The 57,671-nt window shown below is 63.7% G+C and carries 46 protein-coding genes (1 of these 46 cut by a window edge); 29 read left to right on the top strand and 17 right to left on the bottom strand.

The window, feature by feature from the left end:
* The 13 genes from rplF to DW178_RS02810 form a co-directional block, all read left to right on the top strand.
* Window positions 1-105: the 3' end of a 50S ribosomal protein L6 gene (gene rplF, locus DW178_RS02870; protein ID WP_118349608.1), read on the top strand. 435 nt of this gene lie to the left of the window's left edge; 105 of the gene's 540 nt are visible here — the last part of the coding sequence; its start codon lies beyond the left edge, outside the window; the stop codon is at window positions 103-105.
* 32 nt (window positions 106-137) lie between these two features.
* Window positions 138-506 carry a 50S ribosomal protein L18 gene (gene rplR, locus DW178_RS02865; protein WP_042432903.1) on the top strand — a complete coding sequence of 123 codons (369 nt, stop codon included), beginning with the start codon at window positions 138-140 and terminating at the stop codon, window positions 504-506.
* A 14-nt stretch (window positions 507-520) separates the two neighbouring features.
* Window positions 521-1,042: a 30S ribosomal protein S5 gene (gene rpsE, locus DW178_RS02860; RefSeq protein ID WP_042432906.1), complete on the top strand. Its 522-nt coding sequence runs from the start codon at window positions 521-523 to the stop codon at window positions 1,040-1,042.
* A 4-nt stretch (window positions 1,043-1,046) separates the two neighbouring features.
* Entirely contained in the window at window positions 1,047-1,238 is a 192-nt protein-coding gene (gene rpmD, locus DW178_RS02855; protein ID WP_042432910.1) for a 50S ribosomal protein L30, read from the top strand.
* Window positions 1,239-1,397: 159 nt separating this feature from the next.
* Window positions 1,398-1,847, top strand: coding sequence for a 50S ribosomal protein L15 (rplO, locus tag DW178_RS02850; protein ID WP_118349607.1), 450 nt, complete (start codon window positions 1,398-1,400; stop codon window positions 1,845-1,847).
* Entirely contained in the window at window positions 1,841-3,121 is a 1,281-nt protein-coding gene (gene secY, locus DW178_RS02845) for a preprotein translocase subunit SecY (protein ID WP_118349606.1), read from the top strand. The genes rplO and secY overlap by 7 nt, the downstream gene beginning before the upstream one ends.
* 99 nt (window positions 3,122-3,220) lie before the next feature.
* Entirely contained in the window at window positions 3,221-3,847 is a 627-nt protein-coding gene (locus DW178_RS02840) for an adenylate kinase (protein WP_118349605.1), read from the top strand.
* 86 nt (window positions 3,848-3,933) lie between these two features.
* Entirely contained in the window at window positions 3,934-6,111 is a 2,178-nt protein-coding gene (locus DW178_RS02835) for a cytochrome C oxidase Cbb3 (protein ID WP_118349627.1), read from the top strand.
* An 88-nt stretch (window positions 6,112-6,199) separates the two neighbouring features.
* Entirely contained in the window at window positions 6,200-6,925 is a 726-nt protein-coding gene (nagB, locus tag DW178_RS02830) for a glucosamine-6-phosphate deaminase (RefSeq protein ID WP_118349604.1), read from the top strand.
* Window positions 6,926-7,013: 88 nt separating this feature from the next.
* Window positions 7,014-8,159, top strand: a complete 1,146-nt coding sequence (gene nagA / locus DW178_RS02825) for an N-acetylglucosamine-6-phosphate deacetylase (RefSeq protein WP_118349603.1) — start codon at window positions 7,014-7,016, stop codon at window positions 8,157-8,159.
* A gap of 182 nt (window positions 8,160-8,341) precedes the next feature.
* A complete protein-coding gene (locus DW178_RS02820) occupies window positions 8,342-9,286 on the top strand; it encodes a dihydrodipicolinate synthase family protein (RefSeq protein WP_118349602.1) in 945 nt (314 codons plus the stop codon).
* 116 nt (window positions 9,287-9,402) lie between these two features.
* The gene (locus DW178_RS02815) at window positions 9,403-10,458 is read left to right on the top strand and encodes an ROK family protein (protein WP_118349601.1); all 1,056 of its coding nucleotides are present in this window, start codon (window positions 9,403-9,405) and stop codon (window positions 10,456-10,458) included.
* An 85-nt stretch (window positions 10,459-10,543) separates the two neighbouring features.
* Window positions 10,544-11,224, top strand: a complete 681-nt coding sequence (locus DW178_RS02810) for an N-acetylmannosamine-6-phosphate 2-epimerase (protein ID WP_118349600.1) — start codon at window positions 10,544-10,546, stop codon at window positions 11,222-11,224.
* 330 nt (window positions 11,225-11,554) lie between these two features.
* Here DW178_RS02810 and DW178_RS02805 read toward each other — a convergent pair whose 3' ends face one another.
* The 5 genes from DW178_RS02805 to DW178_RS02785 form a co-directional block, all read right to left on the bottom strand.
* Window positions 11,555-12,403, bottom strand: coding sequence for an ABC transporter ATP-binding protein (locus DW178_RS02805; RefSeq protein WP_118349599.1), 849 nt, complete (start codon window positions 12,401-12,403; stop codon window positions 11,555-11,557).
* On the bottom strand, window positions 12,403-14,424 hold the full coding sequence (locus tag DW178_RS02800) for a dipeptide/oligopeptide/nickel ABC transporter permease/ATP-binding protein (protein ID WP_118349598.1): 2,022 nt from the start codon (window positions 14,422-14,424) through the stop codon (window positions 12,403-12,405). Before DW178_RS02800 ends, DW178_RS02805 begins: the two co-directional genes overlap by 1 nt.
* A gap of 3 nt (window positions 14,425-14,427) precedes the next feature.
* A complete protein-coding gene (locus DW178_RS02795) occupies window positions 14,428-15,384 on the bottom strand; it encodes an ABC transporter permease (protein ID WP_118349597.1) in 957 nt (318 codons plus the stop codon).
* 142 nt (window positions 15,385-15,526) lie between these two features.
* On the bottom strand, window positions 15,527-16,429 hold the full coding sequence (locus DW178_RS02790; RefSeq protein ID WP_158574007.1) for an SGNH/GDSL hydrolase family protein: 903 nt from the start codon (window positions 16,427-16,429) through the stop codon (window positions 15,527-15,529).
* A gap of 135 nt (window positions 16,430-16,564) precedes the next feature.
* The gene (locus DW178_RS02785) at window positions 16,565-18,178 is read right to left on the bottom strand and encodes an ABC transporter substrate-binding protein (RefSeq protein WP_118349595.1); all 1,614 of its coding nucleotides are present in this window, start codon (window positions 18,176-18,178) and stop codon (window positions 16,565-16,567) included.
* 424 nt (window positions 18,179-18,602) lie between these two features.
* Here DW178_RS02785 and nifJ point away from each other — a divergent pair, with 424 nt between their 5' ends.
* The 4 genes from nifJ to DW178_RS02765 all read left to right on the top strand — a co-directional run bounded on the left by nifJ (window position 18,603) and on the right by DW178_RS02765 (window position 29,507).
* The gene (nifJ, locus tag DW178_RS02780; RefSeq protein WP_118349594.1) at window positions 18,603-22,136 is read left to right on the top strand and encodes a pyruvate:ferredoxin (flavodoxin) oxidoreductase; all 3,534 of its coding nucleotides are present in this window, start codon (window positions 18,603-18,605) and stop codon (window positions 22,134-22,136) included.
* A gap of 246 nt (window positions 22,137-22,382) precedes the next feature.
* The gene (locus tag DW178_RS02775) at window positions 22,383-25,427 is read left to right on the top strand and encodes a PD-(D/E)XK nuclease family protein (RefSeq protein WP_158574005.1); all 3,045 of its coding nucleotides are present in this window, start codon (window positions 22,383-22,385) and stop codon (window positions 25,425-25,427) included.
* 2 nt (window positions 25,428-25,429) lie between these two features.
* Window positions 25,430-29,146 carry a UvrD-helicase domain-containing protein gene (locus DW178_RS02770; RefSeq protein ID WP_118349592.1) on the top strand — a complete coding sequence of 1,239 codons (3,717 nt, stop codon included), beginning with the start codon at window positions 25,430-25,432 and terminating at the stop codon, window positions 29,144-29,146.
* 19 nt (window positions 29,147-29,165) lie between these two features.
* Window positions 29,166-29,507 carry an arsenate reductase family protein gene (locus DW178_RS02765; protein WP_118349591.1) on the top strand — a complete coding sequence of 114 codons (342 nt, stop codon included), beginning with the start codon at window positions 29,166-29,168 and terminating at the stop codon, window positions 29,505-29,507.
* A gap of 248 nt (window positions 29,508-29,755) precedes the next feature.
* Here DW178_RS02765 and DW178_RS02760 read toward each other — a convergent pair whose 3' ends face one another.
* The 3 genes from DW178_RS02760 to DW178_RS02750 all read right to left on the bottom strand — a co-directional run bounded on the left by DW178_RS02760 (window position 29,756) and on the right by DW178_RS02750 (window position 31,530).
* Complete coding sequence (locus DW178_RS02760) at window positions 29,756-30,445, bottom strand: phosphatase PAP2 family protein (protein WP_158574003.1); 690 nt, start codon at window positions 30,443-30,445, stop codon at window positions 29,756-29,758.
* A gap of 145 nt (window positions 30,446-30,590) precedes the next feature.
* Complete coding sequence (locus tag DW178_RS02755) at window positions 30,591-31,106, bottom strand: NUDIX hydrolase (RefSeq protein ID WP_118349589.1); 516 nt, start codon at window positions 31,104-31,106, stop codon at window positions 30,591-30,593.
* A gap of 112 nt (window positions 31,107-31,218) precedes the next feature.
* Window positions 31,219-31,530: a YbjQ family protein gene (locus tag DW178_RS02750; protein ID WP_118349588.1), complete on the bottom strand. Its 312-nt coding sequence runs from the start codon at window positions 31,528-31,530 to the stop codon at window positions 31,219-31,221.
* A gap of 232 nt (window positions 31,531-31,762) precedes the next feature.
* Between DW178_RS02750 and DW178_RS02745 the strand changes: the two genes are divergently transcribed.
* The gene (locus DW178_RS02745) at window positions 31,763-33,103 is read left to right on the top strand and encodes a YARHG domain-containing protein (protein WP_158574001.1); all 1,341 of its coding nucleotides are present in this window, start codon (window positions 31,763-31,765) and stop codon (window positions 33,101-33,103) included.
* A 92-nt stretch (window positions 33,104-33,195) separates the two neighbouring features.
* On the opposite strand, the gene DW178_RS02740 is transcribed toward DW178_RS02745, so the two are convergent.
* The 3 genes from DW178_RS02740 to DW178_RS02730 all read right to left on the bottom strand — a co-directional run bounded on the left by DW178_RS02740 (window position 33,196) and on the right by DW178_RS02730 (window position 35,878).
* Complete coding sequence (locus DW178_RS02740) at window positions 33,196-33,834, bottom strand: TatD family nuclease-associated radical SAM protein (RefSeq protein WP_118349586.1); 639 nt, start codon at window positions 33,832-33,834, stop codon at window positions 33,196-33,198.
* A gap of 133 nt (window positions 33,835-33,967) precedes the next feature.
* Window positions 33,968-34,828: a pyridoxamine kinase gene (locus tag DW178_RS02735; protein WP_199669228.1), complete on the bottom strand. Its 861-nt coding sequence runs from the start codon at window positions 34,826-34,828 to the stop codon at window positions 33,968-33,970.
* A gap of 144 nt (window positions 34,829-34,972) precedes the next feature.
* Window positions 34,973-35,878: a LysR family transcriptional regulator gene (locus DW178_RS02730; protein WP_118349585.1), complete on the bottom strand. Its 906-nt coding sequence runs from the start codon at window positions 35,876-35,878 to the stop codon at window positions 34,973-34,975.
* Between the two features lie 304 nt (window positions 35,879-36,182).
* Between DW178_RS02730 and DW178_RS02725 the strand changes: the two genes are divergently transcribed.
* From DW178_RS02725 to DW178_RS02715, 3 genes are all read left to right on the top strand, one after another.
* Entirely contained in the window at window positions 36,183-37,007 is an 825-nt protein-coding gene (locus DW178_RS02725; protein WP_118349584.1) for a transporter substrate-binding domain-containing protein, read from the top strand.
* 22 nt (window positions 37,008-37,029) lie between these two features.
* Complete coding sequence (locus DW178_RS02720) at window positions 37,030-40,119, top strand: mechanosensitive ion channel domain-containing protein (protein ID WP_118349583.1); 3,090 nt, start codon at window positions 37,030-37,032, stop codon at window positions 40,117-40,119.
* A gap of 223 nt (window positions 40,120-40,342) precedes the next feature.
* Complete coding sequence (locus DW178_RS02715; protein WP_118349582.1) at window positions 40,343-41,785, top strand: sodium-dependent transporter; 1,443 nt, start codon at window positions 40,343-40,345, stop codon at window positions 41,783-41,785.
* A gap of 176 nt (window positions 41,786-41,961) precedes the next feature.
* Here DW178_RS02715 and DW178_RS02710 read toward each other — a convergent pair whose 3' ends face one another.
* On the bottom strand, window positions 41,962-43,305 hold the full coding sequence (locus tag DW178_RS02710; protein WP_118349581.1) for a bactofilin family protein: 1,344 nt from the start codon (window positions 43,303-43,305) through the stop codon (window positions 41,962-41,964).
* Window positions 43,306-43,555: 250 nt separating this feature from the next.
* Here DW178_RS02710 and DW178_RS02705 point away from each other — a divergent pair, with 250 nt between their 5' ends.
* On the top strand, window positions 43,556-44,467 hold the full coding sequence (locus DW178_RS02705; RefSeq protein WP_199669227.1) for a LysR family transcriptional regulator: 912 nt from the start codon (window positions 43,556-43,558) through the stop codon (window positions 44,465-44,467).
* Window positions 44,468-44,472: 5 nt separating this feature from the next.
* Here DW178_RS02705 and DW178_RS02700 read toward each other — a convergent pair whose 3' ends face one another.
* Together DW178_RS02700 and DW178_RS02695 are read right to left on the bottom strand one after the other, a co-directional pair.
* Complete coding sequence (locus DW178_RS02700) at window positions 44,473-44,625, bottom strand: class I SAM-dependent methyltransferase (protein WP_118349580.1); 153 nt, start codon at window positions 44,623-44,625, stop codon at window positions 44,473-44,475.
* A 30-nt stretch (window positions 44,626-44,655) separates the two neighbouring features.
* Entirely contained in the window at window positions 44,656-45,588 is a 933-nt protein-coding gene (locus tag DW178_RS02695; RefSeq protein ID WP_147363796.1) for a LysR family transcriptional regulator, read from the bottom strand.
* A gap of 190 nt (window positions 45,589-45,778) precedes the next feature.
* Here DW178_RS02695 and DW178_RS02690 point away from each other — a divergent pair, with 190 nt between their 5' ends.
* Together DW178_RS02690 and DW178_RS02685 are read left to right on the top strand one after the other, a co-directional pair.
* The gene (locus DW178_RS02690) at window positions 45,779-47,578 is read left to right on the top strand and encodes an FAD-binding protein (protein ID WP_118349578.1); all 1,800 of its coding nucleotides are present in this window, start codon (window positions 45,779-45,781) and stop codon (window positions 47,576-47,578) included.
* A 136-nt stretch (window positions 47,579-47,714) separates the two neighbouring features.
* A complete protein-coding gene (locus DW178_RS02685; RefSeq protein ID WP_118349577.1) occupies window positions 47,715-48,389 on the top strand; it encodes a cytochrome c3 family protein in 675 nt (224 codons plus the stop codon).
* Between the two features lie 299 nt (window positions 48,390-48,688).
* Here the strand turns inward: DW178_RS02685 and DW178_RS02680 are convergent, their stop codons facing one another.
* The 3 genes from DW178_RS02680 to DW178_RS02670 form a co-directional block, all read right to left on the bottom strand.
* On the bottom strand, window positions 48,689-49,285 hold the full coding sequence (locus DW178_RS02680) for a class I SAM-dependent methyltransferase (RefSeq protein WP_286168475.1): 597 nt from the start codon (window positions 49,283-49,285) through the stop codon (window positions 48,689-48,691).
* 109 nt (window positions 49,286-49,394) lie between these two features.
* On the bottom strand, window positions 49,395-50,111 hold the full coding sequence (locus DW178_RS02675) for a 5'-methylthioadenosine/adenosylhomocysteine nucleosidase (protein WP_199669226.1): 717 nt from the start codon (window positions 50,109-50,111) through the stop codon (window positions 49,395-49,397).
* Between the two features lie 175 nt (window positions 50,112-50,286).
* Window positions 50,287-50,781: an S-ribosylhomocysteine lyase gene (locus tag DW178_RS02670; RefSeq protein WP_118349575.1), complete on the bottom strand. Its 495-nt coding sequence runs from the start codon at window positions 50,779-50,781 to the stop codon at window positions 50,287-50,289.
* Between the two features lie 306 nt (window positions 50,782-51,087).
* On the opposite strand from DW178_RS02670, the gene DW178_RS02665 reads away from it, so the two are divergent.
* The 5 genes from DW178_RS02665 (at window position 51,088) to ung (ending at window position 57,622) form a co-directional block, all read left to right on the top strand.
* Window positions 51,088-53,043, top strand: coding sequence for a fructose-1,6-bisphosphatase (locus DW178_RS02665; protein ID WP_118349574.1), 1,956 nt, complete (start codon window positions 51,088-51,090; stop codon window positions 53,041-53,043).
* Window positions 53,044-53,315: 272 nt separating this feature from the next.
* On the top strand, window positions 53,316-54,365 hold the full coding sequence (locus DW178_RS02660; protein ID WP_118349573.1) for an inorganic phosphate transporter: 1,050 nt from the start codon (window positions 53,316-53,318) through the stop codon (window positions 54,363-54,365).
* A gap of 450 nt (window positions 54,366-54,815) precedes the next feature.
* Window positions 54,816-56,192 (top strand): chloride channel protein, encoded by a 1,377-nt coding sequence (locus tag DW178_RS02650; protein WP_118349571.1) that lies wholly within the window; start codon window positions 54,816-54,818, stop codon window positions 56,190-56,192.
* Entirely contained in the window at window positions 56,185-56,607 is a 423-nt protein-coding gene (locus tag DW178_RS02645) for a potassium channel family protein (RefSeq protein ID WP_118349570.1), read from the top strand. The genes DW178_RS02650 and DW178_RS02645 overlap by 8 nt, the downstream gene beginning before the upstream one ends.
* A 283-nt stretch (window positions 56,608-56,890) precedes the next feature.
* Complete coding sequence (gene ung, locus DW178_RS02640) at window positions 56,891-57,622, top strand: uracil-DNA glycosylase (protein WP_118349569.1); 732 nt, start codon at window positions 56,891-56,893, stop codon at window positions 57,620-57,622.
* Window positions 57,623-57,671 lie beyond the last annotated feature (49 nt).

Raw genomic sequence — 57,671 nt, 5'->3', positions numbered from 1 at the left:
GCGAACGTCCGCGCATGGCGCAAGCCTGAGCCTTATAAGGGCAAGGGCATCCGCTATGAGGGCGAGCATGTCCGCCGCAAGGTCGGCAAGGCTGGCAAGGACTAAGCGCGCAAGCGTAACTGAACGAAGGGATTACCATGAATAAGCTTCAGAAAAAGCAAGCTGCGCTGGCCCGTCGCCATCGTCGCGTGCGCGGTAAGATCTCCGGCACGCCGGAGCGTCCCCGTCTTTGCGTGACGCGCAGCAACAACAACATCTACGTGCAGTTCGTCGACGACGTTGCGGGCAAGACCCTGTGCGGCGTTTCCACCCTGGGCCCTGATTTCAAGGCCACGGGCAAGAACGGCGCTAACGTCGAGGGCGCTACCGCTCTCGGTGAGATCGCAGGCAAGAAGGCTCAGGAATGCGGCATCACGGAAGTCGTTTTCGATCGTGGTGGCAACCTGTACCATGGGCGCGTCAAGGCTCTGGCCGACGCCGCTCGTGAAGCCGGTCTGAAATTCTAGAAGGGGTTTAGTCTATGGCTCGCAACAAGCAAGAGAACGCCGCAGCTCCCGAGCTCGAAGAGCGCGTCGTTTATATCAACCGCGTGTCCAAGGTCGTCAAGGGTGGTCGCCGCTTCGGTCTGACCGCGCTGGTGGTCGTGGGCGACCGCAACGGCCACGTTGGCATCGGCATGGGCAAGTCCCAGGAAGTGCCTACGGCCATTAAGAAGGGCGTGGAGGACGCAAAGAAGAACATGTTCTCCGTGCCGCTAACCGACGAGAAGACGCTGCCGCATGAGATCATCGGCGAGTTCGGTGCCGGTCGCGTCCTCATCAAGCCTGCTGTTCCCGGTACCGGCGTTATCGCCGGCGGCGCTGCTCGCGCCGTCCTGGAGCTGTCCGGTGTGGAGAACGTCCTGTGCAAGTCTCTGGGCACCGACAACGTCATGAACGTCGTCAAGGCCACGGCCGAGGGTCTGAAGGAAATGCAGTCCCCCGAGTCCGTCGCCGAGCGTCGTGGCATTTCCGTTGCCAAGATCTACGGCTGGAAGGAGTAAACCCATGTCCGACGCTAAGAAGACGCTGCGTCTTACGCAGGTGAAGAGCTCCATCGGTTACAAGAAGGATCAGGCTGCAACGCTGAAGGCCCTGGGGCTCGGCAAGATCGGCCGTTCCATCGACCAGGTCGACAATGCCAACATCCGCGGCATGATCTTCAAGGTGAAGCATCTCATCAAGGTGGAGGAGCTGTAAAGTTCCCAATCGCCACCTTGGCATACTTACCCGTCTAGGGTAGAATTCTCGATTGGCGTGTCGGTTTTCGGCGCGCCAATCGGCTGTATTGGAAGTTTGCTGGCGGCGAGCTGCCAGCACCGGGCGGGAGCCCGGTAAGCTATCTGCAAGGAGAAAAGAATGGAACTCAAGGACCTCAAGCCCGCAGAGGGCTCTCGTAAGAACCGCAAGCGCGTCGGCCGCGGCCACGCTGCCGGCCAGGGCAAGACCGCCGGTCGCGGTATGAACGGCCAGAAGTCCCGCTCCGGTGGCGGCAAGGGCGCCGGCTTCGAGGGCGGCCAGACTCCGCTGGCCCGTCGTCTGCCGAAGCTGCCCGGCTTCCGCAACATCAACCGCGTCGAGTACCTGCCCGTCAACGTCTCCCGTCTCGAGGAGAAGTTCGAGGCCGGCGACGTCGTCGACGGTGCTTCCCTGAAGGCCAAGGGCATCATCAAGCATGAGGACGCCCTGGTGAAGGTTCTCGGCGATGGCGACATCACCAAGGCCCTGACTATCAAGGTCGATAAGGTTTCTGCCTCCGCCAAGGCGAAGATCGAGGCAGCTGGCGGAAAGGTCGAAGAGCCTTGCTAAGCTCTATCATCGACGCGTTCAAGGTTCCCGAGCTGCGCAAGAAAATCTTGTTCACGCTGGGCATCCTTGCGCTCTATCGATTCGGTTCCTACGTGCCGGTTCCGGGCATCCCGTTCCACGAGTTCGCTCACTCGTTCCAGGATTCGGGCGTGTCCATGACCATGCTGGACTTGTTCACCGGCGGTGCGCTTTCGAACTTCTCGGTATTCTCGCTGGGCATCATGCCCTACATCACGGCATCCATCATCATGCAGCTGATGCAGGGCGTTATCCCGGCTGTTGGCCGATGGGCGAAGGAAGGCGAGACCGGTAGGCGTCGCATCACCCAGGTTACGCGTTACCTGACGCTGGCCTTGGGCCTGATCAACGCCATCGGCTACTTGCTGCTGTTCAAGTCCCCGCAGTACGGCGTGGTGTTCTCTTCCGAGGTCCCCGAGATCGTCACCGATATCCTGGTGGTGTTCACGTTGGTGGCCGGTACCGCGTTCATCATGTGGATGGGCGAGCTCATCACGCAGCGCGGCGTCGGCAACGGCATGTCGCTCATCATCTTCGTGAGCATCGTCAGCCGTGTGCCTTCGGCCATCTTCTCTTCGGTGAACTTGACCACCGATACCGGCATGGGCATTGCCATCACGGTGCTCATCCTGGCAGTGGTGCTCGTGTGCATCCCCGCGATCATCTTCGTGGAGCGTGCGCAGCGCCGTATCCCGGTGAACTACGCCAAGCGCGTGCAGGGTCGTAAGATGATGGGCGGTCAGTCCACCTACATTCCCTTGAAGGTGAATGCGGCGGGCGTCATCCCGATCATCTTCGCAAGCTGCCTGATCTACTTCCCGGCTCAGCTTGCTGCTCTGTTCAACGTGGGTTGGTTGACGGCATTCGCCGATGCCATCTCCACGGGTTGGGTGAACTGGATTCTCACCATCGCGCTCATCGTCTTCTTCGCGTATTTCTACACCTCCATGGTGTTCAATCCCGAGGAGACGGCGGACAACCTGCGCAAGCAAGGCGGCTTCATTCCCGGTGTGCGTCCCGGTTCCGCTACCGTGACCTACATCAAGAACGTGCTGCATCGCGTCACGCTTCCGGGCGGTATCTTCATCGCGGTCATCGCGGTCGTGCCGACCATTATCTTCTACTTCACCGGCAACACGCTTATCCAGGCGTTCGGTGGTACTTCCATCCTCATCATGATCGGCGTTGCGCTCGATACCATGAGCAAGGTTGAAAGCCAGTTGAAGATGCATAACTACGAGGGATTCTTCAAGTAGGGAAACCTTGCAGTTACCGATAGGGAGGGCCTTCGGGCCCTCCCTTTTTTGTTATGATGGAGAAGCATTATCTGCATATCTCGAAAGGATTGCTTCACCATGAACATCGTGTTGCTGGGCGCCCCGGGCGCCGGTAAGGGCACGCAGGCTGCCAAGCTGGTCGAGGATTGCGGCCTGTGCCATATCTCCACGGGCGACATCCTTCGCGCTGCCGTTAAGAATCAGACCCCCCTGGGCGTTAAGGCCAAGGGCTTCATGGACGCTGGCGAGCTGGTTCCCGATGAACTGATCATCGACCTCATGAAGGAGCGCATCGAGCAGCCTGACACCGAGAAGGGCGTCATCCTGGACGGCTTCCCGCGTACCACCACGCAGGCTGTGGCTCTTGATACCATGCTGGCCGAGCTGAAGCGTCCGCTGAACGCCGCTCTGCTCATCGATGTCGACTTCGAGGTCATCGTCAAGCGCCTGACTTCTCGTCGCATGTGCAAGGAGTGCGGCCACATCGGCTCCGTTGCCGATGCCGCTTGCCCCGCATGCGGTGGCGAGATGTATCAGCGCGACGACGACAACGAGGCCACGGTGCGCAATCGTCTTGATGTCTACGAGAAGTCCACGGCTCCGCTGATCGACTACTATCGTGGCTGCGATTTGCTTGTGTCCATCGACGGCGACCGCGACGTCGACGTCGTTTACGCTGATGTGAAGCAGGCTCTGGGTCTGTAGCATCTACCGTAAAAACGTGCATATTGCTTGAGAGGGAGGGGTGAAACTACCCCTCCCTTTGCTTATCCCGTATAATGTTTCGCCGTATGCCTACCATGAAGCAGAACATATCTTACTGGCACCAGCAGCTTATGCTTAAGCATGGCGCTACGGTAAAGCACGTCGTGAAAAGCGCCGTGCTGCTGATCTTTGCGGCTTTGGTGCTGGAAACGTTCGTGTTCAACTTCAACTACTTCCGGACGGCGGGCTACCACACCACCAATTTGGACAACCGTTTGTCGCTGACGAAGACCCTCGATAACCAGTATCGCGTCACCGAAGTCAATCACGTCATCGAATTCAAGAACCTCAATTCCGAGGTCCATAACGTGTGGCTGAACTTCGATTACCGGCAGCCCGCGCAGCAGCTGAAGGTGAAGATCCAGTTCACCGACGAGGCTCACAGCACCTACTTCGATTCCACCGAGTACACGGTGGGCGTTCCCGAGGTGGACGTCAACACGCTGTGCGATCAAAGCGAGTACATCAATCTGAACACCACGGGCCTGGTGACCAATCTTAAGATCACCATCACCGGCGAGGATATCAACTACCCGGTGAAGCTTTCCGATGTGTCCATCAACGCACGGGAACCGTTCTTGTTCAACCAAACGCGTTTCTTGTTCACGTTGGGTATCTTGGCTCTTGCGTTCATCTTCCGTCCGAAGTCGGCCATCTACCGCATCGGCATCGTTCGCAATCCGCGTAAATCCAAGGCTGCGCTCATCACCGCCGTGGCGATCGAGATCGTGCTGCTCAGCTCGTATCTGTTCATGGGCTCGAATCTGGTTGGCGTCGCCACCAGCACGTACAATTCCGGCTCGTGGGATGGCACCGGCATTGCCAACACGTTCAAGGTCGGCGGCGAAAACGCCCAGCAATACGCTGAGCTTGCCAAGTCCATGGCTCATGGCCAGCTGTATCTGGAGGAAACGCCTCCGCAATGGCTCCAAGACATGGAAGACCCCTACGACAAGGGCGCACGTGACGAGCTGCAGAAGGAAACGGGCGAGGAGTACCTGTTCGACGTCGCATACCACGATGGTCACTACTATGTGTACTTCGGCGTGGTGCCCGTGCTCGTGTTTTACTTGCCGTTCTATTTGCTAACGGGGTCGAATTTTCCCACAGCCATCGGCGTGCTCATAGCCGTCATCATGTTTGTGCTGGGGTGTTCGGCGTTGCTTGACAGGTTTGCGCGCTATCACTTCAAGCGAGTCAGCCTGGGCTTGTACCTGTTGCTGCAGATCCCGCTGGTCATGTGCTGCGGCATCCTGTATTTGCTGAAGTTCCCCACGTTCTATTCGCTTCCCATTTCCATGGGGCTGGCGTTCTCGGTGTGGGGCTTGTATCTGTGGATGCGCGGCCGTGCGGCGAAGCGTCCTTGCGGTTGGTATTTGGGCGGGAGCCTGTGCATGGCCCTGGTTGTCGGGTGCCGCCCGCAGCTGATTGTGCTGTCGCTGGTGGCATTCCCGCTGTTCTGGCGCAAGTACATCACGAAGCGGACCATCCTTACGCGTAAGGGCGCGATCGAGTTTGCGTGCTTGATGGCGCCGTATATCGTGGTGGCGGCGGGCCTCATGCTGTACAACCATGCTCGTTTCGGCAGCTTCACCGATTTCGGCGCGAACTACAACCTGACGGTCAACGACATGACAAAGCGCGGTTGGAACATCGGGCGTTTGGCTCCGGCGCTGTTCGCATACTTCCTGCAGCCGCCTTCCATGACCGGCGTGTTCCCGTTTGTGCAGCCTGCTCCGTTTGAGACCACCTACTTGGGGCAGACCATCAAGGAGATCACGTTCGGCGGCGTGCTGGCATGCCTTCCCATCCTGTGGATCCTGCCGTTCTCGCGCCGTATCCTGGCATTGCGCTTCAAAACGCGCTCAACCCGGACCATTGCGGGCGTCATCATCGCCTTGCTGTTCGGTGGCGTGGTGGTTGCGCTGATGGATGCGCAGATGGCGGGTATCTTGCAGCGCTACTACGCGGACTTCAGCTTCATGTTCCTGGCGGCATCGGTGCTTTTGGCGTTCATCGTCAACGAGAACCTCAGGCCCGGATCGACGGCACAGGTGCTGCTCATGAAGGGGCTGCTGACGCTCGTCTGCATCTCGGTGCTGTACGTCGCGCTTCTCTGCTTCGTTCCGGAAACCGGATGGTTCTCCGATATCTACCCCTGGTCGTATCAGGACATCATCGAGACGGTGCTGTTCTGGACCTAGGCGGCAGCGCGCGGCGGGCGAATGCTGCGCGTGCTAATTCCCATTATCAACCCCGACCGATTTTCAATGGCGAAAGAGAGGGCATCACATGCAACTGTTCATCGAGGAGACCTACGAGGATATGAGCCGCCGCGCGGCGGATCTGATCGCCGCCCAGCTGATCGTGGACCCGGCTTCCACGCTGGGTCTGGCCACCGGCTCCACGCCCATCGGGCTGTATGCCGACCTGGTGGAGGACTTCCAGGCCGACCGTATCAGCTTCGAGCAGGTTACCACGTTCAACCTGGACGAGTACCGCGGCCTGTCCCCCGAGCACGACCAGAGCTATCGCTACTTCATGCAGAAGAACCTCTTCGACCATGTCGACATCGACCCTGAGGCAACGAGCGTCCCCGACGGCGCCAATCCTGATGCACAGGCTGCTTGCGAGTCTTACGAGCAGGCCATCGGCGAAGCCGGTGGCATCGACCTGCAGCTGCTGGGTCTGGGCCACAACGGCCACATCGGCTTCAACGAGCCCTGCGACGAGTTCCCCGTGCGCACCCATGTGGTCGAGCTGACGGAGAGCACCATCAACGCCAACAGCCGTCTGTTCGAGTCCATCGACCAGGTTCCCCGCGAGGCCTACACCATGGGCATCGGCACCATCATGAAGGCGCGTGCCATCCTGGTGGTGGCCAGCGGCGTCGATAAGGCGCAGATCGTGCGCGACGCGTTCTTCGGCCCCGTCACGCCGCAGGTTCCCGCGTCCGTGCTGCAGCTGCACCCAAACGTTACCGTCGTGGTGGACGCCGAGGCCGGCTCGCTGCTGTAAGGTGGACCGGTGCCATAATCGATAACACATTCGAAGGGCTTTCCGCGCATGCGGAAGGCCCTTCCATATTTGAAAGGAGCATGCGGGTATGCGCATTGCAAACGGCAAGGTGTTCGACGGTCAATGCTTCCGCGAACGCGATGTGGTGGTGGAGGGGCAGACCTTCTCCAGCATCGAGACATCGGGAGACGTAGCGTGCGGCGCGGGTGGCGCTGCCGATGCGCTGGACGCTTCGGGATGTTATGTGATCCCAGGCCTGATAGATGTGCACTTCCACGGTGCCATGGGCCACGATTTCTGCGATGCGTCCGATGAGGGCATCTCCGCCATCGCGGCATACGAGGCAAGCCGTGGCGTGACCTCCATCTGCCCGACCACCATGACGCTTCCTGAAGAGCGCCTGGCTCCCATCGTGGCCAGCGTGGCCGCGCATGAAGCAGCAGCGGGGGAGGCCGGGATCGTGGGCATCAACATGGAAGGTCCCTATATCGCCCCCGATAAGGTGGGCGCGCAGAACCCCGCATACGTGCGCAGCGCCTCCATCGAAGAGTTCGGCCGCCTGCAGCACCAGGCGAAGGGCCTCATCAAGCTGGTTGACGTGGCTCCCGAGCAGCCGGGCAACCTGGAGTTCATCCGCCAGATGTCCCATGACGTGCGCGTCTCCGTAGCCCATACGTGCACGGGCTATGATGACGCGTGCGCGGCCTTCGATGCTGGCGCGCGCCATATGACGCACCTGTTCAATGCTATGCCCGCGTTGCATCATCGAGAGCCCGGCCCCATTGCCGCCGGTGCGGAGCGAAACGACGTAACAGCCGAGATCATCGCCGACGGCGTGCATATCCATCCTGCTATGGTACGCCTGGCGTTCGCCCTGTTCGGCGATGACCGCATGATCTTGATCAGCGACAGCCTGCGCGCCTGCGGGCTGGGGGATGGCGAATACGAGTTGGGCGGCCAGCAGTTCTTCGTCAAGGGCAACCGCGCCACGATCGCCAACGGCAGCCTTGCCGGCAGCGTCTCCGACGTGATGGCGTGCATGCGCACGGCGGTGCGCACCATGGGCATCCCCTTGACCAGCGCTGTGAAGGCCGCGACGGTCAACCCGGCCCGCGCCTTGGGACTTGACGGCAAGCTGGGCGCCATCGCCCCGGGCTATCAGGCCGACGCCGTGGTGCTCGACCGCGATCTGAACATCAAGCACGTGGTGCTTCGAGGAAAGGTGATCGCGTAGCGTTGGGGTGCTCGGCTGCGCCGCAGCCATGAGGCTTGCGCCGTTCGGGCGCCCGTTCGCACCGTAAGGCGGATTCCATCCTTTGTTTGTGAAACGTTCGCCAGTTCGTTGACGAACCGCGAACCTCGATACTATCCTCATTGAAGTTGGCTCAACAGAAAGAAAGAGGCAAGGTACTCATCATGACCGATTCCCCGTTCCACGGCGTAATCCCCCCGGTGGTCATCCCGCTGACCGAGAAGAAGCAGCTTGACCTGGAGGCCTTCGAGTGCTCCATCAACCGTATGATCGACGCCGGCGTCGACGGCTTGTTCTTCCTGGGCTCCTCGGGCGAGGTCGCGTTCCTCACCGACGCCCAGCGTTACCATGTGCTGCAGGAGGCCGTGGCCATCGTGAACCATCGCGTGCCCGTGCTTGCCGGCGTCATCGACATGGAAACCCTGCGCGTGGTCGATCAGGCCAAGCGTGCCAAGGGCTTTGGCGTCGACGCGCTGGTCGCCACCGCCCCGTTCTACGCCCTGGGCGGCCCGAAGGAGACCGAGCGTCACTTCCGCGCCATCCGCGAGCATACCGACCTGCCGCTGTTCGCCTACGACCTGCCCGTGTGCGTGCATACCAAGCTCGACCCCACCATGCTGGTGCGTCTGGGCAAGGACGGCGTGTTGCAGGGCGTGAAGGACTCCTCCGGCGACGACGTCAGCTTCCGCTGGCTGGTGCTGGAGAACGAGGACGCCGGTCATCCGCTGCAGCTGCTCACCGGCCATGAGGTGTGCGTCGACGGCGCGTACCTGGCAGGCGCCGACGGTAGCGTGCCGGGCCTGGCCAACCTCGACCCGCACAGCTACGTGGAGCAGTGGAAGGCCGCTCAGGCCGGCGACTGGAACCGCGTCAAGGAGATCCAGGATCACCTTGCCCGTCTGATGTTCCTGACCCGCGTGGTCAAGGCCACCGTCGGCTTCGGCGCCGGCGTGGGCGCGTTCAAGACGGCTCTGTGGCAGATGGGCGTGTTCAACACGAACCAGATGCGCGAGCCCGTCCAGCCGCTCGAGGGCGAGGACGTCGCGGCCATCGTCGAGGTCATCAAGAAGGCCGGCCTCATGGACGCGGACGCTCCCATCCGCAAGTAGCTTTTCTTCGCTTTTGCAAGCCGGCGCAGGTTCCACCCGCGCCGGCTTTTTTGTTTGCGGTACCATGGTTGACACCAGGTGATAAGGTGCTTTTCGAAAAGGGAAGGGTGGGGTGCATGGAATATCCCGCATACGTTGCGGCGCTTGATATCGGCGGCACGAAGATCGCCGGCGCGCTGCTGCGATACGAGCAGATCGACGCTGCCCCTGAAGTCGTGTTCGAAACCCAGGTGCCCACGCAGGCGCAGCGTGGGGGCGGCCCTGTGCTCGTCACCGTGTGCGATGTGGCGAACACGGTGCTTGCCGAGGCGCGCTCGCGCCGAGAGCAGGTGCTCGGCATCGGCGTGTCCACTGCGGGCCGCGTGGATGCGGTCACGGGCGGCATCGCGTACGCTAATGAGATCATGCCCGGGTGGACCGGCCAGCCCATCAAGGAGCGCTTGCAGGAGTCTTGCGAGCTGCCGGTGTCGGTGCTCAACGACGTGCAGGCCCATGCGCTCGGCGAGGCACGCTGGGGCGCTGCCAGCGGGGCCGATACCTGCATGATGATCGCTGCCGGCACGGGCATCGGCGGCGCCGTGATCGCCCATGGGCGCTTGGTTCGCGGCAACCACGGTTTCGCCGGCGAGATCGGGCATATCGCCTGTTCGCAGGCTGTAGGTATCCCGTGCGTGTGCGGCGGTGCCGGCCATTTGGAGCTGGTGGCGTCGGGGAGCGGCATCGAGGCGCGCTATGCTGAGATCACGGGCAACCATATCGATGGTGCCGAGATCTCCCGCCGTGCAGCCGAGGGCGAGCCTGCGGCGCACAAGGTTATCATGACCGCCGGCATCGCCCTGGGCGAGGCCATCGCGGGCATCACGAACCTGCTCGATCCCGATATGGTGGTCATCGGCGGCTCGGTGCCCAAGGCGGGCACGAAGTGGCGTGCGGCGGTACAGGAGGGCTTCGAGCGCCAGATCCCGCTGGCGCAGCGCGGTCTGCCTATCCTTGCGGCCGAGCTGGGCGGGCACGCCCCGCTTATCGGCGCGGCCGAGGATCTGCTGGATTACTTGGAGGATGTCAAGGTCCGGCAGGAACTGGACGAGTTTGACGACGCCGAGGGTTTTGAAGCTCTCGGCGAGCCGCATGACTCCCAAGAGCAGCAGAATGGGGAAGAGCCGCAGGAGTAGTTTTCATCGGCATATCGCAGCGCCCGGCGCCGTGGATTCGCGGCTGCGGGCGCCACTGGTTTTCGAATTTTGAAAGGACGGGGAAATGGATCCCATCATCGAGCAATTGCGCGGCAAGGTCATCGCCAGCTGCCAGGCATATATGGGCGAGCCGCTGCGCCACCCCGAGACCATGGCGCAGATGGCCCGTGCATGCGAGCTGGGCGGCGCCGGCGGCATCCGCTGCCAGGGCCTGTCCGATATCGCGGCCATCAAAGGCCGCACCGAGGTGCCTGTCATCGGCATCTGGAAGGAAGGCCATGAGGGCGTCTACATCACGCCCACGCTGCGTCATGCCCGCGCCTGCGTGATGGCCGGTGCCGACATCGTGGCCATCGACGCCACCGATCGCCCGCGCCCCGACGGCAAGACGCTTGAGGACACGGTACGTCCGCTGAAGGAGGAGGGTGTGCTCGTGATGGCGGACTGCTCTACCATCGAGGACATCCGCCATGCGTTCGCCATCGGCTGCGATATCGCCTCCACCACGCTCTCGCACCCTGGCGCCGCCATCGATTGCGGCATGGCCGACGGCCCGGATGTGGTGCTGGTGCGCCAGGCGGTGGAAGAGTTCCCCGGCAAGCCCGTCATCTGCGAGGGCCGCGTGCACACGCCTGCCGACGCCAAGGCTGCCATGGACGCCGGTGCGTGGGCCGTCGTGGTCGGCACCGCTATCACGCACCCCACAAGCATCACCAGCTGGTTCGTGGAGGCTACTGGCAAGTAGGTTTTAGCAGTCCCATCGGAAGCCCCGTCTTTGTTGGTCGGGGCTTCTGTTTGTCCCGTTCGATGAGCCCTTGCTCGGTACTCCAGTCGCTCAGACAGTCCTCGCTTGGTGGAACAGTCCACTGGGCTGTTCCAGTCGCTGCGGAACTCGCTTTATGAGGTATCGAGCAAGAGCTCATCTGTGTTAATCGGATTGTTGGCTTGCCGATAACAAGGGCTTCCTAGGTTATACGTTATTGCTTCTGAAATGTAACCAAATGAAAATCGCCCCCGCTGCTCTTGCGAGCGGCGGGGGCGATTGCGTTTCCCGTTAGGGTAGCGCGTTGGAAGGCTACTTGCCCAGGTCGGGATGGAGCAGGGATGGGGCGGCGCCCAGGAGCAGGCGCGTGTAGTCGTCCTTGGGGTTGTTGAAGATCTGCTCGGCAGTGCCGCGCTCAACGGCCTGACCATGGTTCATGACGATGATCTGGTCGGAGATGTAGCGCACCGTCTGGATGTCATGGCTGATGAACACCATGGCAAGGTTGAGCTCCTTCTTCAGATCCATCAGCAGGTTGAGAATCTGGGCGCGCACGGACACGTCGAGTGCCGAGGTGGGCTCGTCGGCGATGATGGCGTCGGGCTTCAGGGACAGCGCACGGGCGATTGCCACGCGCTGACGCTGGCCGCCGGACATCTGGCCGGGCAGCGCCTCAAGGACGCTGTTGGGAAGGCCCACCATCTCGATGAGCTCGCGCACGCGGGCTTCGCGGGACTTCGCGTCGCCCACCTTGTGCACGATCATGGGGTCCATGAGCTGTTCGCGGACGGTCATGCGCGCGTTCAGGGCCGTTGCCGGGTCCTGGAACACGACGGAGATGACGCGGCCGATGATCTTACGCTGCGCTGCGGAGCGCTTCGTGACATCGGTGCCCTTGAAGTACACATGGCCGGACGTGGGGGTCTGCAGACCGCACATGACGTTAGCCGTAGTGGACTTGCCGCAGCCGGACTCGCCGACGATGCCGATGGTCTGGCCCGACATGAGCTTCAGGGACAGGCCGTTCACGGCGTGGACCTTGTTGGGGTGCAGCAGGGAGCCGGTACGCGTCTTGAACACCACGTGGATATCATCAAGGAAGATGATAGGCGTCTGCTCGTCGTTGTTGGCGACGGCTGCACTGTTGGTTGCTTCGGCCATTAGTTCGCACCTCCCGTGAGATAAGGCTTGACGCCGATGCGCTTCAGCTCGCTGTCAGGCAGCTCGGCGTAATAGTGGTCGGAATTCGCCACGCGCTTGAGCATGGGTCGCACGTTCGACGTCTTGTCCGGATGGCTGGAGCGCGGACGGAAGCGGTCGCCTTCGGGGAAGTCCTTCGGCGAAGGCACCGAGCCGGGAACCTGATGCAGGCGCGCACCGCCGGCCTCGATGGACAGAACGGAGCCGAGCAGGCCGCGCGTGTACTCGTGGATGGGGTTGGTGAGGATCTCCTTCACCGGGCCCTGCTCCACAACCTGGCCAGCGTACATGACGGTGATGGAGTTGGCGACCTCGGCAACGAGCGCCAGGTCGTGGCTCACGAACACCATGGCGAAGCCAAGCTCGTGCTGCAGCTTGTTCAGCAGGTCGATGACCTGCTTCTGGACCGTCACGTCAAGGGCGGTGGTGGGCTCGTCGGCGATGACCAGCTTGGGGTCGCGCGTCAGGGCCATGGCGATGAGCACGCGCTGGCGCTGGCCGCCGGAGAGCTCGTGGGGATAGGAATCCAGCGTGCGCTTCGGGTCCAGGCCGACCAGCTCGAGCAGCTCCTCGGCAGAACGGGTGCCGCCGCGCTTAGTCAGCTGCTTCATCTGAGAGCGGATGAGCATGGAGGGGTTGAGCGAGGACAGGGCGTCCTGGTACACCATGGCGATCTCGCGGCCGCGCAGCTCGTTCATCTCCTTGTCGGAGAGGTTGAGCAGGTTCTTGCCGTCGTACATGATCTCGCCGGAGATCTCGGCCTTTTTGTCCAGCAGGCCCATGATAGCCAGGCTGGTGATGGACTTGCCGCAGCCGGACTCGCCCACAAGGCCCATGGTCTGGCGCGGACGCACCACGAAGCTGACATGGTCGACCACGTTCACGTCGCCATGGCGGGGGAACTTGATGCACAGGTCCTTGACTTCCAGGATGGGCGGCACGTCGGTGCGTGCCGCGAAGCGGTCGGTGCGCGTAAGCTCGGCTTCCTTAAGGGCGGCCAGGCGCTTGTTGAGCATATCGGCCTGAGCGGCGTAGGCCAGCGTCGGGTCGGCGACCATGCGGTCGGCCTCGCGGTCCTTGTTCAGGTCGTTCTCGTCGACCTTGACGGCGCTCTTCGGCGCGGCGATGGCGTCGGTGATGCCCTCGGAGACGATGTTGAGGCACAGAACGGTCAGCATGATCATGATGCCGGGGAACAGCGCCTGCCACCAACGGCCGGCCAGCACGCCGTTGCGGGCGTCGGCCAGGATGTTGCCCCAGGTGGGGGTGGGCTCGGGGATACCGGCGCTGATGAAGGCCAGGGAGGCTTCGAACACGATGGCGTCGGCCACGAGCACGATGGTGAACACGAGGACGGGAGCCACGCAGTTGCGCACAACGTGCTTCCACAGGATCCACGGGGCGCGGGCGCCGGAGACGACGACTGCGCGGACGTAGTCCTGGTTGTACTCGCTCATGACGTTGGCGCGAACAATACGGGCGATTTGCGGGATGTACAAAAAGCCGATGGCGAAGATGAGCGACGGCACGGAGTTGCCGAACACCACGATGAAGGTGGCGGCAAGCGCGATGCCGGGGAAGGACATGATGATGTCCAGGATACGCATGATGACGTCGGCGATGCGCGGGCGCACGACGGCGGCGATAGCGCCGATGATGGAGCCCACGACCAGCGCGAAGCCAGTAGCGCCTAGGCCGATGACCAGGGAGTACTTAGCGCCGCACATCAGGCGGGACATAACGTCGCGGCCCTTGTCGTCGGTGCCGAACAGGTGCGCGGAATCAGGCGCGCAGAACGAGGTGAAGATCTCGTAGGGGCTGTAGGGCGCGATGAAGTCGGCCAGCGCGGCCACTACGATGATAGCGATGAGGATGACCAGCGAGATACGCGCGCCGATGGTCATGTTCTTCCAGCGACGGAAGCGGACCTTGCCGGCGCCGTCCTCCATCTTCTTGGTGAGGTCGCCACGAAGTTGAACCATACTCTACACCGTCCTAATTCGCGGATCGATAAGGATGTAGAGCATGTCGACGATGACGTTCACGATGATGAACGTGATGGCGACGACGAGAACGACACCCTGAACCAACATGACGTAATTCGAGGTAACGCCGGAGACGATGGCCATGCCCATGCCCGGAAGGGCGAAGATGACCTCGAGGACCACGGCGCCGCCGATCATGTAGCCGAACTTCAGGCCAAGCACGGTGACGGGCGTGATCAGGGCGTTGCGCAGCACGTTGCGGGCGACGACGGTGCCGTAGGGGATGCCGAAGCCGCGGGCGGTGCGCACGTAGTCCTTGTCGAGCTCCTCGACCATGGACGTGCGGATGATGCGCGTCATCTGGCCGGTCAGCGGAACGGCAAGGGCGATGCCGGGCATTGCCATGCGCGCAAGCCATCCGCCGGGATCTGCCGTGAACGCAGGCAGGGGGCCGGAAGCGGGCAGCAGGTGCAGCGTGGAGGAGAACAGCAGGATGAACAGCACCGACAGCCAGAACGACGGCGTAGCGATGCAGGCGATGGAGAAGATGCGGATGACCTGGTCGGGCCAGCGGTCGCGATACAGGGCGGACACGACGCCGAGGATGGCGCTGGCGACGATGGCGATGATGAAGCCGAAGAAGCCGAGCTGCAGCGTGATGGGCAGCGCGGTGGCGATGCGAGCGGACACGGACTGGTTCGAGGGACCGAACGTGCCCAGATCGCCATGGAAGAAGCCGGCCATGTAGTCGCCGTAGCGAACGATCAGGGGATCGTTGAGGCCGTGCTCGACGCGGTAGGCCTCCAACTGGTCGGGTGACGCGTTTTCGCCAAGCGCCGAGAAGGCGGGGTCGATAGGCGAAAGCGACATCAGGAAGAAGACGAGAACGGTGACACCGAACACCATGATGGGCAGCCAAAGCAGGCGATTGCCGATCAATCGAAGCAGGTTGTTCACTCGATCCCCTCCTTTCTGTAGGCTCATAAGAGCATGCTTACGTTACATGGTTTGCCATCGTTCAGCTCACGCACGCTGGCAAACCTTCCACATTATACCGATTTGCAAGATTCCTTCGTGGATAAACGGCGAAATAGGATAACTAATCAGCCAGTTGCTTCTCGCAGACGTGCCACCAGTTGTTGCCGGTTCCTCGTGCGTATTCGCAGCCAACGCAGGGCTTCGTGCAGAACTCGGCGCTTCGCATCTGGTCGGAGAACAGATCGTGCCCCTCGTAAGGGGTGCGCGGCAGCTCGGGGTCGGCCTGCTCCATGCCGCGGATGAACATGGAGGCCATCTGCTTCATGCCAAGCGCGGTGGGGTGGGTGCCGTCGATGGCGTCGTAGTCGTAGCCGAACGCCTGCATGTCCACGAGATAGCAGTTGTCGGCGTCGTTGGCGGCAGCGCGGATGATCTTGTTGTACTCGTCGACGCAGATGCCGCGGAACCAGCGTGGGGACGTGGGGCGATGAGCACCTTTCACGCGGCCGGGAAGGAGCGTGGAGACCCAGATGCGGGCGTTCGGGTATTGGGCGTGCATCGTTGCCAGCATGCGGCGGTAGGATTCCTCGAAGTTGGCAAGGGTTCCTTCGGGGGCCATGCCCGCCACCTTGCCATGGTCCGGGCACTCGGCCGCAAGCTTCGGCGGAGCGGAAGGCGTTGCCGCGCAGATCTGCGCGTACCCCGAGCCCCAGCCGTAGTCGTTGATGCCGATATGCACGAGGATGTCATCGGGGGTACGCCCGTCGGCCTGCAGGTGCTCGATGCGCTCGGCCGAGGCGCCGACGGGGAAGTCGCGTCCCTCCACCACGCAACCCGACCAGGACGCGTTGGCCAGGAACTGCCCGTCGAAGTGGTCGATGACCTGGCCCCACCAGGTGTCGTGCGGCGTCTTCACGTCGGTGAGCTCAAGCTGCTCGCCTTCGAAGAACACGCGCCAGCCTTGCGGCAGGATGCCCTCGAAGGAGCTGATGGAGTCTCCGTATACGGAAAACAAACGTGTCATGCGGTGATAACCCCCCCTAAATCGAATTGACGTGAACATGGTATACGCTTCATGCGCATATGGGGTCAAGACGCAAAGAAAGCCCACCTCGCAATGAGGCGGGCTTTCCGGTTGCAGCCTATAACCTGGCGGTTATTACTTCAGCTTCGCGTTCTGGAAGTACAGGCCGGTGGTCGGGCTGGGCTCGAAGCCTTCGATGAGGCCGGCCCAGTAGCCGGTGACGACCTTCTTGTGGAACAGCGGGTACAGCGGCACTTCCTCGGAGATGATGTCGAAGCACTTGTTGTACGCCTCCTGGCGCGTGTTCGCATCGGTGGCCTTGCGAGCCTGGTCGAGGTACTCGTTGAACTCCTGGCACTTGCCGTCGCCGGCCTTAGCCCAGCAGGAACGGCCCTGGCACCAGTCGGTGTTCTCACCGTAGAACCAAGCCAGATGCACGTCGGCGTTCGTGCCGAAGCAGGAGACGTCGCCGGGGGCCAGGAACACGTCGAAGGGCAGGATCTCGTCGGTCTTGGAAGCGGCCATGGTGGGGTAGGGGGCAGCCTGTACGTCGAGCGTGACGTTCATGCCGACGGCCTGCAGGTCCTGCTGGATCTGAGCGGACAGGTCCTTGATCCAGTTGTCGATGACGAGCAGCTTGACCTCGAGGTTCTCCTGGCCGGCCTCCTTGAGCAGGGCCTTTGCCTTCTCGGGATCGTGCTTGTAGACCGTGGATGCCTCGTGGTAGGCCGGGTTGTCCTTCGGCAGGTAGGAGGTCAGCGTCTCAGCGTTGCCGCCCAGCTGGTTCTTGATCAGCTTGTCGTAGTCGATGGCGTAGTGGAAAGCCTGACGGACGCGCTTGTCGTTGAAGGGCTCCTTCTGGCAGTTGAACATCAGGAAGCCGATGCCGTAGCTGTCGACGCTGTCGACGGTGACGCCTGCGCCGACCAACTGGTCGATGTTGGAGAACGGGATGTTCTCGCCGGCGATGGCGGTACCCTCCTGCAGGGCGGTCACGCGAGCGGTGTTGTCAACGCGCACGAGCCACTGCATGGCGTCGGCGGAAGCCGGCTTCGGGCCGTTGTACTTGGGGTTGGGGACGAAGTTCAGCTCGCCGCCATCCTCGCCGTTGCACTCGCCGAAGGCCCAAGCACCGGAGCCGGTCGGCGGGGTGGTCATGGTCTCCTTGGTGATCTCGGCAGCCGGGAACACGCGGCACAGGGACAGGCGCTCTTTGAGCTGCTTGTCGCTGTCGACGAACGGGTAGGCCAGCGTGAAGGACACGGTGGCGTCGTCCTTGGCGGCAACGGTCTCGATGAAGGACAGCATGTCCTTGTAGGTGGCGTTGGCCTTGTTGGCCTCGATGACGGCCACGACGTCGGCGGCGGTCACGGCCTCGCCGTTGGAGAACGTGGCGCCTTCGCGCAGAGCGACCTCGTACTCGGTCTCGGAGACCTTGACGGGCTCGCCGGCGGCCAGAGCGGCGTTGGACTCGCCGGTGAAGTAATCCAGCTCATAGAGGCCCTCCAGGCAGTGCTGGATAGCGGGCAGCATCAGAGCGGAGCTTGCGCCGATGGGGTTGTAGTTAGCGTTCTTGTAGCTGCAAGCAGCGGTGATCACGCCGCCGGTGTTGGCAGCGGAGCCGCTGGGCTTGCCGCCCTCGGAAGAGGAGCTGCTGCCGCAGCCGCTCAGGGCCAGGCCGGCCGTTGCGGCGGCAACGGCGCTGCCCGCCAGGAAAGTGCGGCGAGACAGAGAATACTGCTGTTCCATGGGATTCCCTCCGTTCATCTGTCGAGGCGGCTTTTCGCCCCGAGCCTGCGCATGCGCCTTTCGCGCACGCACTACAGCAAACACGATGCATTATCCCTGAACGGGCTTCGAAAATAAAGAAGGGGTAAAGGTTTTACCCGGGCGTTACGGGGGAACCCCCTCGTGCGCAGGGCGTTTCGGGAAGGTCCTCGGAAGGGCTTGCCGGCGGCGGGCGGTTGCCATGGCGGGGTGAGCGGCAAGCGCGCCGGTCCCGGCGAGCGGGAGGGCCCCGTCTGGTCGAGACCGCTTGCCGAGAGCATCCGCCCCACGCCTGCTCAGAGTTAATCCGTGGGGTTTCGGCGTGCCGAGGCTGCTAATATAGGCGCATTGTACGGCCAGACGATGTTTCCGATCGCGCCGATCGGGGATAGCCTTAGGAGAAGAAATGACGAGAGAATTCAAGTCCATGGACGGCAACACCGCCGCAGCGCATGTCTCGTATGCGTTCACGGAGGTTGCCGGCATCTATCCCATCACCCCTTCCAGCCCCATGGCCGACCTGGTCGACCAGTGGTCGGCAGCCGGTAGGGAGAACATCTTCGGCACGAAGGTGAAGGTGTGCGAGATGCAGTCCGAGGGCGGTGCCGCCGGCGCCGTGCACGGCTCGCTGGCCGCCGGTGCCCTGACCACCACCTATACAGCCTCCCAGGGCCTGCTGCTCATGATCCCCAACATGTACAAGATCGCAGCCGAGCAGCTGCCGAGCGTCTTCCACGTCTCGGCCCGTACCGTTTCCACGCACGCGCTGAACATCTTCGGCGACCACTCCGACGTCATGGCCTGCCGTCAGACCGGCTTCGCCATGCTCGCCGAGGGCAACGTCCAGGAGGTCATGGACCTGTCCGCCGTCGCGCACCTGGCCGCCATCAAGGGCCGCGTGCCGTTCCTGAACTTCTTCGACGGCTTCCGTACCTCCCATGAGGTGCAGAAGGTGGCCGTGTGGGATTACGCCGACCTGGCCGACATGTGCGACTTCGACGCCGTGAAGGATTTCCGCGACCATGCGCTCAACCCCGAGCGTCCGCGCATGCGCGGCAGCCACGAGAACGGGGACATCTTCTTCCAGAACCGCGAAGCCTGCAACGGCATCTACGACGCGTTGCCGGCCGTGGTGGAAGAGTATATGGATAAGGTCAACGCCAAGCTGGGCACCGATTACAAGCTGTTCAACTACTACGGCTCCCCCGACGCCGAGCGCGTGATCGTCGCCATGGGCAGCATCTGCGACGTGGCCGAGGAGGTCATCGACTACCTGACCGCCCAGGGCGAGAAGGTGGGCCTGGTCAAGGTGCGCCTGTACCGTCCGTTCGTCACCGCCAAGTTCTCCGAGGCGCTGCCGGCCACCTGCAAGAAGCTGGCCGTGCTCGACCGCACCAAGGAGCCCGGCGCCCGCGATCCGCTGTACCTGGACGTCGTCAACGCGCTCATGGTCGAGGGCCGCGAGGGCATCAAGGTCTCCGGCGGCCGTTACGGCCTGGGCAGCAAGGACACGCCGCCCGCGTCCGTGTTCGCTATCTTCACCGAGCTGGCCAAGGACGAGCCGCGCGGCGAGTTCACCATCGGCATCGTCGACGACGTCACCGGGCTGTCCCTGCCCGAGGATGCGTCCGCTCCCAATACCGCAGCCGCCGGCACCATCGAGTGCAAGTTCTGGGGTCTGGGCGGCGACGGCACCGTCGGCGCGAACAAGAACTCCGTCAAGATCATCGGCGATCACACCGACAAGTACGTGCAGGCCTACTTCCAGTACGACTCGAAGAAGACCGGTGGCGTGACGATCAGCCACCTGCGCTTCGGCGATTCGCCCATCCGCAGCAGCTACTACATCAACAAGGCCGACTTCGTGGCGTGCCACAACCCCAGCTACATCACGAAGAACTTCCCGATCGTCAAGGACGTCAAGCCCGGCGGCACGTTCATGATCAACTGCCAGTGGACGCCCGAGGAGCTTGAGGAGCACCTGTCCGCCGAGGCTAAGCGCTACATCGCGGCCAACGACGTGCAGCTTTACACCATCAACGCCATCGACCTGGCCCGTCAGATCGGCATGGGCAAACGCACCAACACCATCCTGCAGTCCGCCTTCTTCACGCTGGCGAACATCCTGCCGGCCGAGGACGCCGTGCGCTACATGAAGGACGCCGCCACGCGCTCCTACCTGAAGAAGGGCCAGGAAGTCGTTGACATGAACCACCGCGCCATCGATGCGGGCGCCACGGCGTTCGTGAAGATCGACGTGCCCGCCGCCTGGGCCGATGCCGAGGACAACGCCGAGGTCGAGCACCTCGAGGGCCGTCCCGAGCTGGTCAAGCAGGTCCGCGAGATCATGGAGCCCGTCGGCCGCATGGCGGGCGACTCCCTGCCGGTCTCCGTGTTCGTCGACCATGCCGACGGCCAGTTCGAGCAGGGCGCTGCCGCCTACGAGAAGCGCGGCGTGTCCGTGTCCGTGGCGAAGTGGGATGCCGAGAAGTGCACCGAGTGCAACAGCTGCTCGTTCGTGTGCCCGCATGCCTGCATCCGCCCGTTCGGCCTGACCGACGAGGAGGCCGCCGCCGGCCCCGAGGCCATGGCCGTGCTGCCCATGAAGGGCAAGCACAAGGAGCTGAAGTACACGCTGGCCATCAGCCCGCTGGACTGCATGGGCTGCGGCGTGTGCGTGAAGGCCTGCCCGGCCGACGCGCTGACCATGGTCGGCGTCGAGGACGAGATGGCTCAGCAGGACGTGTTCGAGTACTGCGTGAACAAGATCGCCGACAAGCCCGAGATCGAGGGCACCACGCTGCGCGATAGCCAGTTCAAGCAGCCTTTGCTCGAGTTCTCCGGCGCCTGCGCCGGCTGCGCCCAGACGGCTTACGCCCGCCTGATCACCCAGCTCTACGGCGACCACATGTACATCTCCAACGCCACCGGCTGCTCTTCCATCTGGGGCGGTCCGGCTGCCACCAGCCCGTACACGGTCAACAAGCAGGGTCACGGCCCCGCATGGTCCAACAGCCTGTTCGAGGACAACGCCGAGCACGGCATGGGCATGAAGCTGGGCTATGAGGCCGTCAACGGCATGCTCGCTGCCGACGCCGCCATCCTGGTGGAGGCCGGCGCCGCCGCCGAGGCCGCCCAGGCTTGGCTCGACGCTCGCGGCGACAAGGCCGCCAGCCGTCAGACCGCCGACGCCCTGATCGCCGCCCTGCCCGAGGTTGCCGCCGGCGAAGGCGCCGCAGCCGAGGCCGCGCAGCGCATCCTGGATCACAAGGAGTACCTGGCCAAGAAGTCCGTCTGGATCTTCGGCGGCGACGGCTGGGCCTATGACATCGGCTACGGCGGACTCGATCACGTGCTGGCATCCGGCGAGGACGTGAACATCTTCGTGTTCGACACCGAGGTCTACTCCAACACCGGCGGCCAGGCTTCCAAGGCTTCCAACATCGGCCAGGTGGCGCAGTTCGCCGCCGCCGGCAAGGACGTCAAGAAGAAGTCGCTCGCCGAGATCGCCATGGCGTACGGTTACGTGTACGTGGCCCAGGTGGCCATGGGCGCTAAGCCGGCCCAGACGCTCAAGGCCATCACCGAGGCCGAGGCATATCACGGCCCGTCCATCATCATCGCGTACTCCCCGTGCGAGATGCACTCCATCAAGGGCGGCATGAGCAACTGCCAGACCGAGATGAAGAAGGCCGTGGACTGCGGTTACTGGAACCTGTTCCGCTTCAACCCGGCAGCCGACGCCGGCAAGAAGTTCACGCTGGACTGCAAGGAGCCTGCTGGCGGTTACCAGGAGTTCCTCATGAACGAGGCCCGCTACAGCCGCCTGACCCGCGAGTTCCCGGAGCGCGCCGGCGAGCTGTTCGAGCGCAACGAGAAGGCCGCCATCGAGCGTTACGATCACCTGGTGCGCCTGAAGGCCATGTACGACGGCGAGTAGTTCGTCCGTCCAGCGCGGTACCGCGTTTCCGCCGGCAAGAGCTTTGCCGCGGGATGTCGGGGGCGTGCTGAGGCTTTCGATCGTGCGATAGATCGGTTTCGGAAGGCCGGTCGTCCGAAAGGGCGGCCGGCTTTCTTGCGTTGCGGGGGCGGTGCGGGTTGAGTTGCGGCGATGGGGCGGCGAAACTTCGGGTAAGTCCCATGTATGGGACCGGAGGCGCTCAGGGGGTGCGCTAGAATGTCGGGCATGGATACTTCTATTGCATATGATGTGGTGCTGCTGCCGGATACCGATCGGGCGGTGGCGTATAGGAAACGGGCCGCAGATAGCGGCTGCTCGCTTATGGGCGTGACGGTTGCCGCGTTCGGCGCGTGGGTTCGCGATCTTTGGGAGCTGTACGGCGACGGCAGGACGTTCGTCTCGCGTCTTGAGCGCGAGGCGTTGTTGCGCGCGGCTTGCGAGGGGCCTGCTGAAGGTTGCTGCGTTGATCCGAAAAGCGGTAAGCGCGCGCAGCTTGATGGTGCTAGCGGACGATGCGAGCTGGCGGAAGGCCGCATCGCGGATGGCGCCTGCGCGTTGGTCGGAGACGGCGAAGCGGGAGCGCTCGGGCTCGATCGCGTCGCGGCAGCTTGCGTTGCCGCCGGCGTCGGCCTGCCCGCCTTCGATGCGGCGGTGCAGGATGCGCAGCAGGGCGTGCCGGCGGGTGCTGGCGCGCTTGAGGGGGTGTCTTGCGCGGAAGTGCCGGTGCTGCGGATGATCGGGGGATACCTTGATCGGTTGGCGCAACTGGGGATGATCGAGCCGGGGCAGGCTCTGGCTCTGCTCCCTGAGCTTCTGCCGCAGCGCCCGTTGCGCGTGCTGTTGGAAGATGCTGCTCCGCTTACCCCTGGTCAGGAAGCGTTTTTCTCCGCCTGTCCGTGGATGGACATGGAGGTTCGCGCCGCTTCCGGAAGCCAGGGCCCCGTTCGCGCGCCCGAAGGCGTGCGGGTTCGCTTCGCATTCCCTTCGGGGCAGTATGCATGGCCGGCCCTGCTGGCAGATATCGCGCGCGATGCCCTTGGCGCGGCTGCGGACCGGGGGGCGGCGCCTGCTGCGGTTGCGGTGCCTGCTGCGGCGGCCGGCCCGGCTGCTGGTGATGACGGTGCTTCCAGCTGCGAGGACGCTTTCGGTGACGCCGACGGTTGCCGGGTTGGGCGTTCGGCCGGTACGCAGTCCGCTGCCGTGATGGTTGCGGCGAAGGACCCCGCGGTGCTGTTCGGGCGCGTGGCGCCGGCGCTTGTTCGCCAGGGCCATGTGGTTGCCCTGCGCGGGCGGCGTCGCTTCGTGGACACCTCGTTCGGTCGGGCCATCTGCTCGCTTCACCGTTTCCTTGATGATGGACAGGCGGGCGGCGCCTCGCATATCGAAGGGTATGGGGACATCGCTGCGACCGATGTGGAGCGTTGGAATCGTGCTGACCTGGCCGATTGGGCGTTGTCGCCGTTCTCCGGGATGACGAAGAAGGCGGCGTTCAAGCTTGATGCCGATATGCGCGCCGATCGTACGGCGCGGCGGTCGAACCTGTGCGCACGCCTGCGCGCCGACAACCCGATGTTCGCGGCGATGGAGCGGCTTGCCTTGCAGTTGGACGACCAGGCTGCGGCGGAGCTTGAGGCCGCCGTGCGGCGCATGACGAACCGTTCGGAAGCGTGGCGCGCCGAGCAGCTTGCCGCGTTGCGCGCTCTGCAGCGCGCCGCCGGCGCCGCCAAACTGGCGGGGCTGGGGGCTGATGCGGCGTTTGACCAGGTGCAACGTTTGAAGGTCAGCGTTTCGCGTATCGTGGCGCCGCGCAGTTGCGATGGCGCGGCCTTTAGCGCGCCCGATGTGCTGGTGACCGATCAGAACACGGCGGCGTCTTTGGGAAGCGGCTCGTGCGAGGTGTGCGTGGTGGCGGACTTGACAAGCGCCGCCTACCCGGCGGCCGATCCCGAGGATGCTTCCCGGGTGCTGCTCGAGCATCTTGGCGTGAAGCGCGCCGATTCGGCGCTTGCCCGCATGCGCCGTGCGTTCTTCGCGCTCGAGCACGCTGCAACCGATCAGCTGATCCTCGAGCGCTGCCTCAACGATTCGTCCGCCGACCCCACGTACCCTTGCGTGGTGCTGGAGGAGTTCGTCGACTGTTATCGGGACGACCCTACGGCCGCCGAGGACATCGACAACCCGTATTCGCTTCCCGAACGTCTGCAGGACGGGATGTTGCTGCGCGGCGAAGATGCCTTGTGCTCCAACGATGCGCTGTCGAATGCGCCGGCGTCCGTGGCGGCGCGCATCGAGCGGCCGCTGACGGGTGCGGTGTCGTCCGAAGCGCGTTCGCTCGTGGTGCTTCCGCGTGTGCTGCAGGGCGGGCAGGTGCTCGACGAGCCGTGCCTTTCGCCTTCCCAGATCGAAAGCTATCTGGAGTGCCCGTACAAGTGGTTCGCTCAAAGGCGTTTGCGCCTGGACGACCTGGACGAGGGGTTCGGGCCGCTTGAGATGGGCGACTTCGCGCATAACGCGCTGCACAGCTTCTATAAGCATATGTCCGAGGATTTGGGTGAGGCGAAGGTGACGCCGCAGCTGCTTCCGCAGGCGCGGGAGCTCATGGCCGACGTGCTTGCGCGTCATAAGGCGCTGCAGCCGCATCTTCGCCAGTCGGAGAACCGTTTGATCCCCACGTCGCAGGTGGAGCATCGGGAGCTTGCCGAACTTGAACGCAAGTTGATGGACTACCTGGACTTCGAGGCTGAGCTTCTGCCCACCTTCGCCCCGAAGTATTTGGAATACGACGTGGCTTGCGGCGGCGCGGTGGATTACGCGGGCCACAAGCTGCTGGGCACGGCCGACCGCATCGATGTGGACGGCGAAGGGCGGTGCGCGATCATCGACTATAAGGGCTCGATTTCCGGGTCGTACGCGCTCGGCGTGCGCGAGGAGGGGCGCCTGGGCAAGGTGCAGGCGCTCATCTACGCGCAGGTGGTTCGCCGTACGCTGGGCTTGGAGCCGGTGGGCGCGCTGTACGTGTGCTACGGGCGGCGCAAGATGATTTCAGGCGCCTACGACGGGCGCGTGATAGAGAACGCGCACCTGCCGAACATGCGCCATAAGGATTGCATGTGCGCCGACAGGCCGTTTTCCGATGTGCTCGACGAGACGGAGGAGGCGGTGGCAGCGGCGCTCGAGCGCATGCTGGCGGGCGACATCCGTCCGCGGCCGGAAACGCCCGAGGCGTGCAAGTGGTGCCCGGTCTCATCGTGCTCGGAAAGGAGGGGATAGCCATGGCGTTGACCATCGGCCAGGAAAAGTGCGTCAACACGCTGGACAAGCCGTTGGCGGTGAGCGCCGGCGCCGGCAGCGGCAAGACGTTCACGCTCACCCGCCGCATCGTGCATGCGCTGGAAAGCGGGTATTTGACCGATATCGACCAGGTTTTGGCCATCACCTTCACGTCGAAGGCGGCGGGCGAGATCAAATCGCGCGTGAAGGGCGCGCTGCGCGCCGGCGGCATGACCGAGCAGGCGCTGAAAACCGATGAGGCGTGGATATCCACCATCCATGGCATGTGCTCGCGCATCCTTCGCGCGCATGCGCTTGAGCTGGGGCTCGACCCCGCATTCAAGGTTGCCGACGAGGCCACGGTGAGAACGCTTCTGGATGCGTCGCTTGAAGAGGTGCTCGGCGGCAGGGACGACCTGGTCACGGTCGCCGAAGGCGTTTCATCGCAGCGTCTTGATGCGCTGTTCGCATCGTTCGACGTGCACCCGGCCGGTCCGCGCACAGCGTCGGTCGAAGGGATGGTGCGGCAGCTGGTCGAGGCCGCCTCGGCGCATTCCGACGGCATGGCGTCGCTGGTGGCGCCTCCCGAGGCGCCGAGCCCGATCAAGCTGCTGGCACAGCTGGTGGACGTCGCCGATACCGCGTATGCCTTGGCCGACGGCGTCAAGCCGGGCTCCACGCGCGGCAAGTTCCTGGCGGCGACGCAGGATGCGTTGGAGGGCGCACGCGAGCTGATCGGACGCGGCTCCGACGGGCTGACGTATCGGCGCGCGCTTTCGGCCATGAACGGCTTTCCCGTCCCCGGTCGCAACTTCGGCAAGAACACGCCGTATGGCGAACAGGCCGTTGAGCTGGCGGAACAGTATTGCGCCATTGCCGCGCAGGCGCGCTGCGGGCTGGTGCAGGAGCAGCTGGCGACGCTGATCGATGTGGCGAAGTCGGTTGCGGACGCGTTCGCGCGCCGCAAGCGCGAGGCGGGGTTGCTGGACAACAACGACTTGCTGGCCTTCGCGTCCCGCGCGTTTCGCGACCATCCCGCCATCCAGGCGGCGTACGCCGACCGCTTCAAGCTGGTGATGGTAGACGAGTTCCAGGACACCGATCAGCTGCAGGTTGACATGATCAAGCGCATGGCCGGGGAAGGCTTCTCGCGCATGTGCACCGTCGGCGACGCGCAGCAGAGCATCTACCGGTTCCGCGGCGCGGACGTGTCGGTGTATCGCCGCCATCTGGAGGATGTGCGCCGCCGCAACCCCGAGGGCATCATCGAGCTGCCCGACAACTTCCGTAGCCACGGGGACGTGTTGGCGCTGTGCGACCGCATCTTCGAGCAGCCGCAGGTGTTCGGCGCCGAGTTCATGTCGTTGGCGCCGGGGCGCGCGGAATCCAAGGTCAAGCGTCCGTTCCTGCCTGATGGGCCCCGCGTGCAGGCGCAGGTGACCGTGACCCCGTCGCGCGGCGTGGCGTCTGCGGATGCGGCGGCCGTGGCGGCGCGGCGTGTGGCGAAGTCGTTCTCCGAGTTCGCGGCGGCCGGGCACAGGCCGGGCGACATGGTGGTGCTGCTCGGCGGCATGGGCCGCGCGAACGTATATGCCGAGGCGCTGCGGGCCGAGGGGCTGCCGTGCGTGGTGGCCGGCGGCTCCATCTTCAACCGTGCGCCCGAGGTGGCGCTTATGGTTCGCTTGGCGCAGGCCATCGCGAACCCGAAGTGGACCACTGCGCTGTTCGAGGTGCTCTCGAGCGAGCTGTTCGCCCTGTCCGCCGATGATTTGCTGGAGCTGTCCACGGGGATGGACGAGGAGCGCGGCATTCCTCGCAGACGGGCGTTCGACCAGGGCTTTCGCCATATCGAGCGCAAGGTGGCGTCAGGGCGCGCGGTCTCGCCGGCGCTTGCGGCGTGCGCAAGCCTGATGCGCCGCGCCTCCGAGCAGGTGGGAAACGTGGCGCTCGCCGATATCATGCAGGGCATCGTGGCCGATTCCGGGTGGCTTGCGCGTCTTGAGGCGGCCGGTCCCGAGGGGCTGGCGCGCGCGGGGAACGTGTACAAGGCCATCCGCATGGCGCGCGATATCGAGGCGGCCGGCGGCATGGGGCCCGCGGGCGTGGCCGAGGAGCTGGCGCTGCGCGTGGAGCTCGCAAAGGAGGCGCCGGGCGCGCTGTCCGCCGAAGGCGGCGATTTCGTGCGCATCATGACCGTCCATGCCAGCAAGGGCCTTGAGTTTCCCATCGTGGCGGTGGCCGAGCTGCGCGACGATGCGGCGCGGTCGCAGGCGTTGGAATGCTGCTCGATCGAAGGGCGCACCTACGTGTCGCTCGACGGCGGCCATGTGCTCGAGCGCTTGAAGGAGAAGACCTCCTCGTTGGTGGCCAAGAGCGGGTCGTACCAGCCGTTTTGCGAGTTCGACGACGAGGAGCTCGCCGCCATGGTCTCGCGTAGCCAGCTTCCCGCCGATAGGCGTGCGGCCATCAAGCTGCACGAGGAGCGCGGCGAGGCCGCCGAGTCGCGGCGCTTGCTCTACGTTGCGCTTACGCGCGCGAAGGAGGCCCTTGTGGTGTCCATGCGCGGCAAGTCGTCGAAGGTCGACGCCACCGGCTTGTCGAAGAGCTGCTGGGGCGACGTGCAATCGGCGCTGGTGGGCGAGTGCTGCGTGTTCGAGCCGGGCGTGAGCATGTTCGACTTCGGCGGGCAGCGGCCGGCGCGCGTGGAATGCATGCACCTGACGCTGGCGGACGTCGAGGAGCTGCTGGGGACGGCTGGTTCTGCGGATGGCGCGGCATCGCAGGTTGATGGCGGACCGGGTGCTGATGGGCCTGCGGCTGGCGGTTCGCCCGATGGCTTTGCGGCTGATGGCGGGTCTGGCGTCGGTGGACCGGGCGTTGACGAGGCTGCGGCTGGCGGTTGTCCTGCCGGCGGCAAGTCGGGTACGATCGCCCTTCCCCTGGTGAGGCCGTACGAGCCCGAGCGGGGCAAGCCCTATGAGGGTGCGCGGGCAGGGGTGTTCAGCTATTCCTCCATCGCCGAGGACGGCGACGGGTTCGCCGACTTCTCCGTGGAAGATGCGGCCGACGATGCCGCCAGCGCTTCCTTGGGTGCGCGTGACGCCGATGCTGCTACGAGCTTGGGAACGGCGTTTCATCGCTTGGCGCAGCTGGCGGCCTTGGCTTGGCAGTCGGGTTGTGCCCTTGAGCGCCCGGATGCTGCGCGCCAGCAGGCACTGGAGCGCTTTTGCGGGCTTTCCGCCGAGCAACGTGATCGTTTGGATGCTGCGCTTGAGCGGTGGTTCGCCAGCGACATAGCGTCGCGCATGGGCGCATGCGAAAGCGCGAGCCCCGAGGCGCCGTTCCTTGTTCGTGTGGGCGGCCCTTGCGATGCGGCCTACCTTGAGGGCGAGATCGACCTTTTGGGGTGTGTTGCCCCCGCCGGCACGCGCGAGCAGCCGGCCGGCAGCGCGTTGGTGGTGGACTACAAGACCGGCGGTTCGCCTGCCGAAACCGCCGAGCAGCTGCACGAGAAGCATCTGCTACAGGCCACATGCTATGCGTATGCGGTGCTGTTGGAAGGATATGCGCAGGTGGAGTGCGTGTTCGTACGCGTCGAGCAGGACCGTGCCGATGCGCCGGGGCAGCCGCAGACGGTGTCGTATCGTTTTGATGCGGCCGATGCCGACGAGATGGGCCGCGCCCTTGCGCGGGCGTATCATGGGCACGGTCAGCTGTAGGATTTGAAGGGACGTTTGCGTGAACATCCAGATTTTCGGCACGAAGAAAAGCTTCGATACGAAGAAGGCCCAGCGCTATTTCAAGGAGCGTCGCATCAGCTTCCAGTTCATCGACCTGAAGGAAAAGGGCATGAGCAAAGGCGAGCTGCAGTCGGTGGCCAACGCCGTCGGCGGCCTTGACGAGCTGATCAACCCCGATGCCAAGGACGCCGATACCGTGGCTTTGCTGCAGTATCTGGCGGCGGACCAGAAGTTCGAGAAGGTGCTCGACAACCAGCAGGTGCTGTGCGAGCCGGTGGTTCGCAACGGCAAGAAGGCCACGGTGGGCTATCGGCCTGATGTGTGGAAGGGCTGGGAGTAGACCAGTTTCGTCGGCGCCTGAGGGCATGTTGAGGTGCTGCTATGGCAAGCACGTTGATCGTCGCTTGCGCGCGCCCCTGTCGGAGATGTGTTGGCAGCCAGCATGAAAATGTCTGGCTGCTATCGTGAAAAAGCCTTCTATTTCCTGTGTTCGGGAAATAGAAGGCTTTCTTGTGCATACAGGTTTCGGGATGAGGTGCGACGCGGAGACGAGGGGGAAAGCTGCCGGATCGTCGCGCCGGTTCGTGGCTAGCGCCTTGCGTGCTTTCCGCGTGAGGCTTTGCCGTAGTCGGCGAACGCTATTGTGCGGTAAACGGCCACCAGGGCCGCGCCGAGCAGGATGCCGCCAAGGATGTCGGTGGCCCAGTGAACGCCCGCCATGGCGCGTGCGGCGATGATGCCCACCATGCCCGCGGCGCAGATGACCAGGGCCGCAGTGCGAAGGCCCCCTTCGCGGATGCGTTGCACGGCCTGGATCATGGCCGTGCCGCACATGGTGACGGCAAGCAGCGTGTGCGACGAGGGGAACGACGGTTCGCAAACGCCGTCCTCCAGGATGGGCCGGTTGTTGGGCGAGAAGCAGTTGAACAGCACGTATAGCACCAGCATAGCGCCGTAGGTTCCCAGCAACAGCCAAAGATCGCGATCGACCCCGTTGCGGCTTCGGGAACGGATCAGCTGCTTGCAGCCGACTATGGCAAGCATGAGCGCGCCGACGGCCGGAACGATGAGCAGCGCATTGGACAGCTTCTCCATGAGGTCGTTTTGCCCGAGAATGGCGCGGGCATCAAGGTTGAAGGTGGCAAGGCCCACCAAGCTGCCATCGCCTGCGATAGGCTGGCGGTCTACGAATACCAGCGAAACCGTGAGCGCGGCGAACAGCGCAAGGAGCACGCCGGCGGCGATCGCGGAGGCGTGCGCGGTAGTGCGGTTGTGCATGAAAACTCCCATCTGGCCTTCGAATATAAAGAGAAGGTAAAGAGATGGTAAAGCCGAATGCATCCGGCATGGGGTCAACCGCTCGATTTCGAGGAATTCTGCAGAAAGCGAAATGGGAGGGAGAAATTCTGGGCGCCGCCTCTGGCTAGGCGAGGGTGTGGGCGAACAGGCAGGCGGAGTTGCCTTGGGCGGCGTTTTGCTTGAAGCGTTGCACCAGATCAAGGCGCGATCGGGTGGATGTCGCCAACGGTTGGGGAAGGGCGTCCGGGGCAAACCAGCCCACTTCAAGGCTTTCGTCATCGGCGACGCGGGGCTGCGCATTGCCGTCTTCGCGTGGTCGGCAGAGGAACAGCAGGTCCATGTATTGGCATTGGTCGCCGTTGGCGTAGGTGACCATATACGGGGACGACTTCACGCTGACCAGGCATACGGGCTCGATGTCGACGCCTGTTTCCTCGAGGGCTTCCCGCACGCAGGTATCGGCCGGTTCTTCGGCGGGTTCCACGATGCCGTAGATGAGCGCCCACTGCCCGGTGTCGGCGCGCTTGCCCAGCAGGATGCGGCCTTGGGCGTCCTCCACGTAGGCGGTGATGCCGGTGAGCCATAGCGGGTCGTTGCCGATCTTCGCGCGCAGGTTGGTGATGAACTCGGGCGTTGACATGGCGATATTCCTTCCAGATGCCGCGCTGCCCGCCGGTTGGGCGGGCAGTCGGGATGAAGCGGGGTTGGCGGGGCGTTGCGAACGGACCCCGATATGGCGCTGCGGACGGCGGCTACACGAACTTCACGGCGGTGCCGTATGCGAGCATCTCGATGGTGCCGGGGTTGATGGAGCCGCTCGAGAAGCGCATGGCAACCACGGCATCGGCGCCGAGACGCTCGGCCTCGGCGATCATGCGGCTCTCCGCCACGGTGCGGGCTTGGTCGGTCATCTCGGTGTACGACTTGATCTCGCCGCCCACCAGCTCCTTCATGCCTGCCATCATGTCGCGGCCGATGTGGCGCGAGGTGACGATGTTGCCGCGTACCAGCCCGAGGACTTGGACGTTTTGACCGGGTATCACGTCTGCGGAGGTGACGATCATGGGGAAGCTCCTTTGCGTTTGGGGCGGATGCGACGGTGCGCGTGCACGCCGCGTGTCCGCTCTATTATACCGCAACCCTGTGGTCGCGCTGTGGCCCTGCGTTCCCGTCGGCCGGCCAGGTTGCGCTTTCGGCTTTCGCGGCATTTGCCGCCTAAGTGCGCATTTGGCCAGATAGGGGCCTTGTCGGGGCATTGCGGCGGGCGTATCTTTAACCTGCATGAGAAGTTACGGCTTGGTAACCTTGCGATTGGGTCCGGGTGTTGCGCTAGCTTTCGGCGACGATGCCTCGGATGCCGATTCGGGCAGCGTCCAGACGCCGACGACAGTGCAGCAGCCTGCGGAATCAAGCCAGCCCGCAACCGCCTCGTCGGAGCCGAAAAGCCCGTTGACGATGTTCGTGTCGCAGGTGGACAATTCCGCGTATCCGCAGGTCACCTTGTATACGAAGATCGCCGACCAGGCGGGTTCCACGCCAAGCGGCCTTGATGTGTCCCAGTTCGCCGTCACGGAAACCGATTCATCCGGCTCGCAGTATCCGGCAACAGTCGAGCAGGTGGTCCCGCTTGCCGTGGGCGATGCCATGAACATCAACCTGGTGGTCGACCAGAGCGGGTCCATGAGGGCGCGCAGCAAGATGGACAGCGCCAAGAAGGCGGCAAGCTCGTTCGTCGACGAGATGGTGAAAACCCAGGGCAATGTGGCCGAGATCACCTCGTTCAACGATTATGTGTACAATCGCCAGCCGTTCACCTCGAGCGCCGCGCTGCTCAACAGCGCCATCGATGCGGTATCGTCCACCGGCGAGACGGCGCTTTACGACGCGCTGTACTGGGCGCTGCAGCGCACGAACCTGAAATCGGGCTCGCGCGTGGTCATAGCGTTCACCGACGGCGAGGAGAACAGCAGCAATTGCAGCTTGAACGACGTCATCACGCTGTCCCAGCAAACGGGCATCCCCGTCTACATCGTGGGCGTGGGCGGCGATGTGAATCGCAGCTCGCTGCAGTCGTTGGCGTCAAGTTGCAACGGCGCGTACTACGATGCGGCGTCGGACGATTTGGCGCAGGCGCTTCGCCAGATCTACCAGTCCATCTACGACGATCAGCGCTCCATGTGCCGCGTGGTGTTCACCTCCACGTGCCCCGGCAGCACCTCCGCCACGCGCACCGTGCTGCTCAGCTGCTCGGATTCGGGTCCGTTCGCAGGGCAGATCTCGCATACGTATGTGCCCGTGACCAGCATCTCCTCCTACGATACCAGCGTGAGCTCGCAGGATTACGTGCTGCCCGGCAGCGCTTCGAAGTGCTACTCGCGCTCCGAGCTGGAGAAGATGTCGCTGTGGGAGCTCTACCTTGCGCGCAACGAGATATTCGCGCGCCACGGCCGCGGCTTCAAGAACCAGGACCTGACCGATTACTTCGCCACGAAGCGCTGGTACACGCAGACGTACACGCCCGAGGAGTTCGACGCCATATCCTCCTCGCAGCTCAACGACTACGAGCTGAAGAACGTGCAAACCATGTACGAGATCGAGCAAAGCCGCAATTCCCCGTACCTGGAGACGGCGGAGTAGGCTGGCGCGAAATCGCCCGAGATGAGCAAGGCCCGCGGTTTGCGCCGCGGGCCTTGCTGTTGCTTGGTTTGCTTTTCGGGCCGTGCCGGGCCTTACGAGTTCACCCAGGCGCGGATGCGATAGCGCACGCCCAGCTCGTCGCAGATGCGCTGGCAGGCGGTTTCGTCCTCGTGGCTGATGGTCGTCTCCACGGTGGTCATCACGACGTTGGGCACGTATTTGCGCACTTCGCGGGCGAAGTCGAGCATGCCCGGGAACGCCTTGTCGCCGAAGCGGCTGCGCACGATGGCGGCGTACTCGTCGGCATTGGGGGTGTTCAGGCTGATGGAGACCGTGTCCACGATGCCCTCGAACTCCGGCGCGATATCTCGGCCGCAAATCAGGCTGCCCTGGCCGTTGGTGTTCACGCGCACGGGCAGGTTGTAGCGGCGCTTCACTTCGGCTGCCACGCGCTTGAGCATGTCGAAGGCGCAGGTAGGCTCGCCGTAGCCGCAGAAGACCACCTCTTCGTAGCGGCTCATGTCCTGCTCGTCGAACGCGGCCATGACCTCCTCGAAGGAGGGCTCATGGTCGAGCCACAGGTCGTTCTCGCCGCCTTCGCCGTCTTGGCCCACGCCGTCGGCGGTTTGGCGGATGCAGAAGGTGCAGGCGCAGCTGCAGCGGTTGGTCAGGTTGACATAGAGCCCGTTGTGCACGGGGTATACGATGGTCTCGGCTTTCGTTTTCGCCATGATGAACCTCTCTCGCTTGAGGTGGGGGGGCGAAGGTTGCGATGCGGTTCGCCTTCCCATTTCCGTTTAGGGTACGCCTTAAGGTGCGCCTGCTGCAAGGTGCACGTCCTCGGCCGGCGCGCGGTGCGCGATGCTAGCGCAGGTTGCGCAGCTCCTCCTCGATGGGCAGGCCGTCGGTGCGCGGCAGGTCCATGTCGATGGCGCGCTCGACGCAGGTGCACACGAAGTGCGAGGCCTTCTCCACCGACTTCTCCAGCGGCACGCCGTTGACCGCGTCGGCGATGAGGATGGCGGAGAACACGTCGCCGGTGCCGGAGCGCTGCCCGCCTAAGCGCGCGGTTTGCACGGTGAAGGACGTGCAGCCCCGCTCGTAGCACACGTTTGCCACGCGGTCTTGGAACTCCACGCCCGTGACCACCACGCGTGCGGGGCCGGTTTGCGATAGCTGCTGGGCGATCTTTGCGGCATCTTCGCAGGTCATGTCCTTGCTGAAGGGCATACCTGCCAGGATGCACGCTTCGGTGAGGTTCGGGGTGATGATGTCGGCTTTCGCCGTGAGCTCGGCCATGCGTTCGCACATCTCCGTCGTGTAGGTGCCGTAGGGGTGGCCCTCGTCGCCCATGACGGGGTCGACCATCACGATGCAGTCGGGGCCGTCGAACTCGTCGATGAACTCGCTGACCACCGCGATCTGCTCCGCCGAGCCCAAGAAGCCCGTGCAGATGCCGCGGAACTTCAGGCCGAGCTTGCGCCACTCGCGGATGTGTTCGCGCATGTAGGGCGTGAAATCCTGGAAGCTGTAGCTGGGGAAGCCCGTGTGGTTGGACAGCACCGAGGTGGGCAGCACGCAGCATTGCACGCCAAGCTGGGAGATGACGGGAAGCTGCACCGCCACCGAGCATCGGCCGAAGCCGGTGAAGTCGTTGATGAGCGCGATCTTCTTCTGATTGTTGTGATTGGGCAAGGTGGTATCGGTGGGTTCAGTGGTGCTCACGGGGGGCGTCTTTCCTTGGGATGTTTCCTTACGCGCACATTATAGGGGAGGGAAAGGCCCTGCCGCGGCGCGTCATGTGGAATGCCCGCGGATTCCGTTTTCGCCGGTGAGGTTCGGCCGGGGGAGGCGCCGGGAAGGCGCAGTTTAGCTGCCTACCAGGTCCATTGCGTGCAGGGCGAAGTTTCGCACTATGCGATGGCGCGCGGTTTCGCGGTCGTCGCGCGTTACGATGCAGATGGGGATGCGCGGGTCTTCGGCCGGATCGATGGGGATGAGCGCGGTCGCGAGCTTCGCCTTCCTCAGGCGGTTCAGCACCACGCTGAAGTAATACCCTTGCTTGATGGTGATGTGCGCCAGCGCGTCGGCGGCGGTCGTGATCTGGTTGACGTTGCTCACCAGGTGAAGCTGCTTGCAGGTGACCAAGATCGAGCTATTGAACGAATCGTAGACGCCGGATTCCCCCGCTGGATATTTCCCCAGGTCGGCAAAGGTGACGAACTCCTTCGATGCAAGGGGATGCGTGCGCGCCACGGTGATGCCGGTGGGAAGGGAGCCCATGGGGGTGCACGTGCAGCCTTGCTTCTCGTATTTACCGATGGTCACGAGCGCGTCGTATTCATCGGGGTCGATGCCGCGCGCCATCTGCTCGCGGCTTGCCAGATCGAACGTGATGGGCATACCGGTGTTGCGTTGGAAGAACATCGACCACGCCCGGCGCAGCTGATCGTCGCCGTCGAAGGCGGGCGAGCAAAGGGCCATTCGGAACGGCGCCAGGCTTTCGGGTTCGGGCAGCCCGCCGCCGAAGGACATCGTTTCCAGGTCCGTGTACGCCCTCGCCGCAACCTTGGCCTTCTGATAGAACGCGCGGCCTTGCACGGTGGGGTTGACGCCGCTGTTCGTGCGATCGAACAGCTTCTGCCCATATTCCCTTTCCAGGTCGCTGATGGCCTTCGACACCGCTTGGGCTGAGACGTTGTGGCCTCGCGCCGCCGTGGAGATGCTTCCCTGCTCATATACGGTGACGAAGTACTTAACCTGGTTGATGTTCATGTCGGGGATGCCTCAGCTGGTTCGGGATCGGGGTATCGAATCAAATGATACCCCTTCTTGGCGGAAGCGGGCGCTATTTCGCGATGCTTGAGGTGGGGCCGCGAAAAACGGCATCACACGGCGCGTGCGTTGCGGGGCGGTGGGATGGGTGGATAGGGTGTGGAAACACACCCCCCTCAACGAGCGATTGAAACGGGCGGTTCCGACGGCTCGGGTACCGCGCGCGAGTAGAATCGAGGCTCTATGGAATCGCGCGGCGCCTGTTCGGGGCGCAAGGCGTTTTCGGAAAGGAAAGGGGGACCGTATGGGGAGCGTTTTCAAAGCGAGATGGGCGGTTTGCCTGCTTGCGGCGTGCATGGCGGCGTGCGCGTGTCTGCTGGGCGGATGCGCCGCCGGGGAAGCGTCCGGCGGCATGCTCAAGGTCGGGGTGCGTGCCGATGTGGTGGGCTTCAGCTCCTATAACGAGCACACGGGGAAGTTCTATGGTGCGGAAGTGGATATCGCCGAGGAGTTGGCGCGTCGCTTGGGCTATGCCGGTGCGGAGTTCACGGCGGTCACGCCCGAAAGCCGCGAGGAGATGCTGCAAAGAGGGGCGGTGGATTGCCTGATCGCATGCTACTCGGTGTCGGACGAGCGCTCGGAGCTCTTCGATTTTTCGCCCGAGTATTGCACCGACTCCATCATTTTGGTGGCGCAGGACACCTCGCTTATCAAGGGCATCGACGACTTGGGCGGCTGCACCTTCGGCGCCATGTCGGGCGCGAACACGGCCCCGCAGCTGGCCCGCCATCTTGCGGAGGTGGGCTTCAGCGACGGCAAGCAGCTTTCGGCATCTTCGGATGGCTGCGATGCCGAATACGACACTTGGCATCTGATGATGTATTCCAGCTATCAGGAGCTCTCCGACGCCCTTGAATCGGGCGAGGTGGACGTGATGGCGTGCGACGGGGTCATCGCCAAGGCGTATCTCAACGACGAGCGCGTCATCTTGCCCGGTTTTTCCATCGATCCGCAACGTTATGCCGTCGCCACGCAGAAGGGCAGTGCGCTGTCCGGTCGCGTAGGGGATGCCGTCAGGGGCATGGTCGACGACGGCACCGTCGCCGCGATCATCGACGCATGGGATTAAGGATAAGGAGGCAGGTGCCGTGATGTACCGTACGAAGGGGAAGGCCGCCTTCCTGGCGGTGGCGATAGCCGTCAGCATGGTGGTCATGGGCATATTGCTCAACGGCATGCAGGAGCGTTTGCAGCTTGAGAGCCTTGACCACGAGATCCGCCAAGAGGCGGCCGAGCTGCCCGGCGTCCTGCAGGCTGCGACCGATGAGACGGTGGGTAACGAGGAGACGTTCGACGCGATTTACCAAAGCAAGGCGGAAAGCGTCGCCTTCATGGCGCGCAACGACGTCGGGTTCGAGACATCCGATGCGAAGATGCGGGAATACAAGGACCTGCTGAAGGTCGACAACATCATGGTCGTCGCGCGTGACGGGCGGGTTGTGGCGAAGGCCGCCGATACCAAGGCGAACTTCGCCTACGACAGGTTCAACGCCTTGCGGGCGACGTTTGATACGGGCAAGGCCTCCGATGCGGTGGAGATCGAGCTGCCTGAGCGGGGATGGCTGGAGCGCTATTACGCGTGCGCGCTCGACGACGATTCCATGGTGGTCATCGAGAACAGCCCCTCCGAGCTGCGCGAGCTTGTCGATGGCACCAGCTCGACCGCCAGCGTGCTCAAGGATATGACCGTCGGGCGCAACGGCTACGTCATGGCGGTTTCGGCACGGGATTACCTGGTCACGTACAGCCCCGATACCGCCGTGGTGGGCGCTGACGCCCTTGAGGCGGGGCTTGACGTCTCGGATCTTGAGGACGGCAACTTCTTCCATGCCGAGTTCAATGGCGAGGCGCTGTACTGCGGCGTGTTCCAAATCGATGATGCGTATTATCTGTACTGCGTCCCCGAGGCGGATCTGGCGGGTTCCCGCGCGATCACCGTCGGCGTCATCTTGTTCGTGTTCCTTGCCGTGATGGCCGTCGTGGCCTTGTACGGCATCTTCGTGATGCAGGAGGGTTCGCGCGCGGGCGCGGGCGAGGGGAGCGTCTCGTTCGGCGGATACCGCTACAACAAGGCCATCGGCAAGAAGGCCATCGTGCTTTCCATCGTCGGGTTCCTGGCGATCGTCGGCGTCGCCTTCTATATGCAGACGTTGTTCGCCCTGTCCAGCCAGGCCGTGGCCAACGGCCAGCGTTGCGCCGAGGTCTCCGAGACGCTGGCGTCGAACACCAAGAGGGCGGACGTGCTGGAGGACCAGTATGCGCAGCGTTATCTCGACAAGAACCACCTTGCCGCGTACATGATCGAGCGAAACCCCGAGCTGATCTCCCATGGGAAGCTGGTCGAGATGGCCGATGCGCTGCAGGTCGCCTATGTGTACGTGTTCGATGGCAACGGGAACATGACGGCGTCGAACACCTCGCAGCGCAGCTACAGCCTGTCGAACACCTACGGCGACTCGTCCTATGCGTTCCGCAGCCTGTTGGCGGGCAAGGACGAGTTCATCCAGGAACCGTCGGTCAACGCATCCACGGGCGAGGTGGACCAATGGCTGGGTGTCGCGCTTTACGACGATAGCGGCATAGCAGGCGGCCTCGTGCAGATCGGCGTGCGCACGTCGAATCTGGCGACGCTGATGAAGAGCCTGCAGATCGACCATGTCCTCGACGGCGTGAAGGTGGGCTCCGAGGGATTCGCCTTCGCTTTGGGTAAAGAGGACGACACCGTGGCGTATTATCCGAACGCCAAATACATCGGCAAGTCCGCCGAGGAGCTGGGCTTGGAGAAGACCCAGATCAAAGACGGGTTCTCAGACTACATCACCGTGGGCGGCGAGCGGTATTTCGCAAATTGCACCGAGCTTGCCGACTATTACCTGTTCGTTGCCGGCCCCGAAGGCGAGCTGATGGCCGAACGCGGCCCCCTTTCCGTGGCCACGGGCGTCATCGCGCTGACCTGCCTGCTGTTCGTGTTCGCCGTGCTGTCCCTTGAGCATCGCGCGCAGGGCGAGCCGGGCGAGCAGGGCCGTCCGTCGGCGCGAAAGGGGCATCGCGGCTCCGATGCGCGCATGGTGAACGTGGTCATGGCAGATGGTCGCACGAAGCGCACGGAGAGCGCGGTCAGCCGCTGGCTGAACGTGTCCATGGCCTGGAACGAGAAGTCCCCCGAGCAGAAGCTGGCGACGGTGATCCGCTGGTTTGCGGGCGTGGGCGTGTTCTGCGTGTTCCTGGCGGTGGTGTTCGGCGACAGGGTCTTTTCGCCGGATTCGGTGTTCGCCTACATCCTGGGCGATGGCTGGGAGCGCGGCGTGAACGTGTTCGCCGTCACGGCGTCCATCATGTACGCATGCGTGGCGATCACCGTGGCGACGATCGCGCAGTGGGTGCTGCGCCTGCTGTCCGACGTGCTGGGGACGCGCGGCGAGACGGTGTGCCGTTTGCTTTCAAGCGTGGTGAAGTACGGCATGGTCGTGTTCATGCTGTATTGGTGTCTTGGCGTGTTGGGCGTCGACACCGCAACGCTTCTGGCTTCCATGGGCATCATCACCTTGGCGCTGTCGTTCGGCGCGAAGGACCTTATCACCGATATCCTGTGCGGTCTGTTCATCATCTTCGAGGGCGAGTTCCGCGTTGGCGACATCATCCAGGTGGGTAGCAGCACCGGCACCGTCATGGAGATCGGCGTGCGCACCACGAAGATCAAGAACGGCGCCGGGGATGTGCTGGTCCTGCGCAACAGCGGCATATCCAATGTGGTGAACAAGACCAAGCTCGACTCCTATGCCAACGTCGATGTGGTCATTCCCACGGGCGAGAGCCTGCCGTACGTGGAGAACGTGCTTTCGCGTGAGCTGCCGAAGGTGGCCGAGCGCGTGCCCGAGATCTTGGACGGCCCGTTCTACAAGGGCGTGGTCGAGCTGACCGATTCGGCTATGACCATCCGCGTGGTGGCGACATGCTCGGAGACCGATCGCGCGGCGCTCGAGCGCAGCTTGAAGCGCGAGATGAAGCTGCTGCTCTCGCGCAACGATATCGCGCCGTACCAGCTGACCTGCGAACACGACGAGGCGGAGCCGACGGCCGATGAGCTTATGGAGAACGCCGCGCAGCTCAAGGAGGCGGATGCCTTCAGCGAGCAGCAGGCCAGCGCCGCGCGCAACGTCGGGAACGACGCCCGCAAGTAGCGCTTCCCCGTGCTGCGGCGTCGGGAAAACCGTCGAGAGCCCGGAACCGTGGAGAAAGCAGGGACGGGTTTCCATAAAACCACCCGGAAGAGGTTGGATGGGGCTACCCTGCGATAGTGGTACCATATGACGTTGCGCCTGCGTATGCGGGCGCAACGTTTCAGCTTGCTATGGGACGGTTGCCCAAGGTGGCCGTCCCTTTGCGTTGGGAAAGGGAATGGATATGGCGGAAAACGCACCCAAGGCGCCCATGGCGGCGTCGGGCAAGGAGACACCGGCCTCGCGCGAGCATTTCGCGTCGCGGCTGGGATTTATCCTGATCAGCGCCGGATGCGCGATCGGGCTGGGCAACGTGTGGCGATTCCCCTACATCACCGGCGAGTACGGTGGAGCGGCGTTCGTGCTGTTGTACCTGGTGTTTTTGGTGATCTTGGGCATGCCCGTCATGGTCATGGAGTTCGCCGTGGGGCGCGCATCGCAGCGTTCGGCTGCGCAGGCCTTCGACAAGCTGCAGCCGAACGGGAAGTGGCATTGGTTCTCGTGGTGGGGCTATATCGGCTGCATGATCTTGATGATGTTCTACACCACTGTGTGCGGATGGATGATCTCGTACGTGCCGCAGATGGCGTCGGGCATGTTCAACGGCGCCGATGCGGCGTTCGCGGGCGCGGCGTTCAGCGGTATGCTGGAGAATCCCGCGTGGCTGATCGGATGGATGGTCGTGGCCGTGGTGGTCGGCTTTTTGGTGTGCAGCTTGGGCCTGCAAAAGGGCGTCGAGCGCGTCACGAAGGTCATGATGGCCACGCTGTTCGTGGTGATGATCGCGCTGTGCATCCGCGCCGTCACGCTGCCCGGCGCCGCCGAGGGCATCGCGTTTTACCTGGTGCCCGACTTCGGGCGCCTGTTCGCCGACGGGTGGTCGACGTTCGGCGATGCGGTGTACGCGGCCATGGGCCAGGCGTTTTTCAGCCTGTCGCTGGGCATTGCGGCCATGGAGATCTTCGGATCGCGCATCGGTCGCCAGCGTAGCCTTACCGGCGAGGCGGTCTCCGTCACCGCGCTGAACACCGTGGTGGCCATCCTGGCGGGCCTCATCATCTTCCCGGCGTGCTTCGCCTATGGTGTTTCCCCTGATCAGGGCCCGTCGCTGGTGTTCGTGACGCTGCCGGTGGTGTTCGGGCAGATGCCGCTTGGCAACGTGTGGGGCTGCTTGTTCTTCGTGTTCATGGCGTTCGCGTCGCTGTCCACCGTCATCGCGGTATTCGAGAACCTGATCAGCTGGTCCATGGATAAATGGGGCATGATGCGCAGCCGTGCCGTTATCTTCAACGCCGTGCTGGTGCTGGTGCTGTCCATCCCGTGTGCGCTGGGCTTCAACGTGCTGTCGGGCATCACCATCCCGGCCATCGGCGATATCCAGTCCATCGAGGATTTCATCGTGTCAAACAACATGCTGCCGCTGGGCAGCCTGGCGTTCGTTCTGTTCTGCACCACGCGCCGCGGTTGGGGATGGGAGAACTTCCTGGCCGAGGCCGACCAGGGCGAGGGCGTGAAGTTCCCGCGCTGGACGCGCCTGTGGCTAAAGTACGGCATCCCGGCGCTGATCGTGGTGATCTTCGTGCTGGGATACGCGCCGAAGGCTGCCATCTGGCTGGGGCTTGCCTAGGGCTTGCGCTTGCTGAAGGCGTTCGGTCGGGAGTGGCCGGGCGTGCGGTTGTCGTGCCGGCGGCGAAGCCGGGGTTTCGGCCGGATGCTGCGTTCGGTTGATTGCAAGAATCGGTTGCTTACGACGAAGGGGCTCGACGCATGATCGCGTCGAGCCCCTTTTACGTGGTGCGCAGGTTATGCCGTGGGCGCCTGCGGCGGATTGCCGGAGTCGTTTTGCGGAGCGTCGGGCGCCGTTGCGGCGGGCTGTTGGGGAGCAGCCGCGGGCGCCGCTGCGGCCGAGGCGGGGTTGTCTGTCTGCGGCGTCGGTGCGCCCTCGTTGCGGTTCGTCAATCCCAGGAATGCGTTCTGGATGCTGTAGCCCAGGGCGAACATGAAGCAGGCGGCAGCGATCGGCTTGCCGACGTAGGGCAGCGCGCAGGCTGCGCCGATGATGGCGCCCATGGCGATTGCCGCCGGGAAGCGCCCCAGGTTCTTGAAGGCCAGCTTGCCCAGCGCGGCGGCGGTGAAGCCGCCCGAGACGATGGTGAGCGCGATCAGGGAGAACGTTGCGGCGCCAGCGAGGGGCAGTGTGATGACCAGGCAGCACAGGATGATCACCGCCACGGGCGCTGCGATGGCGCCGATGATCCCGGAGGCGACCAGGTAGCCGGTGCGGGTTTTCGCCAGCTGGGCGGCGTTTGCGGTGTGCTTGCGTGCCAGCCATTCGGCCGCCGCCGCGGTCACCAGGCACGCGAGGGCGCTATAGACCGCTGCCAGCAAGGTGCTGACCGCATTGAACGCGGGCTCGGGCTTATCGTCCTGAGTGTGGATGGAAAGCTCCAGTGCGCCGTGCTGTGCGGAAGAGGCTATCTCGGGCTGATCGCCGGCAGAGCCGCGTACGGCGCCTTCGATGCGGGCGTTCGGGCCCAGCCGTACGGAGTCGGCGTTGACCACAACGTCGCCGTGGACGGTTCCGTCGATGACGGCGTGCTCGGCGCAGATGTAGAGCGCGTTGCATTCGCCGGAGAAGCTTGCATCGCCGGCGGCGATGGCCACCGCCTGCGCCGTGGTGTCGCTCACCGTGGCATCTTTTGCAGCAAGGGTGATGCTGTGCGCCACATCGGCGCCCCTGATGGCGATGTCCTCGGCTGCTGCGCGGATGCTGCCCGATACGGTGCATGAGCTTACGGCGATGGACTGGCCCGCGGCAAGGATGTCGTTAGGTGCGGCCGTCTTCGTGAACAGCTTGCTTTGGCCGAACCAGACGATGTCGTCTCCCAGCATGCCGCTTGCGTCGTTGGCGATTTCGTCGGCCGACCAGGCGTGGTCGTCGTCTGCGTGATGCGATTCGTCCGTCGCGAATGCCGGCATCGCTGGGGCGATGGCGAACGTGCCCGCGGCTGCGATGGCTACCGCGGCGCATGCGAGCGCGCCCGGCGCGTTCGCGCCGGTTTTCCGGGCGTTGCGAGCCCATGCGGCAATGCCCGCGCCTGCAAGCACGATGAGCGCGAGCGCTGCAAGAAGCGTTATAGCGGTCATGATGTCCTCCTCCGTTTGCGTTTGCGCGACGCAACGGCGGTCCCGGCGTCGCGTGAAAGCGCCTTTGCGCGGCGGCTTTCCCCTTTCCGCCAGTATACTTGCTCGCGCGCGTGTGCGTAAAGAAAGGAGAGGCAAGATGGTGAAGCCGAACTGCACGCGGCTTCACCCGCATGTGGGCGTTTGGGGGTCGGTGCGGGCCGTGACGTATACTTGGCTTTCGAAGGTTTCTCTTTTCGCCGGAAGGGTTGGCATGAAGATCACGCTGCAACAGATGCGCTATATGTTGAAGATCGCGGAAACGGGGTCGATGGTGGCGGCTTCGCGCGTGCTGTCGGTTTCGCAGCCCAGCCTGTCCGAGGCAGTGTCGGTCGTGGAGCGCGAACTGGGTTTTTCCCTGTTCACCCGCGGGAATACCGGCGCTACGCCCACGAAGGAGGGCATGGAGTTCCTGGGCCGGGCGCGGCAGGTGGTGCTGCAGATGGACAACCTTGAGCGCCGCTATGGCGGCAACCAGCCCGAGGGCATGCGCTTCGCGGTGTCGTCGCATCACTTCACGTTCGTGGAGCGGGCGTTTTTGGACGTTGCGCAGCAGGTTGGTTCGGGCAGGTTCGACTTGGTGCTCAACGAGACGCAGACGCAGCAGATCGTCGATGACGTGGCAAGATGCGATAGCGACCTGGGCGTGATGTATCTCTCGCGCGCCAACGAGGGGGCGGTGGGGCGCGTGCTCGACCGCAACAAGCTGGAGTTCTACGAGCTGTTTGAAGCGGTGCCGCACGTGTTTTTGCGTTTCGGGCACCCGTTGGCGGGGCGGGAGAGCGTTTCGCTTGACGACTTGTACCCGTATCCGCAGCTGTCGTTCGTGCAGGGGGCTTATGAGTCGTCGGCGTTTTCCGAAGAGCCGCTGTGGGCGCCCTCGGCGAAGACGGTGAAGGTCAGCGATCGCGGTTTCGCCACCAGCTTCATGCTGCATTCCGACGCCTATACCGTGACCAGCGGCGTGTATCCGGAGTTTTTGCAACGCGGCGCCATCACGGCGGTGCCCATCCGCTCGGGCGAGCGCATGCATATCGGCTACGTGACGCCGCGCGGGCTGACGCTCGATGCGATAGGCGAGGCGTTCGTGGCGGCCATGAAGCTCTACGCGAAGGTGGAGGGATAAGCGTTCTACAGCTTCATGCTGGCGGGGACGATGCAGTCGTAGCGCACGGCCTTGCCGTCGATGGAGTAGCTGGGCTTGATGCCGGCCAGGTACGGGCCTTTCGCCGGGCGCTTGATGACCACCTTGCGCGGGCCGGCGGCAATGGCCGCGTACAACAGTTCTTCTTCGTTTGCGCTTGTCGGCGGCTGTTAGCGTTTGGTGGCAAGGTAGCGCATGGTGTCGAAAAGCAGCCGCCCGTTTTCCGTGGCAAGAAAACCTTCTCGAAATACTGCGTAGAAATCGGTGATGAATGATAAATCGTCAAGTTCGACGATTCTGCAATCGGTGCGCAGGTTGATGCCGAAGCGCGGCACGAGCGTAGCGGGCACGACTCCAATGGCATCGCCGGCGTCGTTGGCGAAATATTCGAAATGGTCCTCGAACGGCTCGGTTTGCAGCTGTATGTGCGCGTCCTTTAGCAGGAACTCTTTTTGAACTTCGTCGCGCAGATAGCTTTGATAGATGTCGGGTGGCAGCATGAATGAGGCGCCGTCGAGGTCATGCGCGCAAATGTGCTCCTGCTCAAACAACTGGCTTCCCTCGCCGATAAGCAGGTACACCGGTTCAGTGCTTACGATAAACGCGTTGTCTGGAATGCTTTCGCGTGGGCTGTTGGGTTGCTCCGAAAAGCGCTTGCGTCCAACGATGGTGATATCATTGCGCGCGCCTTTGAGCGCGTCGAGTGTGGCAAGCGTGCCGTTGTCGGTAACAATTTCAAAGCTTTTTTGCGGATAGTTTTCCGCGATGTGCCGTCGTGCACGGTGAAGGATCACTTCAAGCCACGGTAAATTCGTGGAGCTGATGGTGACAGTACACAAGTTCTCTTCGAGATGTTGGTATTCGTCAACGGTTTGCGCCCACGAGGCAAGAAACGTTTCAGCTGTTTTCACAAATCGTTTGCCCGCAGGCGTGAGAGCAGCCTTTCCTTTGCTTTTTTCCACCAGCGCGCACCCCAGCTCGCTTTCAAGCTCGGCAATGTGCTCGTTAAGCGTTGGACGCGTGATGAAGAGTTGCTTTGCGGCTGCGGAGAAATTCATCTCGCGCGAAAACGTGAGGAACTCTTTCAAATAGCGTGTATTCAAGTGCTCGACCCCCCTCAAATCGAGACGTTGTAAAACATATTTTACACATAAGAAAAGATATTGCAATGCGCGAAGCAATGATATGCACGGGCGAAAAATCCCCTTCACCTGGCCGGACGTCGCGGCTCCTACACTAGGATTCGCGGCACGGATGTGCTGTCTTATGAAGAGGAGACGGAAAGGGGAATACGTGGAACTTGATCGCAGAAGCTTCCTAAGGGGCGCGGCTTTGCTAGGCGGCGCCGGCGCGGTGGCCGGCCTTGCCGGGTGCGCGCCGAAAGTCGAGGCTGCAGAGGGCGGATCGGAAGAGGACAAGGCTCGCGCGGCATTCGAGGCCGCCGCTGAGCCGATTTTGCCGGCGGACGTTCCCGCTACATGGGACGAGGAACGCGAAATCGTGGTTGTGGGTACGGGCGCGGCTGGTGTGAATGCGGGCATCCGCCTTGCGCAGGCCGGCTACGACGTGCTGATGTTGGAGCGTCGCAGCCACACCGGTGGCAATTCGCAGCATTCGTCGGTGTTCTCGAACCTGGGTGGCCACAAGCAGGCCGAGGCCAAGCAGTGGGCTTACCCGGAATACCCTTACGACGTGGACAAGATCGTCGAGTTCGTTATGGATTGCCAGCAGATGACCGGCGACCCCGAGTTGATGCGCGCTATGATCGTGGAGGGCCCGAAGTGCATCGACTGGATGAACGAGAAGGCTGGTGCGAAGTGGGTGCCCATGAATCCGAGCCCGGCAGGCACGGGCATGCTGGAATGGGAAGGCATGTCCACGGCCACCAACAGCATCAACGTGAATTTGATCCCGCTGAGGCTGCTGGCAGAGAAAGCCCAGGCCGACGGCGCTGAGATTCGCACCGATGCCGACGTGCAAACCCTGGTATGGGACGGTAAGAAAGTATGCGGCGTGAAGGTTCGCGAAGGCGGCGAGCACGGTCAGGAGCGGTTCATCAAGGCGAATAACGGCGTGATCCTGTGCGCTGGCGGCATGGAGATGAACCGCGCCATGATGACGAAGTATTCCTCGTCGTGTTTGGATGGTATCGCATGCTTGGCCACGCCTCCTAACGGCACAGGCGAGTGCATCCGCATGGGCCAGGGCGTGGGCGGCGACATTGCCGGCCTAGGCTCCACCGGCGCGTTCGATGGCGGCGTGTGGTGGCGCGATTACGACAAGTACGACATTTGGATGGACTGCCACATCAATAAGGACGGCAACCAGGCTCTGCGCCAGCCGTGGCTGCGCATCAACCGCGACGGCAACCGCGTGCCCTACATCGGCACAAGCGCGCGCAGCTACCCGTACACCAACGATTCCACGCCCTCGTCGGAGGGCCTGTGCGACACGGCGGCCATCGAGATGAGCCAGCCGGGCGGCAAGACGTACTGCGTGTTCGACTCCAAGTTCGACGAGCTGGTCAGCAAGAACTACTTCGGTCAGGTTATCTGCCGCAAGGCCAAAACCGTTGCGGCCGACGACAAGTACATCGATCGCGTGCCGGAGTTTTTGCGCGATTGGCACACGGGCTTTCAGATGATGATCGATGGCGGCGCCATCAAAAAGTGCGACACCGTCGAAGAGCTCGAGCGCGAGCTGGGCCTGCGTGAGGGCATTTTGGTGAACGAGGTGAAGAAGTGGAACGCCGCCTGTGAGGCGGGCGAGGACTACGCACCTATGTACAAGTACCCCAAGGAGTGGCTCATCGCGCTGAACCAGCCGCCGTACTACGGCGCCATCTTGGGCGGCCACGTGTTCGGCTCGAAAGCGGGTTTGCGCGTGAACCCTGACATGCAGGTTATCAACACCGAAGGCCAGGCGGTCGAGGGCCTGTACGCCGCATGGCATACAGCGGGCGGTTCGGCCGGCGACGGCAACCCTGCAGGCAAGCCGTTGACCGGTGTGTACGCCGACGTGGGACTGGCGTTCGTGGGTGGATATATGGCGGCCGGCGGCGTTATGAAGAAGGACGGCCGCTCAGACGCATAAGCGTTGTGCGGCGTGGCAGGGGCGCGCACTCGATGTTCCTGACGCGCACCCTCCCTTTGGCAACTGCGCTCGTGCGCGGCGTGGCTGTCTACTCTGTTCCGTTATGGCGCAAAAGGCTCGAAAGGAGCTCACGAATATGCAAGATGAGAGCAAATCCGGCGGCGCTTCAGCTAAGCAGCCCCCGAAGAAAAAGTGGATTGTGGCCGGCGTGGTGGCTGTGGTTTTGGTAGTGGCGTGTGGAGGCATGTGGATCTGGCACGGCCAGCCCAGCTTCTGCGCAGCTATTTGCCACACGCCCATGGACCCGTATCTGGCCACGTACGAAGCGCAGCCGGGCACGGTGGCTAGCGACAAGTACGGCGAGCAGGTTGAAAACGCCAGCGGCATGCTGTCCGCCACGCACCGCGTGGACGCCAACGCCGGCTGCATGGACTGCCATGTGCCCACGCTTAGCGAACAGGTTTCCGAGGGCATGGCGTGGGTAAGCGGCAACTACACGCTCGAGGCCAACAACACGTACGGCGGCGTGCTCAGCGAGCGCTCGGATGCGCAGTTGACGGCAGCGCGCGGTACCGATGGCGATGCGTTTTGCCTGAAGTCGGGTTGCCATGTGAACGCCGACGGGTCGGTGATGACGCGCGACGACCTAGCGAAACTGACCAGCGACATGACGCTGAACCCACATCAGGTGGAACATGGTGAGATGGCCTGCACCGATTGCCATAAGGCGCACCGTGCCTCGGTGAACCAGTGCTCGCGCTGCCACCTTGAAGCCGAGATTCCTGAAGGCTGGGTGCGCGCTACCGAGTAACCGATTCTGCGCCTCCCGCGCATCTTGCGCGTGGGGACGCCCTCCCCTCAAAAGGCCCGCGCGGCAATTGAACTGCCTCCCATTTCTTGCACGAGAAATGGGAGGTTTTCTTATGCGCATCGATTTCAGAGTGAAGCGCGACGTCGAGGCGAGGAGGCATGCCGCCGAGGTGGGGCAGCGCACCGGGTGCGGTGCCCCAAATTGCTAGAGCTAGTGAACAGGGGACGGAGGTGCGTTCAGGGTTAACCTTTGGGAATGAAAGGTCGATTCTGAACACACCTCCGTCCCCTGTTCACGTTCTACAGCTTCATGCTGGCGGGGACGATGCAGTCGTAGCGCACGGCCTTGCCGTCGATGGAGTAGCTGGGTTTGATGCCGGCAAGGTAGGGGCCTTTCGCCGGACGCTTGATGACCACCTTGCGGGGCTTAGCGGCAATGGCAGCGTGCAATAGCTCTTCTTCGTTTGCGCAGGGAGACTCCAAGTGGTGCAGCAGCTGGAACTTCTTTTTCACGGCTGCGCTTTTCTGCCGAGCGGGGAACATCGGGTCAAGGTACACCACGTCGGGCACGGCAACGTCCATGGTTGCCCGCGCGCGCAGGGCCTGCACGCTGTCGCCTTGCGTCAAGCGCATGCGCGCTACGATGGGCGACAGTTGCGGGTTGTCGGCGGCTCGTGAAAGACCGTCGGCTAATAGAGCGGCGATGACCGGATCTTGCTCGAACAGCTGCACATGAAACCCGGCGGCGGCCAAAAGCAGCGCATCCTCGCCAAACCCGGCAGTGGCGTCTATGGCATGGGGCGCTGCAACGCCCTTCACGCGTGCTGTTCGAACCAGCAGCTCATGAGCGAGTTTGCTCTGCCTGATGCGCGACAGCATGCTCGTAAGGTCGCACATGAGCTCCATCCCTTCGCCGACCAAAGCTAGCCCGCGATCGCTGCGTTCGAGGTGAACGGCGGGATTGGCAATGACGGGAAGTTGTTGCGTAGCGAACGCCATGAGCGTGCTAGCCTTGCCGCTCGAGCATGGCGATGACGAGCGCGGCGCTGTTGCGGGCCGCCTGCGCCTCGAACGTGGGGTAGTCCATGGACGAGGAGCCGTCGGCCTTGTCGGAGATGGCGCGCACGATGGCGCACGGCACGCCGTTGGCCCATGCGACCTGCGCGATGGCCGCACCTTCCATCTCGCAGCACTTCGCACCGAACGTTTCGGTGATGCGCTGCTTTTCGAAGTTGTCGCGCACGAAGCGGTCGCCCGAGGCCACGCGGCCGGTGTGCGTGGTGGCGCCTATCGCCGACGCCGCGGCGACGACCGATTTCGACAGCGCCGGGCTGCAGGGGAACGCTAGCGTGTCTAGTCCAGGCGTCTGACCTGCGGCGTAGCCCAGGTTGCACACGTCCATGATGTGGTTGGCCGCGTCGTCGGCCACCACGATGTCGCCGATGTTGATGGATGCGTCCAGCGAGCCGGCGATGCCGGTGTTGAGCAGCGCGCTCACGCCGAAGCGATCGACGAGCACCTGCGCGCACGTGGCGGCGTTGACCATGCCCACGCCGCACTGCACCACGATGACGGTGGTGTTGCCGATGGTGCCCACGTTGAACTCCATGCCGGCGATGCGCGTGATCTTCACCGCGCCGGCCTTCGCCATCTCCTCGCGCAACAGCGCGATTTCCACGTCCATGGCGCCGATGATGCCCATGGTGTTGAAGCTTGTAGTCATAAGCTGCTTTCTGATTGAAAAGGATAGGGCGTGCGCCGGAAGGGAGCAGAGAACGCACGCGTGCGGAACAGAGGGGGGGTGAACAGAGGACGGAGGTGCGTTCAGGGTAAATCTGCGGGAATGGAAGGCTTGCTCTGAACGCGCCTCCGTCCCCTGTTCACCCTGTTCACCTGCGTTAGTCGAGGAGGGCGGGGTAGTGCGTGTGCGCCTCGTCGAGCACCTCGAGGGTGCTGGTCATGTAGCGGCGTGCCCACCATTTCGCCTGCACGAGGTCGTTGTCGTGGTAGTTACCGCACTCCTCGGGCTTGGCGCCGGGGATCTCGCCCTCGAAATCGCGGATGAAGGCGAACATGCGGCGCACGAGGTCGGCCACGTCGGCGGATTCCAGCTCGCCGAAGGCAACCAGGTAGAAGCCGGTGCGGCAGCCCATGGGGCCGAAGTAGATCACGCGACCGGACCATTCGACGTCGTTGCGCAGGAAGGTGGCGCCGAGATGCTCGATGGCGTGGACGGCGGCGGTGTCCATGACCGGCTCGCGGTTGGGGGCGGTCATGCGCAGGTCGAACGTGGTGGTCGTGCAGCCGGTGGCGGCGTCGGAGTCGCGGCGCGACACGTACACGCCGGGCTCGAGCACGCGGTGGTCGACGGAGAAGCTTGCAATGCGTTCCATGGATGCTCCTTGCTGTATATAGGTAACGGCAACGCGGTCGCCGTAGGTTCGCAGCGCCTATTGTACCGCCCGCGAGCGACCCGCTTCGCCGATCGGCATGCGAACAAGAAAATCTCCGTGCGGCCAAGGACGAGCGGGGTCGGACCAGGTGTCCGACCAAGGCTCAAGCGTCCGAGGGCTGTGGAGGGGTTGTGCCGCGGCGACCTTCTTCGTCCGGGTTGTGCCGTTTACCGGTGCGGATGCGCGGGGGAGGGCTGCGCGCGGTACCATCGTGCCATCACTGTGCGATGACCTGAGGAGGTTTTCATGGAAGCGGATCAGAAGCGCTACTTGGAATTGTTGGCCCGATCATTCCTCACGCAGGAGCTGGCGGCGGCCGAGATCATCAACCTGAGCGCCATCCTGAACCTCCCGAAGGGCACGGAGTTCTTCTGCTCCGACATCCACGGCGAATCCGAGGCGTTCAGCCACATCCTGCGCAACGGGTCGGGTTCCATCCGCCTGAAGGTGGACGAGGCGTTCGGCGATCAGCTGACCGAGGCCGAGAAGCGCGAGCTGGCCACGCTCATCTACTACCCGCGTGAGAAGGCGAAGCTGATCTTGGCGGGCGTGGAAGACGAGCGCGCCTGGTACGCCACCGTGGTGCCGCGCCTGGTGGCGGTGTGCAAGCGTGCGGCGCGCAAGTACACGGCAAGCCGCGTGCGCAAGGCGCTGCCCGCCGAGTTTGCCTACATCATCGAGGAGCTGATGAACGAGGACAACCACGGCGTGGACAAGGAAGCGTACTATGCCGGCATCCTTGATGCGGCGGTGCGCACTGGGCGTGGCATTGCGCTCATCGAGGCGCTTGCGCAGCTCATTCAGCGCCTGGCCATCAGCCAGCTGCACATCATCGGCGACATCTACGATCGCGGCCCTCATCCTGACGTCATCATGGAGACGCTGCAGGCGCAGCATAATGTGGACATCCAGTGGGGCAACCACGACATCGTGTGGATGGGTGCGGCCCTCGGGCAGCGCGGTTGCATTGCACACGTGGTGCGCAACTGCGCCCGCTATGGCAACCTTTCCATCTTGGAGGACGCCTACGGCATCAACATCCTGCCGCTGGCAAGCTTCGCCCTTGACGCGTACCGTGACGATCCGTGCGTGGGCTTCGGCCTGAAGGGCAACCCCGACCTGTCGCCGTCCGAGCTTGAGATGAACGTGAAGATCCAAAAGGCCATGGCCATCATCCAGTTCAAGGTGGAGGCGGCGCTGATCGACGAGTACCCCGAGTTCGGGTTGGAAAGCCGCAAGCTGCTGGACAAGATCGATTACGAGGCGGGCACCGTGGTGGTCGATGGCGTGGAGTACCCGCTGACCGACCGCGTGTTCCCCACGGTGGACCCGCAAAACCCCTTCGCGCTTACGCCGGCCGAGGAAGAGGTGATGTGCCGTTTGGAGGCCGCATTTACCGGATGCGAGAAACTGCAGCGTCATATGCGCTTCTTCCTGGAAGTGGGCAGCCTGTACAAGATCCGCAACGGCAACCTCATGTTCCACGCCTGTGTGCCGCTTAACGCCGACGGCAGCCTGAAGGAAGTGGACGTGTTCGGACACCGCTACAAGGGTCGCGCGCTCTACGACGTGATGGAGCGCTATGTGCGTGCCGCCTTCTTCAGCCATGACGCCGAGGAGAGCCGCCGCGGTCGCGACCTTTTGTGGTATCTGTGGCTGGGCGAGGGAAGCCCTCTGTTCGCGAAGAGCAAGATGGCCACGTTCGAGCTGTACCTCATCGCCGACAAGGCCGCGCGCAAGGAGGTGAAGAACCCCTTCTACACGCTTATCGAGGACGAGCGCGTGATCGCGGGGATCTTCGAGGACTTCGGCATGGACCCGGAGACGTCGCACATCGTGTGCGGGCACGTGCCGGTCAAGGTTAAGGACGGCGAGGACCCCGTGAAGTGCGGCGGGCGCGTGTTCATGATCGACGGCGGGTTCTCGAGGGCCTACCAGCCCACCACGGGCATCGCCGGCTACACGCTCATCGACAACTCCTACGAGTTCATCCTGGCGGCGCACGAGCCGCTGAAGTCCGCGGCCGCGGCAGTGGTCGAGGAGCTCGATATCCACTCGAGCCGCCGCGTGGTCGAGCGCGTCGAGCATCGCACGCTGGTGGCCGACACCGACGACGGTGCCGATATCCGCCGCCGCGTCGAGGATCTTGAGCAGCTGCTGGAGGCGTATCGGGACGGTCAGATCGCCGAGGGCGTGCGCTAACGCCGAGTCGGACGGCTTACCGTATTCTGCGGTCGGGGCGCTGCTGCGTGGCGGCGCCCCGACTGTTGAGTTTGCCCCGACTGTTGCGTTTCAGGGGGCGGTGAAGGCGGGCTGTCGGCGGAACCGTCGACGTTTGGCCGCCCGATGGCGTGCGATGCAGAAAAGATGATGGAAGAAGCCGGGGTTAAGGCATAGCGCTTGCATGGCCGAATGTAGTATTGTTAGGCGTACGTCAAAAAATTGACGCAGCTCTTACGAGTATGGGGAATTGCATGGCGCTTACGTTTGCTGACTTTCTTGCGCAGGCTATGGCTCAGCCTATCCTGTTCGTCATTTTGGTGCTCATCATCGGCGTTACCGCGGTGTCCGGCGCAACCGACGCGCCGAACGCCATCGCGACGGTGGTTTCCACGCGTTGCCTCAAGCCGAACACGGCCATCGGTTTGGCAGCTGTGTTCAACTTCGTCGGCCTGGTGGGCATGACGTTCATCTCCACGGCGGTGGCGAAGACCATGTTCGGCATGGTCGACTTCTCGGGAAACACCGATGCCGCCTTGCTTGCCCTGGTGGCGGCCATGATCGGCGCCATAGGCTGGGGCATCTTCTGCTGGTTCTTCGGCATCCCCTGTTCGAAATCGCACTCCCTTATCGCCGGCATCACCGGCGGCGCGGTGGCCATGAACGGCTGGGCGGGCGTCGTGCCTTCCGAGTGGGTCAAGGTCATCTACGGCATGGTGTTCTCCCTGCTGGCGGGCTTTGCGCTGGGCTGGGTGTTCACGAAGATCATCGAGCGCGTGTTCGAGATGGCCAACCGCCAGGCGGCAAACATCGTCTTCACCGCTATCCAGGACCTGTGCGCGGTAGCGCTGTCGTTTCTGCACGGTGCGCAGGACGGTCAGAAGTTCATGTCCATCGCCATGCTGGGCATCGCGCTTTCTTTCGGCAGCTCCACGCCCGATGCGGGCGGCTTCCCCATGTGGGTCATGATCACGTGCTCGCTGGCCATCTCGGCCGGCACGGTGGTGGGCGGCAAGCGCATCATCAAGTCCGTGGGCATGGACATGGTGAAGCTGGAGAAGTACCAGGGCGTGGCCGCCAACTTCTCCACGGTGTTCACGCTGCTGTTCGCAAGCCTTACCGGCATGCCGGTTTCCACGGGCCACTGCAACACCTCGGCTATCATGGGCGTGGGCGCCAGCCGTTCCATCAAGCGCGTGAACTGGAGTATCGCCAAGAACATGCTGCTGGCATGGGTGATCACGTTCCCGGCATGCGGCCTTATCGGTTTCGTGCTGGCCAAGCTGTTCATGATGCTGGCTTAAAGCCGCGCCTGCTGCTTGTCGGCGCTTTCGGGGTTTCGGCTTCGACCGCTTTTCGAACCGCCTTCCGCTTCCTGGGGCAACCAGGGGCGGAAGGCGGTTTTTGCTGCCCAGGCATTGCTGCGCATAGGGTTTAGGTGCGCGTGGTGGCAGCGTGGGCAGCGGCGCCCGCGTCCGATGTTGCCTTCTGCGGGACATTCGTCGCGCAGCATCGTTGTTCGTTTCCGCTTGCGCGCATGACGTTTGGCCCGCGTTTCCAACGGGAGGGAAGCGGGATGGCGGCGTGCCGTGAACGGGTCGGTTATGCTGCAGGCGGAAGCGCTCCTTGCGGCTTGGGCATGCCGTGTTGGGGGAGGAGCCTTGGCTTGCAAAGCGGGTCAACGGTTACAATATGGCTGACGTATCCGCAACGCTGCGCGCCTCCGGTTCGCAGCTTGAAGCCAAGGGGTTTTCATGGGCAAGCTTGCCAAGCCGGCGAACCGGCTGCTGTTCGCGCTGTGCGTGCTGATCACGGGCGCCATTGCCGGCGCGTTCGTGTGGGCGTTCTTCTTCTGCATGGACATCGGCCTGGGGCTTTTGTGGGAGAAGCTGCCGCAGATGCTCGGGGCGGCGGCGGGCCAGGAGGTTCCGGCGCTGGCGTCGGGGCCGTTCGGGTTCGCCGCATGGCCGCTGATCGTGTGCCTGATCGGCGGCCTTGCGATCGGGCTGTACGACAAGCATGTCGGCTTCGCCCCCGAGGAGCTGAACGTGGTCATGGGCAAGGTGAAAGGCGAGGGGCGCTACCCTTACGACCATCTTGGCAAGCGCTCGTTCTCGGCGCTGCTGCCGCTTTTGTTCGGCGGCAGCGTGGGCCCCGAGGCGGGCCTGACGGGCGTGATCGCCGGTCTGTGCACGTGGGTGGGGGACCGCATGCGCCGTTTCGGCGCCGACTTCCGCGCCATGACCGTGGCCGGTACGCAGGCGGCGTTGACGGCCCTGTTCACCGCCCCGCTCTACGGCTTCGCCGCGCCTCTTGCGGGCACGGCCGACGGGCGCGTGTCGGAAGGCGAGGCGGACATCAAGCTGCCGCGCGCCGGCAAGACGGCGGTGTACCTGTGCGCCGTGGTGGGCGCCCTTGGGGCGTTTTTCGGGCTTGCCGAGCTGATCGGCGGCGGGGGCGGGCTGCCGCGTTTCACGACGGCCAACGTGGGGCCGCGCGAGCTTGCGTGGCTGGTGCCGTTGGCGCTTGCGGGCACGGCCTGCGGTTGGGCATACCACGCTTCGGGCGCGGTTGCCGGCGCGTTGGCGCGCCGCATGGGCGACCGTCCCGTCGCCAAGGCGATGCTGGCCGGCTTGGCCCTGGCGCTTTGCGGCATGGCGCTTCCCTATGCCATGTTCGCCGGCGAAACACAGTCCACCCTGCTCATGGCGCGCTGGACCGCCATCCCGGCGGGCGCGTTGGTGGCGACGGGCTTCGTGAAGGCGGCGCTCACCCCCGCCTGCATCAAGCTTGGCTGGCGCGGCGGCCATTTCTTCCCGGTCATCTTCTCGGGAATCGCGCTTGGCTACGGCTTTGCGCAAATCAGCGGCGCCGACGCGGTGTTCTGCGTTGCCGCATGCACCTCGGCGCTTATGGGCGCGGTCATGCGCCAGCCGCTCATGGCGGCGCTTCTGCTGGTCATGTGCTTCCCGCTCAAGGGCGTGATCGTGATGCTGGCCGCGGCCGCCATCGGCGCGGCCATCCCCCTGCCGCAGGCGTTGAGCCCGCAAAAGGCTCAGGATTTGCCCGACGGCGGCGAAGACGCGCCCGGCTCTGATCCTTCGGATAGGGAAGGGGTGCGCCATGCGTAGGCTGCGCATGCTCGTGGAGATCGAGCGGCAGGCAGGCTTCGGCCCCATCACCTGCCTGTTCGTCATCGTGTTCCTGCTGTGCTCGCTGGCGGTGTGGCTTGCCGACCCGGTGGCGAACACGTTCGGCGACGGCATGTGGTTCAGCTTCCAGGCCGTTTCCACCATCGGTTTCGGCGACGTGACGGCGGCGGGTCCGGTGGCGCGCATCGCCACCGTGCTGCTCAGCGTGGTGAGCATCTTCTACATCGCCCTTATCACCGGCGTGGTGGTCAGCTATTGCAACGCCATGCTGCGGCAGCGCCAGGAGGGCACGCTGGCGCATTTCGCCGAGAACCTGGAGCGGCTTGACGAGATGACGCCCGATGAGCTGGCAACGTTTTGCGAGCGCGTGAAGGAGTACCGCCGCGGGAAGTAGCGCTCGGTTACTGCGGCTGCGGACGGTCATCGGTAAAGCGTTCGATAGATGATAATCGAATGGCGAAGCGAGGCGGGCGAGATGCGCCGGGCAACATCGGCCATCTTTGCCAAGTACGGATAAACTTCGGAACCGCTGGTGCGAAGGCGTTTAGCTTGCGGGGTCTGTGGCGTTCGGCGGGTAAGACCGCTACGTTGATGGGGCTCCGTTCCCTGCCCGCACCGCCGATACGCAATCAGGAAACGCCGCTTGCCGGTGTTTCCCTCTATAAGAAGGAGGCCCCATGGGCTCGAACGAGAACGTGAACGCGTGGCTTGACGCCGCGCCCGACCAGGTGCGCGAAACCACGCAGGGGTTATTGTCGCAGGTGGAGGCTATGCGGGATGCGCAGACCATCTATCCTCCGCAGGACGATATCCTCAACGCGCTTGCGTTCACCGCGCCTGCGGACGTGCGGGTGGTCATCTTGGGCCAAGACCCGTATCACGGGCCGGGGCAGGCCATGGGGCTGTCGTTTTCCGTGCCCTGTGGCTGCAAGCTGCCCCCTAGCCTTCGCAACATGTACAAGGAGATGGCCGCCGACTTGGGATGCCCTATGCCCGAGAGCGGGGATTTGACGTCGTGGGCCGCGCAGGGCGTGCTGCTGCTCAACACCACGCTCACGGTGCGCGAGCACGCCGCGGCGTCGCACGCCAAGTTGGGCTGGCGGGTGCTCACCGACCATGTGGTGCGCCGTTGCCTGGAGGTGCCGCAGCCCGTGGCGTTCCTGACCTGGGGCAAGCACGCCATCGATTTGGTGGACGGGGCTTGGAAGGCCGTGGAGGCGGGCCCTGCGGCGGCATCGCTTGCCAACAAGCATGTGCTCAGGAGCACGCACCCTTCGCCGCTTTCAGCAAACCGTGCTACCGCCACGTTGCCCGCGTTCATGGGGTCGCGGCCGTATTCCCAGGTCAATCATATTTTGGAGGAAGCGGGCGAGCAGCCGATCGACTGGCAGAGCGTGCTTGCGGGGTAGGTCGGCTCCCTTCGGTGCCTATGCGCCTTTTTCGGCGGCATCGCGTGCT

The organism is Eggerthella sp. AM16-19 (assembly GCF_003474385.1).
Taxonomy (GTDB): domain Bacteria; phylum Actinomycetota; class Coriobacteriia; order Coriobacteriales; family Eggerthellaceae; genus Senegalimassilia.
The sequence above is the reverse complement of the archived record's forward strand: the minus strand, read 5'-3'. Positions and strand labels throughout refer to the sequence as shown.

Excerpts from the sequence above, each read along its gene's own strand:
- rplR (WP_042432903.1), top strand. The coding sequence starts at position 138 with ATGAATAAGCTTCAGAAAAAGCAAGCTGCGCTGGCCCGTCGCCATCGT.
- rpsE (WP_042432906.1), top strand. The coding sequence starts at position 521 with ATGGCTCGCAACAAGCAAGAGAACGCCGCAGCTCCCGAGCTCGAAGAG.
- rpmD (WP_042432910.1), top strand. The coding sequence starts at position 1,047 with ATGTCCGACGCTAAGAAGACGCTGCGTCTTACGCAGGTGAAGAGCTCC.
- rplO (WP_118349607.1), top strand. The coding sequence starts at position 1,398 with ATGGAACTCAAGGACCTCAAGCCCGCAGAGGGCTCTCGTAAGAACCGC.
- DW178_RS02840 (WP_118349605.1), top strand. The coding sequence starts at position 3,221 with ATGAACATCGTGTTGCTGGGCGCCCCGGGCGCCGGTAAGGGCACGCAG.
- DW178_RS02835 (WP_118349627.1), top strand. The coding sequence starts at position 3,934 with ATGCCTACCATGAAGCAGAACATATCTTACTGGCACCAGCAGCTTATG.
- nagB (WP_118349604.1), top strand. The coding sequence starts at position 6,200 with ATGCAACTGTTCATCGAGGAGACCTACGAGGATATGAGCCGCCGCGCG.
- nagA (WP_118349603.1), top strand. The coding sequence starts at position 7,014 with ATGCGCATTGCAAACGGCAAGGTGTTCGACGGTCAATGCTTCCGCGAA.
- DW178_RS02820 (WP_118349602.1), top strand. The coding sequence starts at position 8,342 with ATGACCGATTCCCCGTTCCACGGCGTAATCCCCCCGGTGGTCATCCCG.
- DW178_RS02815 (WP_118349601.1), top strand. The coding sequence starts at position 9,403 with ATGGAATATCCCGCATACGTTGCGGCGCTTGATATCGGCGGCACGAAG.
- DW178_RS02810 (WP_118349600.1), top strand. The coding sequence starts at position 10,544 with ATGGATCCCATCATCGAGCAATTGCGCGGCAAGGTCATCGCCAGCTGC.
- DW178_RS02805 (WP_118349599.1), bottom strand. The coding sequence starts at position 12,403 with ATGGCCGAAGCAACCAACAGTGCAGCCGTCGCCAACAACGACGAGCAG.
- DW178_RS02800 (WP_118349598.1), bottom strand. The coding sequence starts at position 14,424 with ATGGTTCAACTTCGTGGCGACCTCACCAAGAAGATGGAGGACGGCGCC.
- DW178_RS02790 (WP_158574007.1), bottom strand. The coding sequence starts at position 16,429 with ATGACACGTTTGTTTTCCGTATACGGAGACTCCATCAGCTCCTTCGAG.
- DW178_RS02785 (WP_118349595.1), bottom strand. The coding sequence starts at position 18,178 with ATGGAACAGCAGTATTCTCTGTCTCGCCGCACTTTCCTGGCGGGCAGC.
- nifJ (WP_118349594.1), top strand. The coding sequence starts at position 18,603 with ATGACGAGAGAATTCAAGTCCATGGACGGCAACACCGCCGCAGCGCAT.
- DW178_RS02775 (WP_158574005.1), top strand. The coding sequence starts at position 22,383 with ATGGATACTTCTATTGCATATGATGTGGTGCTGCTGCCGGATACCGAT.
- DW178_RS02770 (WP_118349592.1), top strand. The coding sequence starts at position 25,430 with ATGGCGTTGACCATCGGCCAGGAAAAGTGCGTCAACACGCTGGACAAG.
- DW178_RS02760 (WP_158574003.1), bottom strand. The coding sequence starts at position 30,445 with ATGCACAACCGCACTACCGCGCACGCCTCCGCGATCGCCGCCGGCGTG.
- DW178_RS02755 (WP_118349589.1), bottom strand. The coding sequence starts at position 31,106 with ATGTCAACGCCCGAGTTCATCACCAACCTGCGCGCGAAGATCGGCAAC.
- DW178_RS02750 (WP_118349588.1), bottom strand. The coding sequence starts at position 31,530 with ATGATCGTCACCTCCGCAGACGTGATACCCGGTCAAAACGTCCAAGTC.
- DW178_RS02740 (WP_118349586.1), bottom strand. The coding sequence starts at position 33,834 with ATGGCGAAAACGAAAGCCGAGACCATCGTATACCCCGTGCACAACGGG.
- DW178_RS02730 (WP_118349585.1), bottom strand. The coding sequence starts at position 35,878 with ATGAACATCAACCAGGTTAAGTACTTCGTCACCGTATATGAGCAGGGA.
- DW178_RS02725 (WP_118349584.1), top strand. The coding sequence starts at position 36,183 with ATGGGGAGCGTTTTCAAAGCGAGATGGGCGGTTTGCCTGCTTGCGGCG.
- DW178_RS02720 (WP_118349583.1), top strand. The coding sequence starts at position 37,030 with ATGTACCGTACGAAGGGGAAGGCCGCCTTCCTGGCGGTGGCGATAGCC.
- DW178_RS02715 (WP_118349582.1), top strand. The coding sequence starts at position 40,343 with ATGGCGGAAAACGCACCCAAGGCGCCCATGGCGGCGTCGGGCAAGGAG.
- DW178_RS02710 (WP_118349581.1), bottom strand. The coding sequence starts at position 43,305 with ATGACCGCTATAACGCTTCTTGCAGCGCTCGCGCTCATCGTGCTTGCA.
- DW178_RS02705 (WP_199669227.1), top strand. The coding sequence starts at position 43,556 with ATGAAGATCACGCTGCAACAGATGCGCTATATGTTGAAGATCGCGGAA.
- DW178_RS02685 (WP_118349577.1), top strand. The coding sequence starts at position 47,715 with ATGCAAGATGAGAGCAAATCCGGCGGCGCTTCAGCTAAGCAGCCCCCG.
- DW178_RS02680 (WP_286168475.1), bottom strand. The coding sequence starts at position 49,285 with ATGTGCGACCTTACGAGCATGCTGTCGCGCATCAGGCAGAGCAAACTC.
- DW178_RS02675 (WP_199669226.1), bottom strand. The coding sequence starts at position 50,111 with ATGACTACAAGCTTCAACACCATGGGCATCATCGGCGCCATGGACGTG.
- DW178_RS02670 (WP_118349575.1), bottom strand. The coding sequence starts at position 50,781 with ATGGAACGCATTGCAAGCTTCTCCGTCGACCACCGCGTGCTCGAGCCC.
- DW178_RS02665 (WP_118349574.1), top strand. The coding sequence starts at position 51,088 with ATGGAAGCGGATCAGAAGCGCTACTTGGAATTGTTGGCCCGATCATTC.
- DW178_RS02660 (WP_118349573.1), top strand. The coding sequence starts at position 53,316 with ATGGCGCTTACGTTTGCTGACTTTCTTGCGCAGGCTATGGCTCAGCCT.
- DW178_RS02650 (WP_118349571.1), top strand. The coding sequence starts at position 54,816 with ATGGGCAAGCTTGCCAAGCCGGCGAACCGGCTGCTGTTCGCGCTGTGC.
- DW178_RS02645 (WP_118349570.1), top strand. The coding sequence starts at position 56,185 with ATGCGTAGGCTGCGCATGCTCGTGGAGATCGAGCGGCAGGCAGGCTTC.
- ung (WP_118349569.1), top strand. The coding sequence starts at position 56,891 with ATGGGCTCGAACGAGAACGTGAACGCGTGGCTTGACGCCGCGCCCGAC.